Here is a 57,671-nt window from a genome sequence, read left to right as displayed (position 1 = left end):
CGGGGCGCCTGGGGCAACCGCCGCGACGTCACGATCGCGGTGGTCGCGCCCTGGGGGGAGACCTTCTCGCGGCGCGCGCTCACCCGCGGTCGACGGCATATCGAGGTCGCAGTCCCGGAGCGCTGGGTCCGCGCCGACGGTCGGCTTCGGTTCAAGGTGCAGTGGAAGGGCACGAAGCCCGCGCGGCTCGACCGGTTCGTGATCTCGTACAGCAAGTACGACCTCACCCCCTGAACCGTCCTCCGTCCCCGATTCGTGGGATTTGGCAAGGAATCCAGGCCCAGTTTCCTTGCCAAATCCCACAAATCGGGGACGGAGCGAGCGGCGCTCAGAGCTCGGACTGGATCCCGGCGAGGAGCTGGCGCGCCATCACGATGCGCTGGACCTGGTTCGTGCCCTCGTAGATCTGGGTGATCTTGGCGTCGCGCATCATCCGCTCGACCGGGTAGTCGCGCGTGAAGCCGTAGCCGCCGAGCAGCTGGACGGCATCGGTCGTGACCTGCATCGCCGTGTCGGACGCGAAGGCCTTGGCGGCTGCACCGAAGAACGTGAGGTCCTTGTCGCCGCGCTCGCTGCGCCCTGCGGCGGCGTGCGTGATCTGGCGGGCGGCCTCGACCTTCATGCCCATGTCGGCCAGCATGAACTGCAGCCCCTGGAACTCGGCGATCGCCTTGCCGAACTGCTGGCGCTCCTTGACGTAGCCGATCGCGTAGTCGAGTGCGCCCTGCGCCACACCGACCGCCTGGGCAGCGATCGTGACGCGCGTGTGGTCGAGCGTGCGCATCGCGGTCGCGAAGCCCGTGCCCTCGTCGCCGATCATGCGGTCGGCCGGGATGCGGACGTTGTCGAGGTAGACCTCTCGCGTCGGCGAGCCCTTGATCCCGAGCTTCTTCTCCGGCGCACCGAAGGACACACCCTCGTCGGACTTCTCGACGACGAACGCGCTGATGCCCTTCGTCCGCTTCTCGGGATCGGTCACGGCCATCACCGTGTAGAAGTCGGACTCGCCGGCGTTGGTGATCCAGCGCTTGACGCCGTTGAGGACCCAGTGGTCGCCGTCACGGACCGCGCGGGTCTTCATACCGCCGGCATCGCTGCCCGCGTCAGGCTCGGAGAGCGCGTACGAGAACATCGACGTGCCCGCCGCAAGGGGGGCGAGGTACTTCGCCTTGAGCTCCTCGCTGCCCGACAGGATCACCGGGAGGCTGCCCAGCTTGTTGACGGCCGGGATCAGCGAAGACGACACGCACGCGCGCGAGACCTCTTCGATCACGAGCACGGTGGCCAGCGCGTCCGCGCCGGCACCGCCGTACTGCTCGGCGACGTGCGGAGCGTGGAAGTCGGACGCGACCAGCGCGTCGTACGCCTCCTGCGGGAAGCGCGCCTCCTCGTCGACCGCGGCGGCGAACGGGGCCACCTTGGCGTCGCACACCGCGCGCACGGCCTCGCGGATCGCTTGGTGCTCTTCCGAGAGGCCGAACATCGGCTGATCATTCATGGGCTGGTCGTTGGTCACGCCCCCCATGCTAATGAGTGTTAACCGGCGACCAGCAGGGCCCTACGCTGGTGCCATGACCGCGACCGTCCCGTCCCCCGCCTCCGTCACCGAGATCACGTCCGCGGAGCAGCTCCGAGCCGTCGTCGGTCACCCGCTGCAGCAGGTGATCGACAAGGTCCTCCCCGAGCTCGCCGACGACCACGTCGCGTGGCTGGGTGCGTCGCCGTTCTGCCTCGTGGCGACCTCGGACGCGAGCGGCCGTGTCGACGTCTCCCCCAAGGGCGACCCGGGCGGGATCGGCTACGTCGTCGACCGGACCACCGTCGCGATCCCCGAGCGCCCCGGCAACAAGCGGGTCGACGGGTTCCTCAACGTCCTCGAGAACCCGCACGCGGGACTGCTGTTCGTGGTCCCCGGTCGCGGCGACACGCTGCGCATCAACGGCCGCGCCCGGATCGTCTCCGACGCGCCCTACTTCGACGACCTGGTCGTCAAGGGCCACCGCCCGATCCTGGCGCTCGAGGTCGCGATCGACGAGGTGTTCTTCCACTGCGCGAAGGCCTTCCTGCGGTCGCAGCTGTGGAACCAGAGCTCGTGGCACCCCGAGGTGCTCGCGACCCGCGCCGAGATCGCCAAGCGCCTCGAGCGTCCGAACGAGACGCTCGAGGCCCTGGAGGCGTACTACGGCGAGGCCTACTCGAAGAACCTCTACTAGCCGATCAGCTGCATGTTGCCGGTGAACGGCGCCTGGGGGTAGCACCAGACGCGGTGCTGCTTGGCGGGCTCCAGCTTGTTCATGACGATCTGTGCGACGTTCTTCGAGTACGTGATCGACAGGTGCTCGGAGAGGTCGATCCCGCAGACGTCCTGGAGGTGGATGTTGTCGACGGCGGATCCGCCACCGACAATGAACGCCTGGCGCCACGGCGTGACGACCTCGTCGTACTGGGTCGCGATCACGGTGTAGCGGATCCCGGGGACGGTCTCTCCCGCGCCGTTGAGCTGCTGGTAGAACGGCGACTGCGGTGCTGGGCTCTTGTCCGCCTGCTGCTGCGCGGCCGGCATCTGGACGAGCTCGAGCAGGTCCATGGCCAACCCGAACAGGCGCAGCGTCTTGCCGAGGTCGGTGATCCCGGACAGCGTGGTGGGGTGGTTCGAGGGGGCGATCGCGATGACCTGCCCGACCTTGGCGGCGCCGCCGATCTTGTTCGCGTAGAAGCGCGCCGTCGCGCCGCCCTGCGAGTGGCCGATCAGGTCGACCTTCTGGGCGCCGGTGCTGGCAAGCACCCGGTCGACGAACGGCCCGATCTCCTGCGCGCTCGCGATCATGTCGCCTGTGCCGTTGAGGAACGGGATGCCGGTCGTGTTGCCGTAGTTGAGGGCGTACACGCAGTAACCCTGGTCCTTCAGCACCGGCGAGAGGCCGTTCCAGTTGTTGTAGGCGTTCTCCCACGTGCCGTGCACCAGCACGACCGGGTTCGGGTGCTTGCTGCTCGGCTTGCACGACCAGACGTTGGCGCCGATCGGGTTGCGGTCGGCGTCGATGAGCGACCTCGCGAAGGCCGCCGGGAACGACGAGTCCTCGCCGAGCGGAGCGAAGCGCATCGGGCGCGGGAACGGATTGACCCACGCGGCGTCGGCAGGTCCGGGGACGGCGGTCAGCGCCAGGATCGTGGCAGCCGCCACGGCAAGGAGTCGAGCGAGCTTTTTCACGGGTCGTCACCTCGAGCGTCGTACGGGGTGACGCCGGCACGGCCGGGTGACCGAGCGCCGAGGGAAGGGGCGTCGGACGGGAGAATACTGTGTCGCGCATCACACTGCAATACGCGTTGTCACTTACCGTTACATCGATGGCTCCGGCGGCGCGCCTCGACCAGCAAGGCATCGCTCAGGAGGTGGCGGCACCCCTGACGGCGGCACCCTTGGCCCGCGCCGCGTCCGCCAGGCGTTCCTGAAACGCCACCATCGCGTCGGCGAGCGCCGGGTCGGACGCTGCGAGGATGCGTACGGCGAGGAGGCCGGCGTTGCGGGCGTTGCCCACCGCGACCGTCGCCACCGGCACCCCGGCCGGCATCTGGACGATCGACAGCAGCGAGTCCATGCCGTCGAGGTACTTCAAGGCGACCGGGACGCCGATCACCGGCAGCGGCGTCACCGACGCCAGCATGCCTGGCAGGTGAGCCGCTCCCCCGGCTCCGGCGACGATCACGCGGAGACCACGACCGCGCGCGTCACGGCCGTACGCGATCATCTCGTCGGGCATCCGGTGGGCCGAGACCACGTCCGCCTCGTACGGGACACCGAACTCCTCCAGGGCCTCGGCGGCGGCCTTCATCGTCGGCCAGTCGGAGTCCGACCCCATCACGATGCCGACCTGCGGTGACTCACTCATGCGTCGCTCCCTCGCCCTCGATCTCGTCGTCCAGCCGCCCCTCGAACCAGGCCGCGGCGTGTCGTGCCCGCTCCAGCAGGTCGTCGAGGTCGTCGCCGTAGACGTTGACGTGCCCGACCTTGCGCCCCGGCTTCACCGACTTGCCGTACAGGTGCACCTTGAGCCCGGGGTCGCGGGCCATCACGTGCGGGTACGCGTCGTACAGCCGGCCGACCTCGCCGCCGAGGATGTTGACCATCACCGTGTACGGGGCGCGCGCCTGCGGCGATCCGAGCGGCAGGTCGAGGACGGCGCGGAGGTGGTTCTCGAACTGGCTCGTGCCGGCGCCGTCCATCGTCCAGTGGCCGGTGTTGTGGGGCCGCATCGCGAGCTCGTTGACCAGGATGCGGCCGTCGGCGGTCTCGAACAGCTCGACCGCGAGGATGCCGACCACGTCCAGCTCGCCGGCGATCCTCATCGCGAGCATCTCGGCCTCGGCCGCCCGCTCCGGCGCGAGGTCGGGAGCGGGGGCGATGACCTCGCGGCAGATGCCGTTCTCCTGCCGCGACTCGACGACGGGGTACGCGGCGACCTGCCCCGACGCCGAGCGCGCGACGAGCGCGGAGAGCTCGCGACGGAACGCGACGAGCTCCTCGGCGATCAGCGGGACGCCGGAGGCGAAGGCGTCAGCGGCCTGGTCGGCGTCGTCGACGACCCACACGCCCTTGCCGTCGTAGCCGCCGCGGGTCGTCTTCACGACCACCGGGTAGCCGTCGCCGTCCGCCGCGAACGCATCGAGGTCCGCCGGGGTGGCGACGGGCGCCCACCGAGGGCACGGGGCGCCGAGCCCGGTGAGCACCTCACGCATCTCGAGCTTGTCCTGGGCGTACAGGAGCGCGTGCGGACCCGGGCGGCAGGCGTGACCCTCCGCGTCGAGGGTCCGCAGGTGCTCCGGCGGGACGTGCTCGTGGTCGAAGGTCACCACGGCGCAGTCGGCCGCGACGGCACGCAGCGTCTCGAGGTCGCGGTAGTCGCCGACCGTGGTCGTCGGGTTGACCTGGGCCGCGCTCACCTCCGGGCCCTCGGCGAGGAGCCTCACCGGCACCGCGAGAGAGACTGCGGACTGCTCCATCATCCGGGCGAGCTGGCCGCCGCCGATGATCGCGAGCACAGGGCTGTCGATGGGGCTCTGCACGGACACATCGTACGGCGCTGCCGTGACCCCTCGTCGGGCGTACCGTCGACGTACCTCACGGAGGGGGCACACGATGGGACACCGACGACGCACACGCAGGGCAGGGGCCACGGCCTCTGCCCTCCTGTCGGCGGCGCTGCTGGCAGCCGGCCTCCCGGCTGCCGGCACGACGTACGCAGCACCGGACCACGGCGCGCGTGCCGCGCGGACCCTGGTCACCCTGAAGATGCCCGGGTGCGAGGGATGCACGGTGCAGCCCGCCCGCTGGATCCGCGGCTCCGACCACGGCTGGGAGGGCAAGCCGAAGAAGGTCCGGGACGGCAAGGTCCGCTGGCGGATCCGTACGGCGAGGACCCGGGGGCTGACGTTCGCCGTCCTCCGCGACCCGTCGGCCGCTCCGGCGGCCGCCCTCGGCGCGGTGCCGCTGGTGGTCGCAGGCTACCGAGGGAAGGCGGCCGGCAGCACGGTCACCAACGCGTACGCGTCGACGGCACGGCGCGCAACGCCGTGTCTCGCGGGCACCACGAAGGCTCGCTGGACCCGCAAGGTCGTCGCTCGCTACCACCGGGTCGACGATCCGACGGGCCCCGGCACGGTGCGGGTCCCTCGCTACTTCTTCAAGCACACGCAGCGGTCGACCAACCCGTACGCACGCACCTTCCGCGGCACGCTCGCCGCTCAGGACGTCTACGTCTGCAGGGGCTGACGCGCCACGTCAGCCGTTGTACGACCAGCGGTGGCGCACGGTGAGCGGCGCGACGTTGCCGAAGCCACGCAGGTTCCGCTGGGCCATCGCCCGTGTCTCGAACCGGTCGCTCAGGCCTGCAGCGGTCGTGTCGTCGATGATCACGCGGTTGCGTCGAGCGACAGCGGTCAGCCGGGCGGCGAGGTTCACCGGGGGGCCGTACACGTCCCCGAGCCGCGAGATGACAGGGCCGGTGCCGAGGCCGACGCGTACGTCGGGAAGGCTCCGGTCGCCGCCGATCTCCGCGACGATCGCGAACGCGATGTCGGTCGCGACCTCCGGCGACTCCGCGACGTACAGGACGGAGTCCCCCAGCGTCTTGATCGGACGCCCGCCACCCTCGGTGACGACGTCGATGCACCGTGTCTCGAACTCCTCGACGAGGTCGGCGAGGCCGTCGTCGTCGAGGCCGTTGGACAGCTTGGTGAACGCCACGAGATCGGCGAACCCGACCGTGACGACCATCCGGAGCACGTCCTCCTCATCGGCGGCGAGCGCCTCGGCGCGGATCGCGGACGCCGCGAGGTGTCGGCGCCACGCGTAGACGAGGAGCCGCTCGAACACCGGCCCCATCGTCTGCGCGACCGTGCCGGCGCCCGTCGACCAGGGGATGCGCCCGCCGTCGTCGGAAGTGCGTCCCTCCAGGGCCTCCGCGAGCGTCGAGACCTGCCAGTCGGCGAGGCGCGACATCGTGGTGCCGAGCGCCCGGGTGAGCCGCACGACCGTGTCGTCGTCGATCGCACCGGAGCGGAGCACCGCCTGCACCATCTTGAGCGCGTCGACATCCGCAGGCACGAAGGCCTTGGCGTCGAGCGCGTCGGGGAACCCGAGCGCCCGCCACAGCCGGCGCGCCTCCTCGTAGGTGACGCCGGCGGCAGCCGCGACCTCCTCGGAGGTGAAGGTGGGTTCCGCACCGAGGATGGCGCGGGAGAGGTCGTCGGACACGTCAGATCTGCTCGTCGTTCGTCGCCGGGTGGTGCGCCTCGAACACGAGCGTCGTCAGCCGCCGGTGCACGTCCTCGACGTTCGGGACGTCGCGGATCTGCAGTCCTGCCTGCTCGCTCGCGTCGTGGACGATGAGCGTCCCGCAGCCGAGGATGCGGTCCGTGAGGTGCTTCTCGTACGAGACGTCGTTGATGCGGGTCAGCGGGATGATGCGACCGGTCCTCGTCAGGAGGCCCTTCTGCTCGATCAGGCGCCTGTTGGTGACCGTGTAGGTCCAGGTGAACCACCGCAGGAAGGGCAGCACCGCCCACCAGACGATGACGACCAGCGCCACCACGATCACGACCGTGCGCACCACGCCGTCGGTGACCGCGGCGCCGTACCCGCCGGCACCTGCCGCGAGGACGAGGACGAGGACGGAGCCGAACAGTGCCTTGACGTGCGTGCGCACCGTCAGGATCTCGCGCTCGTCCTCGATCAGCAGCTTCTTGGAGACTGTCACGGGGTCATGGTGTCACGTCCGTGGGCGCAGATGGGTGATGTCTCCAGCGCTGACCACGGACACCTCGCCACCCGTCGAGACCTCGAGCCGCCCCTGCGCGTCGATGCCGACGGCCGTCCCTTCGAGGCGGGTGCCGTCCGGGAACTCCACCGAGACCTCGCGCCCGACGGTGGAGCAGATGTGCTCGTACGACGCACGCAGACCGCGGTCGGCGTCGCCGTCCGCGCGGACCCACGCGGCGTACACGGCCTCGAACGCGCGGGCGTACTCGCTGACCAGGCCGGTGCGCTCGGCGGTCGGCGACCCCTCGTGCGTGAGGGACGTGGCGTTCGGGACACCGATCTCCTCGGGTGTGACCGACACGTTGATGCCGCACCCGACGACCGCTGCCGGGCCGGTGGGGGTGTCGACGCGCTCGACGAGGATGCCGGCGAGCTTGCGATCGTCCACGACCACGTCGTTCGGCCACTTCAGCCTGGCTTCGACGCCGGCCTGGCGGACGGCGGCGACCACCGCCGTACCGGTCAGCAGCGGGAGCCACGTCCATCGCTGGGCGTCGACCGGCGGACGGACGAGGATCGAGACCGCCACCGCCGAGTAGCGCGGCATCTCCCACGTCCGGTCGAGGCGGCCGCGCCCCGCGGTCTGGTGGTCGGTGGTGACGAGCGTGCCCTCGGGCAGGCCTGCCCGGGCGAGGGCCGCCAGCTCGGCGTTGGTGCTCGGGGACTCGTGCGTCACACGGACGTCCTGCCACCACGAGCTCGGTCGGATGAGGGCCTGCTCCAAGCCAGCGGCGTCGAGCGGGCGTCGGACAAGGGGTGAGTCAGGCTGGTCGCTCATAGGGCCCACTGTCCCACGATCTGCGACCCCGGTCGGTCCGTTGCAGGGGTGCGGTTACCCTGAGCGCGTGAGTGAAGCAGTGGCACCCGAGTCAGCGACGCCGGCGAATGGGCAGATCGACACGCACACGACGGCCGGCAAGCTCGCCGACCTCGATCGACGTCTCGACGAGGCCGTCCACGCCGGGTCGGCGAAGGCGATCGAGAAGCAGCACGCCAAGGGCCGCCAGACCGCCCGCGAGCGGATCGAGATGCTGTTCGACGAGGGTTCGTTCGTCGAGATCGACGAGCTCGCCCGGCACCGCAGCACCGCCTTCGGGCTGGAGAAGAACCGCCCGTACGGCGATGGCGTCATCACCGGCTACGGCACGGTCGACGGCCGCCAGGTCTGCGTGTTCTCCCAGGACTTCACGGTCTTCGGCGGATCGCTCGGCGAGGTCTACGGCGAGAAGATCACCAAGATCATGGACCTCGCGATCAAGACCGGATCCCCGATCGTCGGCATCAACGAGGGGGCGGGTGCGCGCATCCAGGAGGGTGTCGTCTCGCTCGGCCTGTACGGCGAGATCTTCCGCCGCAACGTCCACGCCTCCGGCGTGATCCCGCAGATCAGCCTGATCATGGGCTCCTGCGCGGGCGGCCACGTCTACTCCCCCGCGGTCACCGACTTCACGGTCATGGTCGACGGCACCTCCAACATGTTCATCACCGGCCCGGACGTCATCAAGACGGTCACCGGCGAGGACGTGACCATGGAGGAGCTCGGCGGCGCCCGCGCGCACAACACCAAGTCGGGCAACGCCCACTACATGGGCGCCGACGAGGAGGACGCGATCGAGTACGTCAAGGCGCTGCTCTCGTACCTCCCCCAGAACAACATGGAGGACGCTCCTTCGTACGACGAGGGTGCGGACCTCGACTTCAGCGACGTCGACCTCGCGCTCGACACGCTGATCCCCGACTCTCCGAACCAGCCGTACGACATGCACACGGTGATCGAGTCGATCGTCGACGACGGTGAGTTCCTCGAGGTGCAGCCGCTGTTCGCGCCGAACATCCTCATCGGCTTCGGCCGGGTCGAGGGCCGTTCGGTCGGCATCGTCGCGAACCAGCCGATGCAGTTCGCCGGCACGCTCGACATCGACGCCTCGGAGAAGGCGGCCCGCTTCGTCCGTACCTGCGACGCCTTCAACGTCCCGGTGCTGACGTTCGTGGACGTGCCGGGCTTCCTCCCGGGCACCGACCAGGAGTGGACCGGCATCATCCGTCGTGGCGCCAAGCTCATCTACGCCTACGCCGAGGCGACCGTCCCGCTGGTCACCGTCATCACGCGCAAGGCGTACGGCGGCGCGTACGACGTCATGGGCTCCAAGCACCTCGGTGCCGACCTCAACATCGCCTGGCCGACCGCGCAGATCGCCGTGATGGGCGCCCAGGGTGCGGTCAACATCCTGCACCGCAAGACGCTGGCGGCCGCCGATGATCCCGAGGCGAAGCGCGTCGAGCTGATCGACGAGTACGAGCAGACGCTCGCCAACCCCTACATCGCGGCCGAGCGCGGCTACGTCGACCAGGTCGTCCAGCCGCACGAGACCCGTGTCGAGATCGTCCGGGCGCTCCGCCTGCTGCGCAGCAAGCGCGAGACGCTGCCGCCCAAGAAGCACGGGAACATCCCGCTGTGAGCACCGACGGCACCGCCCCGGAGTCCGCCCCTCTCCTCCGCGTGGTCAAGGGCGACCCGACGGCGGAGGAGCTCGCGGCCCTCGTCGCGGTCGTCGCTGCGCGCGGAGCTGCCGCTGCTGTTGCCGCCGCGTCGTCGGGTGCACCGCGGCGCCGCTCGGCATGGGGCGACCCAGCCCTCGCCGTACGCCCGGTCCACAGCCACGGCAGCAATGGGTGGCGCCGGTCGGCGTTCCCGCGCTAGAACGCCTGCACATGAGCCTGCGGCCGCTGTCCGACGTCGGTCCGGCGGACTGGATCACGTCGGCGGACGCGCCGTGGTTCGACCTGGTGACGTTCGGACCGCCGGGCTTCGACGCCTACCTTCGACTGGTCCGCACCGATGACGACGACCAGCTGCTCCGCGCGCTGTGCGGGGTGCTCGCGCGCCACACGACGACGCCGGACGATGCCCACTTCTGCCTCTGGGACGGGTACGGCACGCTCGACGGTGGCCGCTCCTCGTACGCGATCGACCCGGACGACCCCCGGCTGGACACCGACCCGCTCGGCGGGACGCGTGAGGAGCGCGCGCGGCGGCTGCTGAGCTCGTTGCCAGAGGAGCGCTACCCGGCTGCGTTTCCGCCCAGCGTTCTGAACGGGCCCAGAGTCAAGGTCGGAGACCGCCGACTCCCCGAGCGCGCCTACCTGCTGTTCGGCGGAGCGCTGTCGGACGCCGGCGACTGGGGAGCCGATCCGCGGCATCCCGGCGGCATCGGAGAGGGGATCCCCAACCTCTTCTGGCCCGCGGACCACGCGTGGTGCGTGGCCGCCGACGTCGACGAGGACGCGGACGACGAATGGCGGCTCGGCGTCGGTGGAACCCAGGCGCTCATCGACGCGCTGCACTCTGACGCCCGCTTCGAGACCGTCCCGGTCCATCCGTACGCCTGAACGGTGGCCCGGCCCGTCTGATCGCGCCACGCATGCAGTGCCGCCACGCATGCAGCGCTGCCACGAATGCCCAGCCGCCACGAATGCAGTGGCGCCCCCCGCCCTGCTCCGGCTAGACCTGAGACATGACCCTCCGTCCGCTCACCGACCTCGGGCCCGCCGACTGGCTCGCTGCGGCGGACTCCGCTGGCTTCGACGTCGTGAGTCTCGGCGCCCCAGGGTTCGACGCGTACGTCCGGCTGCTCCATCCGCTCGATCCGGACGACGACGAGGAGCAGGCGGCGCTGAACGTCGAGGGTGACCTCGGGGAGGCGCTGCTGGCCTCCTTGTGCGAGGTCCTCGCGCGGCACACGACGACCCCGGACCACGCCTACTTCTGCCGGTGGGACGAGGAACAGCTCGACAGCGGTAGGCGGTTGCTGATCGGCGGCCGTGAGTCCGCACGTGCGTACCTGGTCTTCGAGGGCCCGCTCGCCGAGGCAGGGCACTGGGGCGGGCATCCGGTCCACGGCTGGATCAACAGCCCGAACCTGCTGTGGCCGGCTGACCGCGCCTGGTGCTTCGCGACGGAGATCGACCTGCCGTGGACGGGGATCGGCGGCCCGCAGGCCCTGATCGACGAGCTGCATACCGACGACCGTTTCGACGTCGTGCACTGTGATCCGCGCACGGACCAGCCGTACAGGTGACGCCTCGCCTACGCTGACGCTCGTGGTGCCCTCTCGTGTCGTCCTCGCGTCCCAGTCCCCCGCCCGCCTTGCGACCCTGCGCGCGGCCGGCATCTCGCCCGAGGTGGTCGTCTCCGGTGTCGACGAGTCGGTGATCGTCTCTGACGACCCGGTGGTGGTCGCGACAGAGCTGGCGCGCATGAAGGCGAGGGCGGTCGCGCACCGACTGAAGGACGACGAGGCACTGGTCATCGGGTGCGACTCCGTGCTGGCGTTCGAGGGTGAGGTCCTCGGGAAGCCGTCGGATCCCGCAACAGCGGTCGAACGCTGGCAGCGGATGCGTGGGCGCTCCGGGGTCCTCCACACCGGCCACTGCATCCGGATCGGCGAGCGTGAGATCAGCGAGGACGCCGCGACGACCGTCTTCTTCGCCGACGTGAGCGATGCCGAGATCGAAGCGTACGTCGAGACCGGTGAGCCGCTGCAGGTCGCGGGCGCTTTCACGATCGACGGGCTCGGTGGGGCCTTCGTCGAGCGGATCGAAGGCGACCACCACAACGTCGTCGGACTCTCGCTCCCGCTCGTGCGCAGCATGCTGGCCGGACTCGGCGTCCGGTGGACCAACCTCTGGGCTCCCGCCTGATCGGTGGTGCGGGTCAGGCAGCCATACCGGGTTGCCACCACGCCAGCTCGAGTGGGCGTGCTGGACTCGGGAGCACCTTCGCGTCCGGTGGTGTGCCAGCGGGCGACCCATCCCATGGCGGAGCCATCTCGGGTGGCTCCGTCTCCGGTGGTGCTGTCTCGGGTGGTGCTGTCTCGGGTGGCGCTGTCTCGGGTGGCGTCGGGCGGGTGTGGGTCGGGGTGTCGCGTTCGTTGCGCATCCGCCGTAGCCATTGCCGCAGCCGGTGGCGTGTCTGGCGGTGTTCGTCGTCGAGGAACAGCGTGCTGCCGGCGAGGTGGCGGGAGAACACGAACCCGCCCTGACCGTCGGCATCGACGGTGAGCCTGCCGGCGTGCACGCTCTGGTGACAGCGTGGGCAGATCCCGACCAGGTTGTCCAGATCGGTCGGTCCGCCGTGTTCCCACCAGACCACGTGATGCAGCTCCAGCACACTGCCGCCACAGCCGGGGTTCGCACACCGGCCACCTTGGCGGGCATGCACCGCCCGGCGCTGCTTGCGGTTCGCCAGCCGCAACGCCCCACCCACGTTCAACACCGCCGCTTGCGGTGTCGGACCACCGGTGACCCCGTCGAGGAGGATCGCGGTCCGGTCGGCGTCACAGGTCAGGTAGTCGAACAGCTGCGGGCCGATCACCCCCCACCCGGCCAGCTGCGGCGGTGCGGCCCCCGGCGCCTTGGCCAGCCACTCGGCCTCGACCAGCACGTTCAGCTGCGGCTGCACCCCGCGTTGGGTCGGCATCCCGTGCGCCAGCACCGACGCGGTCAGGTCCCCGACCGCGTCCAGCCGCCGCTGGGCTGCGGTCCGTTCGTCGTCGGCGTCCCGTGGCGCCGACGCGGCGGCCAGCCAGGTCTCGAACCGGGTGCCGGTGACGATGTCGAGGTAGCCCTGCAGATGGAACCCGTCGCCGACCCGGGTAACCGACACGTCATGCTTGTCCATCCCACCCAACCAGGACCGGTCCGGCCCCTCAGGATGGACGGCTTCCTCCAGCTCCTTCAACACCGCACGCAGCTCGGCCGGCTCGCACGTCAACGCCACATCCAGCATCACGTCCTCGGCCGCGGCCACCACCTCCGCGCCGGCCTTCTTCACCCCGAGCGTGAACGCGTCCAGATGATCACGGCGGATCTCACCGGCCTGGTAGGCGGCACCGACCTGCGGCAGGATCCGCATCGTCGCCCCGGCCGCGACCGCGGCCCGGGTCTGCACCACGTCCCAACGCAGCTCGCGACGCGCCCACGCCGGCGCCGTCGGGGCACCCTCGGACTCGTACGCGCCCGAGGTCTGGAGCTGGTCGAACCACCCCGGCAACAGCCCGCCGACACGGTCCTGGAGCGCCGTCAACCGGCGCAGCATCTCGCACGTCTGCGCCTCCGACGCCAGCGCGGCTGGCTGGGCGGCGAACGCCTCCAGCGCCACCTCCACCGCATCCAACAAACCGTCGTCGAACATGTGTTCTATTCTAGAGCGGGTGCACCCACCGGCGCCAGTCCTCCTGCACATGAAACCCGCACGATTCCCAGAACGCCGCACCGAGCGCGTTTCCCTCGAGCACCATCGCGTCGATCCGTCCGGCTCCGACCTCACGCGCGCGCTCCTGGGCATGCGCCACGAGCCGCCGCGCCACCCCGCTCCGACGCGCCTCGGGGCCGACCGCGAGCCGGTAGAGGTGGAACCGCCAGCCGTCCCACCCCACGATCAGCGACCCGACGATCTCCTCGGCACGCTCGGCGACCACCAGAGCCTCCGCATCCCGCGCCATCAGACGCCGGACCGCATCCTCGGTGTCCACCGGACGCGCGTCGTTCTCGCCCGCCGCCTCCCAGAACGCGATCAGCGCTGTCGCCTCGTGCTGTCTTGCCGGCCTGATCGACAGGTCCGCCACGTCGAGCTCCTCCCGCTCGTCGCCGTCCGCTCGATGCAGACTGGGCGCGACGATGCCACAACGGCCGTTCTACCACCGCACAATGGACACCCGGAGCAAGGAGATCAGACATGGACGGGGCCGACGACCGGCGTTTCCTCGACCTCGCGATCGAGCAGGCGCGGATCGGCTGGAGCGAGGGCGGCGTGCCGATCGGGGCCGCTCTCGTTCACGACGGCCAGGTGCTCGCGGTCGGGCGCAACCGACGGGTCCAGATGGGCAGCGCGATCCGCCACGGCGAGACCGACTGCATCGAGAACGCCGGGCGCCTCCCCGCCACGGTCTATCGCGCGAGCACGCTCTACACGACGCTGTCACCGTGCTTCATGTGCGCCGGCACGGCACTCCTGTACGAGATCCCGCGGATCGTCGTCGGTGAGAACCGGACCTTCGAGGCGTCCGAGGAATGGCTACGGTCCCACGGCACCACCGTCGACGTCGTCGACGACCCGGAGTGCGTCGCGCTGATGGAGCGCATGCTGCGCGAACGCCCGGCACTGTGGGCGGAGGACATCGGCGAGGAGGCCTGACAGGCGAGGAGGCCTGCCAGACCCGCACACGCCTACTCGACCGGGAGTCCGAGCCCCCGCGCGATGAGCATGCGCTGCACCTCGGACGTCCCCTCGCCGATCTCGAGGATCTTCGCGTCGCGGTAGAACCGCGCGACCGGGTACTCCTCCATGAAGCCGTACCCACCGAAGACCTGGGTCGCGATCCGTGTCGCCGTCACCGCCTGCTCGGTCGCGTACAGCTTGGCGATCGACGCCGCCTGCTTGAGCTCCTGCCCCCCGACGCCGGCGTCCTTCATCGCGGCTGCCTCGTACGTCAGGGCGCGCGCCGCGCGTGCGGCGACGGCGAGGTCGGCGATCTGGAAGGCGACCCCTTGCTTGCGTCCGATCGGCCCGCCGAACGTCTGCCGGTCGAGCGCGTACTCGCGGGCGAGGTCGAGGCACGCCTCGATGCACCCGACCGCGAGCGCGGCGATGGCGATGCGGCCGTCGTCGAGCGTCGCGAGGAACTGAGCGTAGCCGCGGCCACGCTCACCGAGGAGGTTCTCCTCCGGCACGCGGCAGCCGGTGAAGGACAGCGGATGGGTGTCGGAGATGTGCCAGCCGAGCTTGTCGTACGCGGCCTCGGCCACGAAGCCCGGCGTCCCCGAAGGGATCATGATCGTGGAGATCTCCGGACGGCCGCCGTCCCGCACACCCGTACGCGCTGTCACCGTCACCACCGACGTGATCGACGAGCCGGAGTTGGTGATGAACTGCTTAGCGCCGTCGACGACCCACTCGCCGTCCGCGAGCACCGCCTTGGTCGCCGTCGCGCCGGCGTCCGAGCCCGCGCCAGGCTCGGTGAGCCCGAAGCCTGCGAGGGCCTGTCCGGCCACGAGGTCGGGGAGCCACTGCGCCTTCTGCGCGTCGTTGCCGAAGGTCAGGATGGGGTTGATGCCAAGGCCGACGGCGGCCTCGAGGGTGATGCCGATCGACTGGTCGACGCGACCCAGCTCCTCGATCGCGACGCACAGGCTGGTGAAGTCGCCCCCCGAGCCGCCGTACTCCTCGGGCGCGGTCAGCCCGAACAGGCCGAGCTCCCCCATCTTCGCGACGAGATCGACCGGAAAGTGATGGTCGCGGTCCCACTGCGCGACGCGCGGGGCGACCTCGGCCTGGGCGAAGTCGCGGACGACCTTGCGGAAGGCCTCGTGCTCGGGAGAGAGAGTGCTGTACGCCATACCGGCGATGTTAACAGTCGTTAACGTCTGCGCCCAGGAGTGCTTCGGACTCGACGCCTCACGTCCGCATCGTCGCCGGAGCGCTCGTCGAGCCTCGCGGCTCGACGCGTGGCGGCACGGGGCGCACCGCCTCTGCGGCTGGCGCAGCGATGAGCTCCTCGAGCTGGCGGACGATCGTGGCCGGCGAGATCGGGCGCGGCCGGGCGAAGACCTCGAGCAGCGCGTCCACGGACTGGGCGACGGTGAACATCGCACCGGCCTCCCGCCGGGTCTCGGGCGGGAGAGGTCCGCTCCCGACCGCCTCCCGGAGTCCCCAGGCGAGCGCCTCGGCATCGTCGGGCGCGACGAGCATCACGCCCCCGCAGTCGGTCTCGGGCAGGCCGCCGTCGTCCGACGCGACCACCCGGCAACCGGCGTGCTGGGCCTCGATGGAGACGATGCCGAAGGTCTCGTGCCAGTACTGGCTGTTGGACGGCATCACCACCACGTCGTGCGCAGCCATCAGCGCGGCCATGGACTCCGGCGTCGTGCAGCTCGGCACCACGGAGATGCCGGGATGCACGCCGAGCATCTGCTCGATGATCCGCCCCTGCGGCTTGTCCGAGCCCGCTGCGGTCGCGGTGAACAGCAGGTCGGTGTCGGCGTCGATGACGTCGATGTGGAGCATCGAGAGGAGGGTGTAGACCCCCTTCTCGGGACTCAGCCGTCCCGCGTACAGGACTCGGGTCGTCCCGTCCGCGCTCTCGACGCGCGGCACGTCAGCGAAGCACGGCTCCGCGAACGGGTACACGACGCTGATGGTCGCGACGTCGACGTCGAGGAAGCGCGCCCACGTCGTGGCGGCGTACCGGCTCGTCGCGATGAGCGTACGGTCGCGCGTCCCGTCCACCGCGAACGCCCGCTCGTGCGCACGGATCGGCGGCGGGTTGTGCAGGATGAGGAACGCTGGCTCCTTCGTGGCGACGACGTGCGGCTCGTTGACGAACACCACCGTCCCATCGAGTCCTCCGACCTCGGCGAGCGTCGCGAGCGACAGGAAGGGGAGGTCGGTGAACCCCTCGCGCCCGTCGTCGACCCCGAGGCCGATGGTGACGACCTGCGCGGCGACGCCACGGCGGTTCAGCTCACGAACCTGTCCGACGGTGTAGTTCTCGGAACCGCCGGTGCCTGCAGGCAACCGGTTCCCCGGGGACCAGATGAACGAGATCATGCGTACCACCCTCTGTGTGCGACGAGCTCAGATCGGGTGGCGGACGAGAGGACCGCGGCCGCGGGTCGGCGGGAGGCGACGCCCTGGTGGACGTGCCCGCTCGTCGTCGGCCCTACACATGAGGAGAGAGCATCACGCCCGTGACCCGCGACCCGGGTCGAGACGTGGACGAAGCCCTCGGAAATCAAGAACCTGCAGCACCCCGTCGTCGGCACCTGCAGGTACTTCGACACTAGCACGCAGTCCCGCCGCGGTCCGGTCGCGACGAACTGCCTAGGGTGTTCTCCAGCCGGACGAGTTGACACATTTGCGATCGCAAATCATGATGTTTGCGAAAGCAAACTGAAAGGACCTCCCTCGTGCTCTCGAGCTCCTCGTCACGCCTCCCCCGCGTCGTCGCGGCAGCCGCCGCCCCGCTGGTCATCTCTGCGCTCCTCTTCATCCCTCTCCCCGCGGCAGCCGACGGCGACGACGCGCCGCAGAAGCTCCAGCTCGTCCTCGACGCCTCGGGCTCGATGGCCGAGCCGGCGAAGGGCGGAGGCACCAAGATCGCGGCCGCCCGCACCGCCCTCACCAACGTGGTCGAGACGCTTCCGGACGAGGCGGTCGTCGGGATGCGCGTGTACGGCGCGACCGTCGACACGGGCAAGGGCGCCTGCACGGACTCCCAGCAGGTCGTCGAGCCCGGCACCGACAACCGCGACGCGCTCACGAGCGCGGTCGGGGACTACAAGCCCCTCGGCGAGACCCCGATCGGGTACGCGCTCCAGCAGGCCGGCAAGGATCTCGGCACCGAGGGCAAGCGCACGATCGTGCTCGTGTCGGACGGGGAGTCCACCTGCGACCCCGACCCGTGCAGGGTGGCGCGGGACCTGTCGCAGGACGGCATCGACCTCAAGATCGACGTCGTCGGCCTCTCCGTCGATGCCAAGACACGCAAAGAGCTGCGGTGCATCGCCGACGCCGGCCACGGGACGTACTACGACGCCGACTCGGCGGCCGACCTCACTGAGCGCCTGGAGGTCACCTCCACGCGGGCGTTCCGCCCGTTCGACTTCACCGGCACGCCCGTGCAAGGCACCGCGTCCCGCAACAACGCACCGGAGATCGGCGTCGGACAGTGGCTCGACAAGGTCCCGGCGAAGGACACCGTGGCCTTCTACAAGATCCCGCGCACCATCCCCGGGTCGACGATCCACGTCGGCGCGACGACCCGAACCCCCGGCGACAGCCTCGGAAGCGGACTCGTGCTCCAGCTCGACGGCGACGACCTGACGACGTCGTGCAACACCGGCTCAGCCTTCGAGACCGCGATCGGCGGCGCCCACCTGGTCAGCGGAAGCGTCAACAGCTGGTCGTCGTCCGCGCTGCCCACGTGCCAGGACGGCGAGGAGCTCTATCTCGGCGTCAAGATCTCGGTCGACAGCTCGCTCGCCGGCGCGCCTGTGGAGCTCGTCGTGTACGAGGAGCCGCCGCTGACCAAGGGCGCGGATGCTCAGCTCTCCCCCGCTGCCCAGGTCCCGACGTGGCAGGACATGGAGCCGGGGACTCCGACCGCCGGAGTCGTCCCCGGCACCGGCTTCGGGAGCGCCGCCGTGATCGAGCCCGGGACGTACCGGTTCACCATCCGATCGGGCGAGCACCAGATGCTGGCCGTCCCGCTGTCGTGGGGCCAGAACGTCCAGGCGCAGATCGACGCCGACCTCCCGAAGGCGGCGTACGACGGCGCCGGGGTCCACAGCGGCTTCGACGTCCGGACCATCGGCCCCACCCGGACCGACACCGACGTCGACCTGTTCGCCATCGCCCCGAAGGACTGGCGGGCGACCATCCCCTTCGGGAACATGTGGATCGAGGACGACAAGCACTGGCGCCGTGGTTCGATGACCGTGCCGGCGGCGTACGCGAACCGCGCCGACGTGAAGACGGACGTCAAGGCCTCGGCGCTCGCCGGCTACACCTACATCGACGTCGGGTTCACCAACGCCGCCAACGACGCCGCCGTGATCACCTACGACCTCACGATGCAGGTGTTCGGCGAGGCCCAGGAGGAGCCGGCGTACGCCGAGGGCGGCGACGCGGTCGCGCCCGAGGCCGACACGGTGGGTGCACCTCCCGCAGCGGGCGGCGACCCGGCTGACGGGGACGCCGACGGCCCGGGCAGCGACGACGTGGCGGCGGCCTCCCGCAGCTCCGACGGTGGCCCCCCGTGGCTCGCCCTCGGTGTCGGCGGGTTCGGTCTGCTGCTGGTCGCCGGCGGCGCGGCCGCCGTACTGCTCGCCCGCAGGCCGAAGCAGCCGGCTGCTCCGCAGCCCCCGCAGCAGCCGTGGAACGGCGGTGGGCCGAGCGGCTGGTAGCCCCACGTCGGCGGTGGATCCGAGCCACACGTCTCGGGTCCGCCGCTGCTGGTTCAGCCCAGGAGCAGGACGGCCGTGACGACGAGGAGCGCGATGCCGAGCCCGATCGCGGCGAAGCCTGCTGCCGCGAGGCGGGGGCGGGACGACGCCGCGGGCTCGACCGGCGCGGGCGCAGGCTCGACCGGGGAAGCAGCGGCCGGCTCGACCGGCGCGGGCGCTGGCTCGACCGGCGCGGGCGCAGGCTCGACCGGGGACACAGCGGCCGGCTCGTCCCCAGGCACCGTCACGTGCACGAACACCTCGATGTCTGCACCGCCGTCGTCGGGCGCGACCCCTTCCGGCGGGACCAGACCCGTGCTCCGCAGATAGCCCCGCGCGTCGGCGGCGGACTGCGGGCGGCGGCGCGGATCGGGGTCGGTCAACCCGAGGGCGAGTCGCCACAGCCGGCCGTCGACCCCCGCCGGAGGGGCCGGCGCGAGGGGTGACCCCTCCTCGGGCCGCTGCCCGGAGAGCATCTCGGCGAGCACCACGCCGACGCCGTACAGGTCCTGGGTCGGGTGGAGGTCGGCACCGACGAGGCTCTCGGGTGCGCGGTATCCGCGGGTCCCGAGCACCATCGCCGGCGCGGTCATCCTCGGCTCGTGCAGCGGCGCTGCGACGCCGAAGTCGCTCAACCTCAGGTACGGGCGACCACGACCCGTCGGCTCGAGCAGCAGGTTCGCGGGCTTGACGTCACGGTGCAGGATGCCGGCCCCGTGCACCGCGCCCAGCGCGTCGAGCAGCTGGTCGAGCAGGCACGCTGCCCACGGCACCGGCAGCGTGCCGAAGTCCTCGAGAAGGTCGTGCACCGAGCCTCCCCGGACGACGTCCATGGTGAACAGCACCGTGTCGTCCTCGCCCGCCCAGCCGAGCGGGCGCACCGTGTGGGGGTGCTCGACGCGGGTGCTCAGCTCGCGCACGAACCGCAGCAGCAGCGCCGCGTCGACCTGCCGTACGAGCTTCGCGGCGCGTACGACGTCCTCGCGCCGGTCGTGCACCAGCCACACGGTGCCCATGCCACCGGCGCCGATCGGCTCCATGAGCTCGTACCGGCCCGCGAAGACCTCACCCATCCGCGCCGTACCTTCGCAGCAGCGCGGCGATCCGGGGGTGGACGTCGGAGACCAGCGCAGCGGCGTCCTCGTACTCGGCTGCTGTCGCCTCGGCCCGGAACAGCGCACGCACGGCACCCGAGTCGGCGGTCGTCCTCGACGTCACCACCGCAGCGCCCTCCTCCGACGCGAGGGACTCGACGGCCTCAGCCCGTGACACCTGCCCCGACGCCACCGCCTGCGCCGCGGCGTACATGGCTTGCAGCCGGGCCACGGCGGCCGGGTTGCCGATCTTGACGCGGTGACCGTTGACCAGCTGCGAGAGCATGGGCGCCGAGATCCCGAGCGTGTCGGCGACCCGGGCCTGCGTCAGACCGAGGGTGTCGGCGCAGCGGCGCACGATGACACCGAGCGGCTCGCCGTACAACGCCGCCTGGGCCTGCCGGTTGGCCTCGGCATCGGGAGCGCTCATGCACCGAACCCTAGCCGGGTGGCGGACACCCGTCGGGGCCGATCACCCCCCGCTCTAGACTCGACGGGCAGCCCCAGGCACATCGAGGAGCACCCGTGAGCAACGACCAGGGCATCCGCCCGCTGAGCAAGGTCCTCATCGCCAACCGTGGTGAGATCGCCGTCCGTGTCATCCGCGCGTGCAAGGACGCCGGGATCGGTAGCGTCGCGCTGTACGCCGACGCCGACCGCGACGCCCTGTTCGTCCGCCTCGCCGACGAGGCGTTCTCGCTCGGAGGTGCCACGCCCGCCGAGACGTACCTGTCGATCGAGAAGATCCTCGATGTTGCGAAGCGCAGCGGTGCCGACAGCGTGCACCCCGGCTACGGGTTCCTCGCCGAGAACGCCGAGTTCGCCCAGGCCGTCATCGACGCCGGGCTGATCTGGATCGGTCCCCCGCCGCACGCCATCGAGGCCCTCGGCGACAAGGCGAAGGCCAAGCACATCGCCGCGAAGGCCAACGCCCCGCTCGCCCCGGGCACCAAGGACCCGGTCGCCGATGCCGACGAGATCGTCGCGTTCGCCAAGGAGCACGGTCTTCCGGTCGCGATCAAGGCCGTCTTCGGCGGCGGTGGCCGCGGCCTCAAGGTCGCCCGCACGCTCGAGGAGATCCCCGAGCAGTTCGACTCCGCCGTCCGCGAGGCGGTCACGGCGTTCGGACGCGGCGAGTGCCTCGTCGAGAAGTTCCTCGACAAGCCGCGCCACGTCGAGACCCAGTGCCTCGCCGACGCCCACGGCAACGTCGTGGTCGTCTCCACCCGTGACTGCTCGCTGCAGCGCCGCCACCAGAAGCTGGTCGAGGAGGCGCCCGCACCGTTCCTGACCGACGAGCAGATCGATCGCCTCTACACCGCGTCGAAGGCGATCCTGCGCGAGGCGCGCTACGTCGGCGCCGGGACCTGCGAGTTCCTGGTCGGCCAGGATGGCACCATCTCCTTCCTCGAGGTCAACACCCGTCTGCAGGTCGAGCACCCGGTCTCCGAGGAGGTCACCGGCCTCGACCTGGTCCGCGAGATGTTCCGCATCGCCGCCGGCGAGGAGCTCGGCTACGACGACCCGGAGATCCGCGGCCACTCGATCGAGTTCCGTATCAACGCCGAGGACGCGGGCCGCGGCTTCCTGCCCGCCCCCGGCACGCTGACGAAGTGGGACCCGCCGGCCGGCCCCGGCGTCCGCGTCGACTCCGGCTACGTCGAGGGCGAGACCGTCCCCGGCTCGTTCGACTCGCTCGTCGCCAAGCTGATCGTCACCGGCAACACCCGCCAGCAGGCGATCGAGCGGTCGCGCCGTGCGCTCGACGAGTTCGGCGTCGACGGCATGCCGACCGTCATCCCGTTCCACCGCCGCGTCCTCGACGACCCCGCCTACCTCGGCGACGGCAAGCGGTTCGACGTCTACACCAGCTGGATCGAGACCGAGTTCGACAACGACATCACCCCGTACGCCGGTGGCGCCGCCGCCGGTGACGACCTGGCCGAGCGCGAGACCGTCACCGTCGAGGTGGGCGGCAAGCGGCTCGAGGTCGTCCTCCCCGGTGGCCTCGGCGCCGTCGCGGGTGCCTCGGCCGCGGGCGGCGGCAAGAAGCCGAAGCGCGCCGCCGGCAAGAAGGCGGGCGCAGCGGCCAGCGGCGACGCGCTCGTGTCCCCGATGCAGGGCACGATCGTCAAGGTCGCCGTCGAGGAGGGCCAGACCGTCGCCGAGGGCGACCTCGTCGTCGTCCTCGAGGCGATGAAGATGGAGCAGCCTCTCAACGCGCACAAGGCCGGCACGATCACCGGGCTCTCGGCGACCGCCGGCGAGACGGTCACGGCGGGCGCGGTCGTCGCCGAGATCAAGGACTGACGTTGGCGGGAGCGGGTACGGCGCGGCGACGCGCCGCGGTGATGGTTGCGCGTACGGCGCTGGCGGGCGTGCTCGGCTCGCTGGCGCTGCTCGCCGCGTCGCCGGCCGTCGCGACGGCCGCCCTCCCCGCGGCGGACACCACCCCCGTACCCGTCCTCGTCGACAGCACGGTCGACCAGGTCGCGGCCGCGCTGAAGCAGGACCCCGTCATCGTCGAGCAGGTGATGGGTAACGGTGACGCCGCCGGAGCCCACGACCGCCTGCGCGACGTGATCGACGGCTCGGACGCGCCGATCTACGTCGTCATCGGCAGCACGCCGCGCGGTCTGGGCGAGTCCGACCCCGCCAACGACCTGGCGGTGCGGCTGCGATCCCGGCTCGGCGCCGGCATCTTCATCATCGCCCTCACCCACGGCCCGCCCCGGCACGCGGCGTGGGGTGTCCCCGAGGCGACTCAGTACTCGAACGCCGTGTACGACGCGTACAAGAAGATGCTGCCATTGGCCTACCCCGACGTCGACTGGGAGACCTACGACTCCGAGAACCGGCCCCGGGGGCTCTCCGACGTCGCCTACGCACAGATCGCCGCCACGGTCGCAGCAGGCGGTGCGCCGTGGGGCATCGACGACACCGCGCTCGAGGAGATCGCGACCGCGTCGTGGGCGCCGCTGCCTGAGGAGCTTCCCCGCTCGTACGACGCGGCGACGCCTGGCGGTCGATGGGTCGTCGGCACCGTCGTCGGGCTCTCGGTCCTGCTGGTTGGGCTGAGGCTGGTGCTGTGGGCCACCGCGTCGCGGAAGGCACGCCAACGGTCGACGGCCGAGGCGACCGCCCTGACGCCGACGCGGCTCGACCTCGCCGACCTCGTCGCCCGCGCGGAGCGGACCACGACGAAGCTCGCCGACGAGCTCGCCGGCGCGTCCTCGTCGCCCTATGCCGACGCGGCCGTCGGCTATCGGACTGCCGCCGAGGCGGTGCTCCGCGACCTCGAGGACCTCTCGCTGCCCGAGGACAAGGCCCGGTACGGCACCCAGCTGCGCGACGCGGTCGGCGCGCTGGTCCTCGCCAACGCAGGCCGCCACGAGCTGGGCCGCGCAGGCAAGGGGGGAGGAACCGAACGCTACGTCCCGTGCTTCTTCGATCCCCTTCACGGGCGGGCCTTCCACACCGTCTCCGCACCTGGCCGAGCAGCCGTCGACGTCCCCGCCTGCCGCCGCTGCTCCGAGACGGTATCGAGCGGCGGCACCCCGCGGGCACTCATCTTCCCGCCTGTCCGGCGCCGCCAGCTCCGCCCGTACTACGAGGAGAGCACCGTGTGGGCCCGCACCGGCTACGGGGCTCTGGACGATGAGCTGTGGCGGGCCGTCGTCGCCGATCGCGCGGGGGTGGACCGTTGAGGTGGCTGGTGCGCTGGATCGGCGCTGCCGTCGTCGTCGGGCTCGCCTTCGGCGCCGCGATGTTCGGCGTCCAGGAGTACGAGTCGCGGCACGCCGACATCGAGGCACCGCTGCCGCCGGGCGGCGACCGGGTCGCCGCGGCCACCGATGCCCTCGTCGCCGACCACCTGTACGTGGCGCCGGAGCTGCAGCGCCTCATCACTCCCGAGGAGCAGGCACGGGTCGCCACGGCCGCTGCTGCCGCGGATCCCGCCGCGTTCATCGCGCTCTCCGGCAAGGGTGACGCGGGCTACTACCTCGACGCGGACCTCGCGCAGTACCTCATCGACGGCGTCGGCGAGGCCGGGTCGTACCTGGTCTGGGACGGCGAGTCGGTGTCCGGGACCGAACGCACCACCGGCGGCGATCTCTCGACGTACGTGTCGCCCGACATGGCGGGCAAGACCGAGGCGGCGCTGATGCGCTACATCGACGCGGTCGATGCCGCGACGCTCGAGCCGCTCGACGACTCCGACTACTGGGGCGGTCCGCGGGGCGGCTTCCTCGCCGCGCTCCTGATGGTGTCCGGCGGGTATCTCGCCTTGACGCTGGTCGTGGGTGTCGTCCGCGTACTGTCGGGCGCCTCGTACTTCCTACCCGGGCGCTGGCGCGACTTCGTCACAGGGAGCAAAGCATGACGGCGACGCCGCAGAGCGCTGACCTCGACGCGATCTGGGCATCGCTCGACGAGACCGGCGTCTACGTCGACCCGTCGATGACCTCCCAGATCACCGCCGACCAGGTGGCAGAGATCGAGGCCAACGTCGCCCGCACGGAGGAGCCGACGTACGTCGTCGCCTACCCGCTGGCGTTCGATGACGAGTTCAGCGGTCGCGCCGAGGACCTGCTCGCCACCGTGCACGATCACAACCCGCAGCCAGGGGTCTACCTCGCCACGGACACCGGCTTCGGCGAGCCGCGCCTGGAGGGCAAGTCGTGGGAGACGACCACCGACGACTACGCGGCGTACAAGGTGACGTTCGCCGCGGAGCACGAGCACCCCTCCAACCTCGGCGACCAGCTCGTCGCCGCCACCGAGATGCTCGCTGACGGGACGACCGAGGCGCGGTACAACGAAGAGTGGACGGAGTACGAGAAGGAGAGCGAGTCGACGTCCTCCTCGACCTCCTCGTCGTCCTCGTACGACGACGGCGGCGGCTCGACGGGTCCGATCGTCGCCGGATCGCTGACGATCGCGATCGTCGTCGTCGCCATCGCACTCGCACGGACGTGGCGCCGCTACAAGATCGAGCGCGGCGACATCCCCGGCCGCAAGAAGGCGTTCGCCCTGCCCGCGTCGGTCGTCGAGCGGGTCCGGGACGCGCACGACAGCGCGCTCATCGCGCGCGCGGACCGCGAGCTGCTGGCGCTGGGCGAGCTCATCGACGAGACCGACATGCAGGGCGACGCCGCTGCCTGGCAGGCCGCGCTCGACCACTACGACGCAGCCAAGCGGACCCGGGGCGAGGGGTCGAAGCCGGACGTGCTCGACGTGGTCGGCACCCTTGTCCTGGTGGAGCGCGGCAGCGCAGCCCTCGACGCCGCGACCGCCGGCAAGGCGTACAAGCCGACCGCCCCCTGCTACCTCAACCCTCTCCACGGCGCGGCGAACGGGCGTACGACGCTGGACACCGCGACCGGCAAGGTCACGGTCCCGCTCTGCGCCGCGTGCCGCCGCGACCTCAAGGCGCACCGTCGCCCCGACATCCTCGACGTCGTGCGTGGCGGGAAGCCGGTGCACTACTTCGACTCCGGGGTCGAGCCGTGGGCGAGCACGGGCTACGGCTCGCTGGAGCTGGACCTCGTCACGCAGCTGCACCGCACGCGCCGCTGACCGTCTCCTGAGACCGACGGTGACGTGACACCGACGATGTGCCATCGTGCCCGCATGACGATCGCAGTGGCGTACACCCCCGACCAGTACGGCGAGACGGCCCTCGAGCACGGCATCGCGTGGGCGCGTTCCCACGATGCACGCCTCGTGCTCGTCAACGTCGCGAAGCACTCCCGCTTCGACGAGGACGCCGACTTCGTGCACGGCTACGACCTGGAGCAGCTCCAGCACCGCCTCGCCGACGCCTCCCTGCCGGCCGGCCATCGCGTCCGGCAGCCAGTCGGCCCGGCGACCGCCGATCTCATCCTCGACGCGGTGGCCGACGAGGGGGCAGACCTTCTCGTCATCGGGATCCGGCACCGCACGCCGGTCGGCAAGCTGATCATGGGCAGCGTCGCTCAAAAGCTGCTGCTCGATTCTCAGGTCCCGGTCTTCGCGGCGAAGCCCGGCCAGCACCCGTTACGGTGAGATCCGGTCGCCCCACCGTCGCGGCGGCCGATGAGGACCTGACGCACTCCCGATCGGAGTACCCCCATGTTCCGCAAGGTCGTCGTCGCCAACCGTGGCGAGATCGCGATCCGTGCATTCCGTGCCGCCTACGAGCTCGGCGCGCGCACCGTCGCCGTGTTCCCCTATGAGGACCGCGGCTCCGAGCACCGCCTGAAGGCCGACGAGGCCTACCAGATCGGCGAGGTCGGTCACCCCGTCCGCGCCTACCTGGACCCTGAGGCGATCGTCGCCACCGCCGTACGCGCGGGTGCCGACGCCGTCTATCCCGGCTACGGCTTCCTCTCCGAGAACCCGGCGCTCGCCAGCGCCTGCGCCGAGGCCGGCATCACGTTCGTCGGCCCCTCCGAGGACGTCCTGCGCCTGACCGGCAACAAGGCCCGCGCCATCGAGGCGGCCCGCGCCGCCGGCGTACCCGTCCTGGCGTCCGTCCCGCCCAGCCGTGATGCCGACGAGCTGGTGGCTGCGGCGGACGCTCTCCCGTACCCGCTGTTCGTGAAGGCCGTCGCCGGTGGCGGCGGTCGCGGCATGCGACGCGTCGACGACCCGGCGCAGCTGCGCGAGGCCGTCGAGACCGCCATGCGCGAGGCGGAGGGCGCGTTCGGCGACCCGACGTGCTTCATCGAGCAGGCCGTCGTCGACCCGCGGCACATCGAGGTGCAGATCCTCGCCGACGCGACCGGCGACGTGGTCCACCTGTTCGAGCGCGACTGTTCCGTCCAGCGGCGCCACCAGAAGGTCGTCGAGATCGCGCCCGCTCCCCGGCTCGATCCGGCGATCCGCGAGCGGATGTGCGCCGACGCCGTCGCGTTCGCGAGGTCGATCGGCTACACGTGCGCCGGGACGGTCGAGTTCCTGCTCGCGCCGGACGGGTCGTACGTCTTCATCGAGATGAACCCCCGGATCCAGGTCGAGCACACCGTCACCGAGGAGGTGACCGACGTCGACCTGGTCCAGGCGCAGCTGCGCATCGCCTCCGGCGAGACGCTCTCCGACCTCGGGCTGCGCCAGGACACCATCACCGTCCGCGGTGCCGCGATGCAGTGCCGGATCACGACCGAGGACCCGGCCAACGGTTTCCGGCCGGACACCGGCAAGATCACCACGTACCGCTCCCCCGGTGGCGCCGGTGTCCGCCTCGACGGCGGCACCACGTACGCCGGCACCGAGATCGGTGCGTACTTCGACTCGCTGCTCACCAAGCTGACCTGCCGCGGCCGCAACTTCGAGGCAGCGGTGGAGCGGGCGCGCCGGGCGCTCGCCGAGTTCCGGATCCGCGGCGTCACGACGAACCTGACGTTCCTCCAGGCGCTTCTCAACGACGAGGAGTTCGTCGCGGGAGGCGTCACGACCTCCTACATCGACCGGCACCCGGAGCTGCTCGCCGCGCCGCCCTCGGCCGACCGCGGCACCAAGCTGCTGTCGTACCTCGCCGACGTCACCGTCAACCGCCCGCACGGCACGGCCCCCGACGTGCTCGACCCGCGGGAGAAGCTGCCCGCGATCGACCTCCGCGCCGCGGCGCCGGCCGGGACACGCCAGCAGCTGCTCGAGGTCGGTCCGGAGGCGTTCGCCCGGACGCTGCGCGAGCAGACGCAGGTCGCCGTCACCGACACGACGTTCCGCGACGCCCACCAGTCGCTGCTCGCGACGCGGGTGCGGACGTACGACCTCCTCGCCGCCGCTCCCGTCGTCGCCCGTACGACCCCGCAGCTGTGGTCGGTCGAGGCGTGGGGCGGCGCGACGTACGACGTGGCGCTGCGCTTCCTCAAGGAGGACCCGTGGGAGCGCCTCGCCCACCTGCGCGAGGCGATCCCGAACGTGTGCCTCCAGATGCTGCTGCGCGGTCGCAACACGGTCGGCTACACGCCGTACCCGACCGAGGTCACCGACGCGTTCGTCACCGAGGCCACCGCGACCGGCATCGACGTCTTCCGCATCTTCGACGCGCTCAACGACGTCGCGCAGATGCGGCCCGCGATCGAGGCGGTCCGGGCGACCGGGTCGGCCGTCGCGGAGGTCGCGCTCTGCTACACCGGCGACCTGATGGATCCGGACGAGCCGATCTACACGCTCGACTACTACCTTCGGCTCGCCGAGCGCATCATCGACGCGGGCGCGCACGTGCTCGCGATCAAGGACATGGCAGGCCTGCTGCGCGCACCCGCGGCCTCGCGTCTCGTGCGGGCGCTGCGCGAGCGCTTCGACGTGCCGGTGCACCTGCACACCCACGACACCGCGGGCGGGCAGCTCGCGACGCTGCTGGCGGCGATCGATGCCGGCGTGGACGCCGTCGACACCGCGTCCGCGTCGCTGTCGGGCACGACCTCGCAGCCGCCGATGTCCGCGCTCGTCGCGAGCACCGACCACACCGAGCGGACCACGGGGCTGTCGCTGCAGGCGGTCAACGACCTCGAGCCGTACTGGGAGGCCGTCCGCAAGCTCTACGCGCCGTTCGAGGCCGGGCTCCCGTCGCCGACCGGGCGCGTCTACCGGCACGAGATCCCCGGCGGTCAGCTGTCCAACCTGCGGCAGCAGGCGATCGCGCTCGGGCTGGGCGACCGCTTCGAGCAGATCGAGGACATGTACGCCGCTGCGAACGACATCCTCGGCGACATCGTCAAGGTCACGCCGTCGTCGAAGGTGGTTGGAGACCTCGCGCTGCACCTCGTCGCGGTCGGCGCGGACCCGGTCGAGTTCGCCGACAACCCGCAGGCGTTCGACATCCCCGACTCGGTGATCGGGTTCCTCGCCGGCGAGCTCGGCGACCCGCCCGGCGGATGGCCCGAGCCGTTCCGCACGAAGGCTCTGGAGGGTCGTACGGTCAAGTTCGGCGAGACTCAGCTGGGGGCCGACGACAGCGCCGGACTCGCGGCCGACCCGCGTCCGACGCTGAACCGGCTGCTGTTCCCCGGACCGACGCGCGACTACGAGGAGGCGCGCGGCGAGTACGGCGACCTGTCCGTGCTGCCGACCGAGGCGTTCTGGTTCGGGCTGCGTCCCGGCGCCGACGTCGAGGTCGCGCTCGAGGAGGGCAAGACGCTGATCCTTGGGCTCGAGGCGATCAGCGACGCCGACGCGCGCGGGCTGCGCAACGTCCTCTGCACGCTCAACGGGCAGCTCCGTCCGGTGCTCGTGCGGGACCGGTCGGTGGCAAGCGACGTCGTGGCTGCTGAGAAGGCAGACGGGTCCGACCCGCTGCACGTCGCCGTGCCGTTCGACGGTGTCGTGACTCCGTCGGTCGCTGTCGGCGACACCGTCGAGCCCGGCCAGCAGGTGGCGACGATCGAGGCGATGAAGATGGAGGCGTCGATCACGTCCCCCAACGGCGGCACCGTCGCCCGGCTCGTGATCGACGGCCCGCGCCAGTCCGAGGGCGGCGACCTGCTCCTGGTCCTGAGCTAGCCGCCCCGCCCCGGTCCGCCCCGCGGGGTCCCGCCGCGTCCCCGGGGTCCCGCCGCGTCCCCGATTTGGGCAGTTCGGGTAGGAATCCGCACCGCGATTCGTACCCGAACTGCCCGAATCGGGCACGTCCACAGGACTCGACCGTCCACAGAAGCCAGGGACGCCCCGTCGAAGCGAAGTCGCAGGCGCCACCTGTGAGGGGTGAGACCGCTACCGAGTTCCCTCACCACAGGCCCCTTCACGATCGCGGCCGCTGAGGCCGTCGGCTTCGACCGACATGACCTGAAGTCGCGGCGCTTTCGGCGACTCTTCCGTGGCATCTACTGCCTCGCCAGCGACGAACCAACGCTCCTCACGTGGTTGCGCGCCGCACTGCTGCTGCTCCCCGACGACGCCGTTGCCAGCCATCTCACGGCACTGCGGCTGTGGGGCCTCGAGGTACGCGGGCTCTTTCCGCTCCACTTCTCGACGAACACCGAGTCACGCGTCCGACGTGACGAGATCCGGCTGCACCGGCGCCGCGGCCGGCTGCGGGCGTACGTACGGCACCGCATCGCGTGCACCGGACCGGACCGGACCTACGTCGACTGTGCTGCCCAGCGTCTGACACTGCCCGAGCTGGTCCAGGCTGCCGATCATCTGATCCACGCCGGCCACACCACGCTCGCCGAGCTGAGGGCGTACCTCGACCAGTGCCACATCGACGGAGTCGTACGGGCTCGGCGCGCGTTCGCGTACGTCCGCGAACGCGTCGAGTCGCCGATGGAGACCCTCGTACGGCTGGTGCTGGTGTTTGCGCGCCTGCCGGAGCCCGACCCGAATCCGGACGTCCTCGACGCCGCCGGCCGGTTCGTGGCGCGCTGCGACCTCGTCTACTGGAAGTACCGCGTGATCGTCGAGTACGACGGCGCCTGGCACGAGCGCTCCAAGAAGCAGCGCGCGCGCGACCGGACGCGCCGCGAAGCCCTCGAGCGTCTCGGCTGGACCATCATCGTGATCCTCGACGACGACCTCGCGAACAAGAAGGCGATCGTCTGGCGGGTCTACGGGGCACTGCGCGACAACGGGTACGACGGACCGCGCCCGCACTTCAACGCGATGTGGACTCGCTGGTTCGCGTAGGCTCCCGTCCCTCCCGTCCCCGATTCGGGCAGTTCGGGTACGAGTCCGCGCCCTGATTCGTACCGAACTGCCCGAATCGCGGACGGGGCGGGGCGGCGCGGGTCAGCGGGGCTGGTGCAGGCGACGGGCGGCCTCGGCGACCGATCCGCTCATCGACGGATAGACGGTGAACGCGTTCGCGACCTGGTCCGTCGTCAGCCCCGTGGAGACGGCGAGCGAGACCGAGTGGATCAGCTCCGACGCACGCGGAGCAACCACGACTCCGCCGATCACAGCGCCACCGCCAGGACGGCAGAAGAGCTTCACGAAACCGTCGCGCACGCCCTGCATCTTCGCGCGCGGGTTGCCCGACAGCCGCAGCGTCACCGACTCTGCGTCGACCTCACCGGCGTTGATGTCCTTCTGGCTCACGCCGACCGTCGCAATCTCGGGGGCGGTGAAGACGTTGGAGACGACCGTACGGAGCCGCAGCGGATGCACCGCGTCGCCGAGAGCGTGCGCCATCGCGATCCTGCCCTGCATGGCCGCGACCGAGGCGAGCATCAGGACACCGGTGCAGTCCCCGGCCGCGTACACGCCGCGCGCCGACGTCCGCGACACCCGGTCCACCTCGATGAAGCCGCCGGCATCGACGTTCACGCCGGCCGACTCGAGGCCGAGACCGGCGCTGTTCGGGATGGATCCGAGGGCGAGCAGGCAGTGCGATCCCTCGATCTCGCGACCGTCGGTGAGGCGTACGACGACGGTGTCGCCCTTGCGCTCGACCGACTCCATGCGCGAGCGGGACAGGACGTTCATCCCGCGCCGGGTGAACACCTCCTCGAGGACGACCGCCGCGTCCGGGTCCTCGCCGGGGAGCACCCGGTCACGGCTGGACACGAGCGTCACGTCACATCCGAGGGCCTTGTACGCTCCTGCGAACTCGGCGCCAGTCACGCCCGACCCCACGACGACGAGGTGCTCCGGGAGCTCGTCGAGCTCGTAGACCTGCTCCCAGGTCAGGATGCGCTCGCCGTCAGGCTGCGCCGTGTCCACGACGCGGGGGTGCGCACCGGTCGCCAGGAGCACGATCTGGGAGTGGAGCTCCTCGGAGCCGCCGTCGGCGCGGTCGACGAGCACCGTCTCCGGGCCGTCAAGCCTCGCCGTCCCAGCGATCACCTGGACGTTCTCACGCTCCATGCGGCGCCGGATGTCGTCCGACTGAGCGATGGCGAGCCGCTTGACGCGATCGTTGACCTGCTTGAGCGCGACCGTCTGCGAGCCGCTCCCGGTGATGCCGAGCTCTGCCGACCCGGCGACGTCGGTCATCAGGTCGGACGTCGCGATGAGCGTCTTGCTCGGCACGCAGTCGGTGAGGACGGTCGATCCGCCGAGCCCGTCGCGCTCGACGACGGTGACCTCCGCTCCGAGCTGCGCCGCAACCAGCGCAGCCTCGTACCCACCTGGTCCACCACCGACGATCACGACGCGATTCACGCCGTCATTGTCTCGCACCCCGCGCCGTCGGCACGTCGCGGTCGGCGGTGGGTGGCGCCCGGTGTCGGCTGCGCCACACAGGGGTCTCGATACTCCGCTCGTTCCTCGCGGCTACTCGACCGGCGAGGGAGGGGGCGGCTACTCGACCGGCGAGGACGGGGCGGCTACTCGACGAGCGAAGGCGCGGCGCCGATCTCCGCGAACAGTGCCTCATTGAGCGCGAAGGCGACCTTCACCTCATCCACGACGCGCTGCTTGGCGACGTCGTCGAGGGGCAGCGCGTCGAGCCGAGCGCGGTAACCGTCCTTGAACAGCTTGGGCTTCGGCACGAGCGGGAAGTCGTAGAAGGTCACGCCCTCCGGGGCCATGGCGTACTCACGCTGGAGGATCCGACCGATCGCCTGGCCGCCAGAGAGGTCGCCGAGGTAGCGCGTGTAGTGGTGCGCGAGGAAGCGCACCGGGTCGTCGCCGGTCTCGGTGACGCGGGCCGCGTACGCCGTGGCGGCCGGTCCGACGGGGATCTCGCGCCAGTCGTCGCCTGAGAGGAACACCATGTCGGCCTCGATGGCCGCGGAGCGAAGCAGCGCGGCGTCGACGACGGCGCTGCCGACGGGGTCGGTCGCGAGGGCGTCACCGACGGACTCGAGCGCCGCGTAGACGACGGCGAGCTGACGCAGGAAGACGGTGTAGCGCTCCACGGACGACCGGCCGTCCAGCAGATCGGTCATGAAGGTCGAGTTCTCGGCCGACGTGTGCTCGGCACGCGACCCCTCGCGCATGAGAGCGGAGAGATCGGTGCTCGGAACGGTCGTCTCTTGGGGGGCGGTGACGGTCATCGAGGGGCCTCCACGGGCGATCTTCGGACTGCGGACGAGTGCCGGAAACAATATGACACACCGTCATCATCAATGGGACGCCGCGTCAGGACGAACGTGACGTTGCGTCACTTTAACCCCGCTCGGCCTAGCGAGGCAAGGCTTGCCTATGCTAGGTTCCAGCGAGGTTAGGTCAACCTCATAAACCCTGATCGGAGCAGGTTCCGTGCGTCCCCGCCGTCTCACCGTCGCCGTCCTTCTGAGCGCCCTCGCGCTCCTCGCAGCGGGGTGTGGCCCCGAGGAGAGCAGCGGCTCCGAGACCCCGGCTGCGGCGACCGAGATCCCCTCGCTGGCGGACGTGAGCGTCACGGACGCCCCGAAGGAGCTCACCGGCGAGGTCTCCGTCGACCTCGGCGCCGAGGAGCCCGAGCCGATCACCGCGGACCCGCAGCAGACGTTCCCGGTCACGCTCACCGACGCGCAGGGCACGCGTACGACGGTGGAGTCCGCCGAGCGGGTGCTCGCGCTCGACCAGTACGGCACGCTGAGCCAGATCGTCTACGAGCTCGGCCTCGGCGACCTCCTCGTCGGACGCGACATCTCGACGCAGTTCACGCAGGCCCAGGACCTCCCGCTCGTCACGCACAACGGGCACGAGCTCAACGGCGAGGCGATCCTCGAGCTGTCCCCCGATCTGATCATCACCGACACGTCCCTCGGGCCGTGGGACGTCATCGAGCAGGTGCGCGACGCGGGCGTCGCGGTGGTCGTCGTGGACAGCAAGCGCAACCTCGAGAACGCCGCCACGCTCATCGACCAGACCGCGACCGCCCTCGGCGTGCCCGACGTGGGCGAGCAGCTCGCGCAGCGGACCGCCTCCGAGGTCGAGGCGATCAGCGCCACGGTCGCCGACAAGGCGCCCGCCGCCGTTCAGGACAAGCTCCGCACCGTCTTCCTGTACGTCCGCGGTCAGAGCGGCGTCTATTACATGTTCGGTCAGGGCTCGGGCGCTGACGCGCTGATCTCGGCCACCGGGGCGTACGACGTCTCGAAGGAGATCGGCTGGAAGGGCATGAAGCCGCTCAACGACGAGGGCATCGTCTCCGCGCAGCCGGACGCGATCCTGATGATGAGCAAGGGGCTGGACTCCGCGGGCGGGGTCGACGGTCTGCTCGAACGCTACCCCGCCCTCGCGAACACGCCCGCCGGCCAGAACCGCCGCTTCATCACGATGCCCGACAGCCAGATCATGAGCTTCGGCCCCCGCAGCGCCGACGTGATCAACGCGCTGGCAGTGGCGATGTACGCGCCGGAGTCGCTGCGATGACGGTCGTCGATCCCACGATCTCCGCGCGCTTCCGCGTGAGCGCGACGGTGATCCTCTTCGCCGGGCTCTCGGTCGCGCTGGTGTTCCTCGCCGTGATCTCCGCGGGGACGGGCCAGCTCTCGATCCCGCCCGCCGAGGTGCTGGGCTCGTTCCTCCACGGGATCGGCATCGACGCCGGCCCCATGCCCACGCACCCCAGCGGTGACGCCGCGCTGTGGAGCATCCGGTTCCCGCGGGTCGCGATGGCCATGATCGTCGGCGCCGCCCTCGCCGCGGCCGGCGCGCTCATGCAGGGCGTCTTCGGCAACCCGCTGGCCGAGCCCGGTGTCATCGGCGTCTCGTCCGGCGCCGCCGTGGCGGCTGCGGGCGCGATGGTCTTCGGCTGGACTGCCCTCGGCACGTGGACGGTCCCCGCGCTCGCCTTCGTCGGAGGCCTGATCACGACGGTGGCGGTCTATCTCCTGTCGCGGTCGGACGGCCGTACGGAGGTGGTGACCCTCGTGCTCACCGGCATCGCCGTCAACGCGGTGACCGGTGCACTGCTCGCGCTGATGATGTTCCTCGCCGACCAGCAGGCACGCGAGGAGATCGTCTTCTGGCAGCTCGGAAGCCTGAACGGCACCCGCTGGGCGTACGTCGGTGTGGTGGCGCCGCTGGCACTCGTCGGCGTCGTCGGCTGCTTCCTCCTGAGCCGAAAGCTCGACCTGCTCGCTCTCGGCGACCGCTCCGCGCGACACCTCGGCGTCGACGTCGAGCGTCTGCGGATCACCGCGATCACGCTGGTCGCGCTGCTCACCGCTGCAGCCGTCGCGTTCTGCGGGATCATCGCGTTCGTCGGCCTGGTCGTCCCGCACCTGATGCGGATGGTCGTCGGGCCGGGCCACCGCCTGCTGATGCCGGCCAGCGTCCTCGGCGGCGCCGTGCTGCTGCTCGCCGCCGACCTGGTCGCGCGCACGGCCGTCCCGTACGCCGAGCTGCCCATCGGGATGCTGACCTCCCTCATCGGGGGTCCGATGTTCTTCTGGCTCCTGCGCCGGACCCGTCGTACGGCGGGAGGCTGGGCATGAGCCCCCGCGCGGCCCTGCAGGTGATCGGCGCCTGCGTCGAGTACGGACCGGCGACGATCCTGCGTGACATCGATCTCGACGTCCGTCCCGGCGAGCTCCTCGTCCTGGTCGGCCCGAACGGCGCCGGCAAGTCCACGCTCCTCGGCGTGCTGGCGGGAGACGTCGAGCTGACCCGCGGTCGCGCGCTGATCGACGGTGAGCCGATCAGGTCCCGTCGCGCGAGCGAGCTGGCCCGTCGCCGCTCGGTGCTGCTGCAGGAGCACCGGCTGTCGTTCCCCTTCACCGTCACCGAGGTCGTCGCGATGGGCCGCGCCCCCTGGCACGGCCGTGACGAGTCCGACGCCGACGAGGCGGTGATCGCCGACGCGATGCGCCGTACCGACGTCGAGCACCTGTCCGATCGGCGATTCCCCACCCTGTCCGGCGGCGAGAAGGGGCGGGCGAGCTTCGCGCGCGTGATGGCGCAGGAGGCGCCGATCGTGCTCCTCGACGAGCCGACCGCGGCCCTCGACATCGCCCACCAGGAGGCCCTGCTCACCGAGGCGCGCCGACTCTCTCGCGAGGGGCGCGCCGTCGTCGCGGTCCTGCACGATCTGTCGCTCGCCGCCGCGTACGCGGACCGCGTCTGCGTCCTCGCCGGCGGGCAGGTCCGCGCCGACGGGTCTCCCGAGGACGTCCTGCGTCCCGACCTGCTCTCCGACGTCTACGGCCATCCCGTGGACGTGTTCACCCACCCGCGTACCGGCGACCTGATCGTCTCCCCGCTGCGCACACCCGTCGAGGAGGTCGCCCGATGATCGGCCCGACCCGGATCGCGACGCTCGGCGCCACCGCCGTCGCGCTCGCCGTCCCCACCGTCGCGACCGCCGTCGTGACCACCGCCCCGGCCGTCGCCGCCGCGCGCATCACCGTCACCAACGGCTCGGGGGCGGCCACCGCCACGACTGACGGCACCACGACCCTGACGGTCACCGGCCGCGGATTCCAGTCGATCAAGGGCGGCGCCGGCGGCATCTACGTCGCGTTCGGCTGGGTCTCCGACCCGGACGGCAGCTCGTGGAAGCCGTCGAAGGGTGGTCTGACCGGCGACGACTACCGCTACGTGCCCGACAGCGAGAGCGCCAGCAACGCCGGGCACCAGCGCTTCCTCGCGTTCCCGGGTGCGGAGACCGCCGACTCGGCCAACGGGACGATCAGCGCCTCGGGCGGGTGGAGCACGACGCTGACCGTGCCCGGTGCTGTGTTCCAGTCGGTCGACCGCTCCGGCAAGGCCGTCGACGTCGACTGCACGAAGGTCACGTGCGGTGTGATCACGATCGGCGCGCACGGCATCAAGAATCCGACCAACGAGACGTTCACGCCGGTCCGCTTCGTGGCCGGGCCGAGCTCGACCGGCGCCCCGAAGGCGGCGGCGACCCAGGCCCCTGCTGCGGCACCGGCGGCGACCGTCCCGCCGGCCGCGCCGCGTGCCGCGAGGCCGTCCGTCGGCGTCGACCGCGCGACCGCCGTCGTCGGGCGGGTCCTCACCTTCACGGGCAAGGGCTTCCTCCCGGGCGAGCAGGTCGTCGCGACGCTGGACGACGGGATCGCCGCCGTCGGACCGCTGTCGGCGGGCCAGTCGGGTGAGGTCGCCGGCGTCCTCCAGCTCCCGGCGTCCATCACCGCAGGCACGCACGTCCTCAAGCTGTCCGGCGCAGCGAGCGGCGCCGTACCCACCGTGACGTTCCCGATCGCCCCCGCACCCGCAGTGGTGGACGCGACCGTCGACGAGTCCGCGAGCGACGACGGGCCCACGACGGCGGCCTGGATCTTCATGGCCGCAGCGGGCCTCCTGCTCCTCCTCGCCGTGATCGGGGCCTTCCTGCGCGTACGCCGAGCGCGAAGCCGGCGGCCCGACGCACCGGCGTCCGCCCCGACCGCGTCGGACCCGCTCGCCGCCTTCGAACGCGGCGACACCTCCGTCGACGTCGACCCGTACGGCACCAGTGACCGGACGGTGACCCGGTGAAGCGCCACAGCAGCCTCGCCCTCGCGCTCGCCGTCGGCCTGGTCGCCCTGATCACTCCGCTCGTCCCCGCGTCGGCCGACGCCACCACGGCCCGCGAGGTCAGCGGTGCGACGCTGCGCTGGGGCCTGTCGAACGAGACCAACAACTCCGCGTTCGCACCCGGCACCTACAACTTCCTCTCCGCCGGCAAGGTCGCCGATCCCGGGGTCGGTGGCCAGACCTTCAAAGACGCTGCGACCTGGCTCAACGGCAAGCCGGCCGGCTGGAAGGCCGAAGCGGGCAACGTCGCGATCGAGAAGAGGACCGTGTCGGGCTCGTACGCGGCCGCGACGTGGGAGGGCCTCAAGACCTCGTCCACCGGCGCCTCGATCAGCCCGCCCACCAGCAAGGTCTTCAGCGACCACCAGGTCGTCCTCTCGGGCGGCTCGGGGTGGGCGGATCCGGACACCGGCCGGGCGAAGATCGCCTGGGACGGCGACTTCACGGTCGTCTTCTACTCGGGGATGTCCTTCTTCTTCGTGTCCGACCCCGAGCTGAGCGTCGCGCGTGACGGCACGGGCGTCCTGACCGCGACGCTCAGCGGCTTCGGGTCATCGCTGGCCGACCCGACGGTCTGGACGAGCGTCCCGGCGAGGAAGGTCACGCTCGCGACCCTCCCGTCGGTCGACATCGACGCCGACGGCGTCACGGTCGCACCCGCGTACGAGGGCGTCCGCAACGGCGCCGTCGACCAGAGCACGACCGGCACGGGTTGGGGGTCCTGGCCGACGTCGTTCATCGCGTGGCTGGCTGACGCCGGCTCCGCGTCGTACTGGTACTCCTCCGGCGGTGCGGTCGACGCCAACAAGCCCCCGCTCCCGATCGCGTTCGCCTGGGTGCTCGGTGACACCCTCGCCGAGGATCCCGAGGACCCGGTCGGACCGGTCGATCCGGAGCCCACCACGCCGACGCCGAAGCCGACGACACCCGCCCCGACGACCGGCGGCGGCCCCGGCGGCCCCGGCGGCTCCGACGGCCCCGCGTCGAAGGCGTTCACCGTCTCCGACGCGCAGCTTTGGTGGGGCGTCAACCAGGAGATGAGCAACTCCGCGTTCGCGCCCGGAACGTACAACCTCTTCTCCGCCGGCACCGTCCCCAACCCGGGCAAGGGCGGCCAGAAGCTCACACAGAAGGACTGGAAGGCCACCTCCGGCAACGTCCGCATCGAGAAGGCGACGAGCTCAGGCGGCCACAGGCTCGCGACGTGGTCCGGTCTCAGCACGACTCCTGCCGGCGAGCCCCTCGGCGCCGCCACCAACGGCCTTCTGAGCGACCACACCGTCGTCGTCGACGGCGGGACCGGCACCGTCGACCCCCGGAAGAAGACGGCGACGATCCGCTGGAAGGGGACGTTCACGGCGCTCCTCTACAGCGGGATGTCCTACTTCACCGTCACCGATCCGGTGCTCACCGTCAGCGGCGGCACGGCGCGACTCGACGCGACGCTCGGTGGGTACGCGACCGCCCGCGAAGACACCTCGGTCTGGAAGGCCCTGACCCCGACGAAGGTCCGCCTCGCCGATGCCGCAGTGAAGAGCCTGAGCAGTGCCCGCGGCTTCACGGTGACGCCGCGCTTCGCGGGAGTCCGGTACGACGCGCCGGCGAGCGCCGTCGCCCAGAACCGCGCCGTCTCGGGCTGGGGTGCGTTCCCGACGTCGTTCCTCCGGTTCCAGGAGAAGGTCGGCACGGCCTCGTACTGGTACACCAGCGGCGCCTCGACCGACCGCTTCAAGGCGGCGCTGCCGATCACCGTCAGCTACGACGCAGACAAGCCGGTGAAGACGCCGAAGGCCGACGCGCCGGACGACGCGAGCAACGGTACGACCCCGTCGACGCCGCAGTCGCCGACCGGCTCGTCGACAGGCCCGACCGCCGCACCGGCAACGGCCCCGGTCGCGGTCGTTCCGCCTCCCGCTGCCACCGTCCTCGGCGCTGCCGCCGTGCCCGTCGGAACCACCGAAGGCGTACGCCCGGTGGCGCAGCCCATCGGCAGCTCACCGCCCTCGTGGCCCTGGTGGGCAGGCGGCGCCATGGCGGCTGCCGCCCTGCTCGTCACGGCCGGCTCCAGATTCCTCGTACGCCGAGCCTGATCTTTCCTCCCCCTCCAGCACCACCCTGAGCACGACAAGAAGGGAACCACCATGTCCACGTCCCTCCCCCAGCGGTTCCGGCGCCTCGTCGCCGGCACCGCTGCGACCGCCCTCGCGGCAGGGTCCCTGGCCCTCGTCGCGGCGCCTGCGCAGGCGGCCACGAACCCGGTCACCGACGCGGTCTTCGCGTGGGGCCTCTCCAACGAGGCCGGCGGCGGTTCCTATGCCGGCGGATGCAACTTCCTGTCCGCCGGCACGGCGGGCAACACCGGTTCATCTCGAGAGTGGAGCCAGGCTGATGGCTTCTTCCAGGCCACTGACGGCAACGTCTCGGTCGTGAAACCCGATGCGAGCGGCACCGATGTCGCCACCACGTGGGCGACTAAGTGCCTCGACCGCACCGGTGCGGCCCTCACGCCGTTCAGCGCCGCGAGCAAGAGCGAGAACAAGGTCGTCATCACCAAGGGCACCGGCACGGTCGACCCCGCTGCCGGCACTGCCTCGATCGCCTGGGACGGCTCGTTCACCATCGCCTTCTACGGAGGCATGACCTACTGGACAGCGAGCGACCCCACCCTGACCGTTGCCGCAGACGGCACCGGCACGGTGACCGCGACCGCGACGGGCTACGGCACCGACCAGGCGGGTTCCGCCTGGTCGCCGATCCCGGCTACCCAGGTCACTTTGGCGACGCTCAGCGACGTCGACGTGACCGCGACGGGGATCGATGTGACCCCCGACTACCTCGGAGTCGAGGTCACGCTGCCAGAGGGCTCGGCTCCGCAGAACAGGACCGCTGTGACGTGGGGTTCGTTCCCGCAGGACTACGTCAACTTCCAGCAGCTCACCGGCCAGACCTCGTACTGGTACTCGTCGGGCAGCGGTCGTGACGCAGCGAAGCCGGCGACGCCGATCGCGGTCGACTACACGCTGGCCGCCGCCCCCACTCCGGCCACCGTCACTGTCAGCCGCACCGAGCTACTCGCTACGGGCGAGCAGCGCATCACGGTCAAGGGCTCCGGCTTTGATCCTTCGCTCGCGACCGGCACGCGCCCGCCGCTCGCCGGCCGACCCGCTGGCACGTACGTGGTGTTCGGCAAGTTCGCCACGAACTGGAAGCCGAGCGCGAGCGCGCCGTCGTCCGGCCGCAAGATCATCACGCAGAAGTGGGCCGTCGCGGCCGCCGACATGGCGACCATCGGTGGCGCCGAGGACGGGGCCGCTGAGCTCAAGCCGGACGGCACCTTCACCACGACGCTCACGATCTCCAAGGCTGCGGCGGACGCCGTCGCGCTCGACGGTGGAAACGTTGGCATCTACACCTATCCGGGCAGTGGCGGTTCGCAGGCTCGATACGAGACCTACACGCCGGTGACCTTCTCCGACCAGGTCGACAACACCGCGCCTACCGCCGCCGACGTCATCGTCAACACCGCGTTCGGCAAGGCCGTGCCTGTCACTCTCGGCGGCGTCGACACCGACGACGATCCGCTGACCGTCACGCACACCGCGCCGGCGAACGGGACGGTGACCGGTGAGGGCACCGCTCTGATCTACACGCCGAAGGCTGGCTTCTCCGGGACCGACACCTTCTCCTACACCGCCCAGGACGACTTCGGCGGTTCCGCGACCGGTACCGTCACCGTGAAGGTCGCCGCCGTCCCGGCCGTCGCCTCCACGACCACTGTCACGGTCCCGGCGAAGGTCGTCTACGGCCGCGGCGCCACCGCGAACATCAGCGTGACGTCCTCGAAGGCGGTGGCCGGCAAGGTCACGCTGTACGACGGCACGCGTTCGCTCGGCACGAAGACGGTGGCCGCAGGCAAGGCGTCGTACGTCCTGCCGAAGACCCTCACGGTCGGTGCGCACCGCCTGTCGGCGCGCTTCGTCTCGAGCAACACGGCGGTCGTGACGTCGTCGGCCTCGGCCGCTCGCACGCTCGCCGTCACCAGAGTCGCCACGAAGGCAGCCCTGAAGGTGACGAAGAAGCCGACGCGCAAGAAGGCCGGCAAGGCCACCGTCACCGTCTCGGGCACCCCGAAGGCGGCCGGCAAGGTCACCCTCGTCATCAAGGGCAAGGGCATCAAGAAGACCGTCCGCGCCACCGTCAGGAACGGCAAGGTCGTCGTCAAGCTGCCGAAGCTCGCGAAGAAGGGCACCTACAAGGTGACCGTCACGTTCGCAGCGACGTCGACCCACACGGGCTCCGCGAAGACCGTGAAGGTGAAGGTCACGAAGTAGCGAGCGGCACAGCCCGTACGGGAGTCTCGACATCTCCGTCGCCTCAGCGACAGGAATGTCGAGACTCCCGTCGGCGTCGCATGTCGGCGTCGCACGTCGGCGTCGCGCGCGGGAGGCGTCAGGCGCCGACGGCGCGGAGCACGAAGCGCTCCGTGACCGCGACAGCGGTGTCGCGGTCGGCCGCCTCGGGGTGCGTGACCTGCCGGCTCTGCAGGCAGGCGAGTACCAGCGCGGTGGTCGCCCGCAGGTCGTCGACCGCGAACGCACCCTGCTTCATGCCGTCCTCGAGGACGTCGCGGAGCAGCGTCTCGACGACGACCACGTGCTCGCGCATGTGCAGGAGCGCGTCGCGCGAGAGGAGCGAGTAGAGCTGGGGTCCCAGCCCCATGTGCATCTCGCGCGAGAGGGCGACGTGCATGCGGACGTACGTCTGGAGCCGCTCGACCGGCCCGTCGACCTCGGCGAGTGCCTCGCGGATGGCGTCGACGTAGCGCTGCGTCTCGTCCATCGCGAACGCGAGCAGCACTGCCTCCTTGTCCGCGAAGTGGTTGTAGATCGCCGTACGGCCGATGTCTGCGCGGGTCGCGACGTCGGCGAGGCGGACCGCGTCGTAGCCGCGCTCGGTCAGGAGGTCGCCGAAGGCGGAGAGCAGACGGCGCCGCGTCTCGGCGCGGTGCTCTGCGAGGCTGTCTCCGATGATCTTCGGCACCCGAACAAGATACGGCCACACGGGCTCGCTGCGTTAGTGTGCCGTCGTGAGTGTCGAAACCGAAACGCCCCAGGCCGGTTCGCCCGACGAGCTGGCGGAAGCCGCCGCAGCCGTACTCCGGGAACGCACCGGTGGTGACCACGACGTCGCGCTCGTGATGGGCTCGGGGTGGAAGCCCGCCGCCGACGTCCTCGGCACCCCCGAGCACGAGTTCCCGAACACGGACCTGCCGGGCTTCATCGCACCGTCGGTCGCCGGCCACGGCGGCACGGTCCGTTCGGTGCGCGTCGGCGACACCCGCGTGCTGGTGTTCCTCGGACGGACGCACCTGTACGAGGGCCACGGGGTCGACGCCGTCGCCCACGGCGTACGCACCGCTGCCGCCGCCGGCTGCCGGGCCGTCGTGCTGACCAACGCGTGCGGCGGTCTACGCCCCGAGTGGGTGCCCGGCACACCGGTGCTGATCAGCGACCACATCAACCTCACCGCCACTTCGCCGCTGCACGGGGCGACGTTCGTGGACCTCACCAACCTGTACGCCGCCCGCCTGCGTGCGCTGTGTCTCGAGGTCGACCCGACGCTCGCCGAGGGCGTCTACGTGCAGTTCCCCGGGCCGCACTACGAGACGCCCGCCGAGATCGGCATGGTCCGGGCCATCGGCGGCGACCTGGTCGGCATGTCGACGACGCTCGAGGCCATCGCCGCACGGGCCGCCGGCCTGGAGATCCTCGGCATCTCGCTGGTCACGAACCTCGCCGCCGGAATCTCCGGGGAGCCGCTCGACCACGAGGAGGTCCTCGCAGCGGGGGCCGCGTCCGCGGAGTCGATGGGGCGCCTGCTCGCCAGCGTGGTCGGCAAGATCTGATGCGGATCCTCGTCACGGGATCGTCGGGGGCCATCGGTCGTACGGTGGTCTCGGGGCTGTACGCGAGCGGTCACACGCTGCGCGGGATCGACGTGCTCCAGCCGGACCCGGGCCTGTCAGCACTGCTGCCGCTCGGGGCGTTCATCGGCGACGTGACCGATCCGATCACGGTGGCGGGCGCTGTCTCGGGTGTCGAGGCCGTCGTGCACCTGGCCGGCATCCCCGAGGAGACGAACCTGCCGGACGCGCTCGCCTCGCACGTCCACACGACGGCCACCATCCTCGAGGCGATGGTCGACCAGGGCGTCGGCCGGATCGTGTATGCGAGCAGCAACCACGCCGTCGGCCGCACCCCGCGCAGCGACCACCTCGGCACCGACGTGCCCGTGCGTCCCGACACGTTCTACGGCGTCGGCAAGGTTGCGGCCGAGGCGTTGCTGAGGCTGTACGCCGACGCGCACGGCATCTCCGCGGTCGCGCTGCGGATCGGCTCGTTCCTGCCGGAGCCCTCGACCCGCCGGCATCTCTCCACGTGGCTGTCGTACGGCGACGCGGTCAGGCTCGTCGAAGCGGCGGTGACGGGTCCGGTGGACGGGTTCACGGCCGTGTACGGCGTCTCTGCCAACACGCAGGGCTGGTGGGACATGGAGCCCGGGCTCGAGCTCGGCTACCGACCCCGCGACGACGCCGAGGCGTACGCCGAACGCATCCCGTCCCGCGAGGAGGACGAGCAGGAGTGCGCGTACGTGGGCGGCCCGTACGCCGTCGAGCCGCTACGAAAGGCGATGCGATGACCGCAGCCGAGCAGGCGCAGGCGTGGATCGCGCAGGACCCCGACCCGCAGACGCGCGCGGAGCTCGAGGCCTTGCTGGCCGCGGGCGACGACGCCGCGCTCGGTGAGCGGTTCGCGGGTCGTCTCGTCTTCGGCACGGCGGGGCTGCGGGGTCCTCTCGGTGCCGGCCCGACGCGGATGAACCGGGTGGTGGTCGCACAGGCGGCCGCCGGCCTCGCCGCGTACGTCCTCTCCCGCGCCGACGCTGCTCGCCCGACGCTGGTCGTCGGGTACGACGCACGCCACAACTCAGCCGTCTTCGCCCGCGACACCTGCGAGATCGCACAGGCCGCCGGGGTGCGGGCACTGCTGCTTCCCGCTCCGCTGGCGACGCCGGTGCTGGCGTTCGCGATCCAGCACCTGGGCGCCGACGCGGGCGTGATGGTGACGGCGTCGCACAACCCGCCGCAGGACAACGGCTACAAGGTGTACCTCGGTGACGGCAGCCAGATCGTGCCACCGGCTGACGCCGACATCGCCGCCGCCATCGCCGCGGTGGGCCCGGTGGACGCACTCCCCCGCGACCCGTCGTACACGGTGCTGGGCGACGAGGTCCGCGACGCGTACGTCGCCGCGGCCGCCGCCGTCGCAGGTCCCGGCCCGCGCGAGCTGGTCGTCGCGTACACGCCGATGCACGGTGTCGGGCGCGACACGGCCGAGCGTACGGTCGTGGCCGCCGGCTTCTCCCCGCTGCACGTCGTGGCGGAGCAGGCCGATCCCGACCCGGACTTCCCGACGGTGTCCTTCCCGAATCCCGAGGAGCCCGGCGCGACCGATCTCCTGCTGGCCCTCGCCGACCAGGTGGGCGCTGACGTCGCCATCGCGAACGACCCGGACGCCGACCGGTGCGCGGTCGCCGTCCCCACGCCCGCCGGCTGGCACCAGCTGTCCGGCGACGAGGTCGGCGTCCTGCTCGCGGACCACCTCCTGAGGCTCGGCGTCGCCGGCACGTACGCCACCACGATCGTCTCGTCGTCGCTGCTCGGCCGCCTCGCCGCGGCGTACGGGCAGCCGTACGCCGAGACCCTGACCGGCTTCAAGTGGATCGGGCGCGTGCCCGGTCTGGCCTACGGGTACGAGGAGGCGCTCGGCTACGCCGTGGCGCCGCCGATCGCCCGCGACAAGGACGGCATCACGGCGATGGTCCGCGTGCTGGAGCTCGCGGCCGGGCTGCGGGCCGAGGGGCTCACGCTCGTCGACCGCCTCGACGAGATCGCCCGACGGTTCGGGCTGCACGCGACCGACCAGCTGTCGGTGCGGGTGGAGGACCTCTCGCTCATCAGTACGGCGATGGCGCGGCTGCGACGCGAGCCTCCCGGACAGCTCGGCGGGTTCGCCGTCGAGACGGTCGACGACCTCGAGCACGGCTCGGACACGCTTCCGCCGACCGACGGCCTGCGCCTCGTGCTCGCCGAGGGCGCGCGCGTAGTCGTGCGCCCGTCCGGCACCGAGCCCAAGCTGAAGTGCTACCTGGAGGTCGTCGTACCCACCGCCGACGGGGTCGAGGCCGCGCGCATCGCGGCAGCCTCTCGGCTCGATGCCATCCGCTCGGACCTGTCTGGCGCACTGGGGGTGTGACGACGTGACCGCACCGAGCAGCCATCGCGTTCGCGGGGGAGACATCGGTCGGCTTCTCGTCGCGTGGGTGGCAGGCACGCTCACCCTCCTGCTCGTCGACGTGGTGCTCGACGAGCTGACGTTCACCTCCTGGTGGGCCGCTCCTGTCGCCGCAGCGGTGATCGGGGTCGTCGGCCTGATCCTGCACCCGCTGCTTGTCGCCGTCGCCGCGCGCGTCGGATGGCTCGCGGTGATCGCGCTCGCCGTCGTCGGGCAGGCGATCGTCGTCGGTGTCGCGCTCGCGGTCGTCCCCGGCGTCGAGGTCGACTCGTGGTGGGCGCCGATCGTGGCCGCGTGGCTTGCCGCTCTCGTCGGCTCGGTGCTCGCCTGGCTCGGTGCCGCGGGCACGGACGAGGGGTTCGCGGTCTCCCTGGCGCGTCGCGGCCGGCGCTCTCGCGAGCGCCCGGACGGCCCCCTCCCCGACGGCCTCCTGATCGTCCAGATCGACGGCGTCCCGTACCCGGTGCTGACCTGGGCCCTCGCCGCCGGCAACACCCCGACGCTCGACCGCTGGATGCGCGCGGGCTCGCACACCCTGCACGAGTGGCGTCCGACCGTGCCCTGCACCACGCCGGCGAGCCAGCTGGGGATCCTGCACGGATCCGTCGAGCGTGTCCCGGCGTTCCGCTGGTACGACCGTGAGCTCGGGCGCGTCCTCACCGCCAACCATCCCGCCGACGCGGCGATCATCGAACAGCGTGCGGAAGGCCCGGGGCTGCTGTCCAACGGCGGGGTCTCTGTCTCCAACCTCTTCAGCGGCGGCGCAGACCGTACGGCAATGGTGATGTCGCGCCTGCGTACCGGGCGCGGCACGACGATCACCCGCGAGGCGGTCGGCTGGTTCGTCCTGCGGCCCGACGGCTTCGCCCGCAGCCTGTTCCGGGCGGTCGGCGAGGTCGTCCGTGAGCGCGCACAGTCGGCGCGACAGGTCCGACGCGACCTGCGGCCGCGGGTGGCTCGCGACTGGGTCTTCGCACTGATGCGTGCGGTGACCAACGGTGTCATCCGCGACCTGTCGACCGCCGTGGTCGCGCAGGAGATGCTGCGCGGCACGCCGATCGTGTACGTCGACTACGTGGACTACGACGAGGTGGCCCACCACGCAGGCGTGTTCCGCCGCGAGTCGCTGGCCGCGCTCGAGGCGCTCGACGGGGTGCTCGCGACGCTCGCGACGGTCGCGGAGTCTGCGCCGCGCCACTATCGGATCGCAGTGGTGAGCGACCACGGCCAGTCCCAGGGCGACACGTTCCTGCAGCTCGACGGCGCGACCCTCGCGGACGCGGTGGCCGCTCTCACCTCGCAGTCGGTGGAGGCGGTCCAGACGACCGGCGAGGACTACGCGCGGCTCCGGGCGCTCGCCGAGGACATGGCGGGCTCGGGTGCGGGGTCCGGCACCGCGCGGCGGACTGCCGACCGGCTCGACCGCCGTACGCGTGCCGGTTCCGCCGGTGACACGACCGCTCCCGGCGGCCCCGCCGCCGCACGAGGCTCCGACGGTCGATCGGACAGCGAGCTCATCGTGCTCGCTTCGGGCAACCTCGGACTGGTCCATGCCCGCACGGACCGCCGTCTCCTGCTCCACGAGATCGACGAGCGGTGGCCCCGGCTCATCCCCGGACTGGTGAACAACCCGACCATCGGGTGCGTCGTCGCGATGACCGTCGCCGAAGGTCCGGTGGCGATCGGCCCCGACGGCATCCACGCCCTGCGGACCGGTGCCGTCGTCGGCGACTGCGACCCGCTCGCGGCGTACGGAGAGGGCGCCCGCGACCGGCTCCTCCCGGCGGCCGAGCGGCCGATGGCGCCCGACCTCTACGTCATCAGCGCCTGCGACGCGGCAACCGGTGCCGTCCACGCGTTCGAGGAGCTGGTCGGCAGCCACGGCGGGCTGGGAGGTTGGCAGGACCGGGCGGTGCTGATCGCACCTGCCGATCTCGCCGCGCCGCCCGCAGAGATCATCGGCGCAGACTCTCTGCACCAGGTGCTGCGGGGATGGCGGGACGAGCTCGGCGCCTGAGGCCTCGCCCCGCCCGCACCCCGGTCGCCCGCCGCGGACGCGGCGGGCTCAGGTCGAGCGCTGGTACGCCCGGAAGGCGCGGGTCGCCAGGGCGGCCATCAGTACGGCGAGCACGAGCAGGAGCCCGAGCCGTCCGCCGACCATGCTCCAGTCCGGCGAGGCCGACAGCGCCTCACGGGATGCGACCGCAGCCCAGTCGACCGGGTTGAGACGCGCCACGGTCGCCACCCACTCCGGCATCAGCGCCGGGGCGAGCATCACCGACGACAGGAACGTCAACGGCAGCGTCAGGAACTGCGAGATGCCGATCAGCGCCTCCTGCTGACGGACCAGCAGCGCGACCGCGTTCGACAGCGCAGCGAACACGCACCCGAGCAGCACGGCGGCCACGATCACGACGGTCCACCCGAGTGCGCCCCCGTCGAACCGCGCACCGGCTACGACCCCGACCGCCATCACGATCACCGTCTGGATGGCGATCGTGACCGACTGCGAAGCCAACGAGCTGGCCATCAGCGCGCCGCGCCCGACCGGCGAGGTGAGGTCGCGGTCCATGACCCCCCGGTCCATCGCGACGATGAAGCCGGTGCCCGCCCACCCGGCGGAGAACATCGCGGTCATGACGGCGATCCCGGGCGTCAGGTACGTCAGGTAGTTCTCGCCGCCGAACCCGGGCAGCTCCACCACGTTGCGGAACAGCTGGCCGAACAGCAGCAGCCAGACGAGCGGCTGGATGAGCGTGAAGGCGAGGTACGCCGGCTGGCGCGCCAACGTCCTCAGCGACCGTTCGGTGAGCAGACGGGTGTGCACCAGCGCTGTCGTCATGCCGCCACCTCCTCGCGCGCACGCCCGCCTGGGACGGAGGCCGCCTCGGCGGACGCGAACGTGCGGCCGGCGTAGCGGAGGTAGACGTCGTCCAAGGACGGCCGCGACACGGTGGCCGCGGAAAGCCGGAGGTCGGCCGCGTCGAGCGCCGCCATCACCTCGAGGAGCGCAGCCCCGCCGTCGTCGACGCGCGCGCGGAGCGTGTCGAGGTCGCGGGTCAGCTCACGGACGCGAGCCAGGCCCGACAGCACCCCGCTCGCGCGCTCGACCTCGCTGCAGTCGGCGAGCTCGACGGCGATCGCGTCACCCGACAGCCCGCGCTTGAGCGCATCGGGCGTGCCCGAGACGACGACGCGGCCGTGGTCGACGATGACGAGCCTCTGCGCAAGGTGGTCGGCCTCCTCGAGGTAGTGCGTCGTCAGCAGGACGGCGAGGCCGTCGTCTGCTGCCAGGTGCGCGATCTCCGCCCACATGTCGGCACGGGCCTCCGGGTCGAGGCCGGTGGTGGGCTCGTCGAGGAACAGCACCTGCGGGCGGTGCATCAGGCTCATCGCGACGTCGAGCTTGCGCTGCATCCCGCCGGACCACGTCCGGGCGAGGCGACGGCCGGAGTCGGCGAGCCCGAAGCGCTCGAGGAGCTCGCCCGCCCGCTCGCGGGCCGTGCGGGCCGACATCCCGTAGACGCGACCGGCGAGGACCAGGTTCTCGACGCCGGTCCCGATCGGGTCGAAGCCCGGCTTCTGGGAGACGTAGCCGATCGCGTGCCGGACGTCGCGCGCCTCGCGGGCGACGTCGTACCCGGCGACCGTCGCGGTGCCGGAGTCCGCAGACGAGAGCGTGGTCAGGATCTTGACGGTGGTCGACTTGCCGGCGCCGTTGGGGCCGAGGAGGCCGAGCACCGTCCCGGGCTCGACCGAGAAGTCGACCCCGTCGAGGGCTCGCACCTCGCGGTCGCGAGCGCGGTAGGTCTTCGTCAGGCCGGCGACCGAGATCGCCGGACCGGACCGGGTCGTGCTGGACACGATGGTTCTCCTTCACTGAGGAGTCCACCGCTGTTGCCGTAGCCTGGAGGTGCAGCCGTCGGGGCTCGGCGTCAGCGTCGGACTCGAGGGTCAGGGTCCCCGGTCGATTGCCGTCGATCGGGGACCGCTCTTTGTCCGTACGCCCGCGGGTGCGGGCGTCCGGGGTCGGGGTCACGGCTCGGGCATCATGGCCTCGAGCTCGGGGAACTCTGCGAGGAGCGTGCGCTGCGTCTGCTCCGGGGACAGACCCTCGTCGCGCAGCTCGTGCATGCGCTGCCACACTGCCAGCCCTCCGAAGGTGCCGTCCTCGAGCTCGGCAAGGAGCTCGGTGACGAACCTGTGCTCGGCGTCGCGCAGCGCCTGCTGGTAGTCGCTCTCGACGACGAACAGGCGGGGAAACCCGTCGGGGACCGCGGCGCGGATCGCCTCGTACGCCCGGGACTGGAAGGCGAGCTCGGACAACCGGCGTGCGAGCAGCGGCACCACGTCGCCGGGCGGAAGCGTCGCCACGAGGGAGAGCGCCGCCTCGAAGTCGGTGAACTGCGCCGTCGGCTCGCTGAGGAGCTCGCTCAGCCAGTCCGTCATCATCACCTCGCCGGCGGGGGTGATCTCGTAGATCGTCCGCTCGGGACGACGCCCCTCGCGCACGGTCTCGCGGGCCGTGATGAGGCCCTTCTTGTGCAGCGACTCGACCACGGAGTAGAGCGACCCGTAGTTGAGGCGGATGCTGTCCTCCTTGTGGCGCTGCCGCAGCGTGCTCGACATCTCGTACGGGTGCATCGGGCGCTCCGACAACAGCGAGAGCACCGCCAGCGCCAATGCGTTGGTCGGCCGTCGCACCGCCATGGATCCTCCCCGAACTCGATTACTCGACTCAGAGTATTACGATGAGGATATCAACGCAAACGACCCCCTCACCCGATGGGCGAGGGGGTCGTTCCGAGCGAGTGTCAGCCGATCGGCGTACGCAGCACGAACCCGTGCGCGAGGCCGAAGCGCGCGACGAAACCCTGCGCGCGCTCGGGAGCGCGGTCCTTCGACGGTGCGCCCGCCTTCGCCTTCGCCTCCGCCGGCCCGGCCTTCGGGCGCTCGCCGCCCCGGCTCACCGACGCGTCGGCCGAGCGCTCCGCCGCCGCAGGGGTCCGCGCGGCCTTCGCCTTCGCCGTACGCGCTGCGGCGACGCGGGCGAGCGCCGACTGCGGCGGCGCGAGTCGTTCGGCGACGGCGCGCGGTGCGACGTTCACGTCGACCCGTCCCGGCACGCCGGCGACGCGACCCGAGTCCGAGTGCTGCCAGATCGCGTACCTGCGCCAGGGACCGGGGACCGTCGGGCTCTTCGTCTCGTAGTGGGCGACCCACAGCGGATACTTCGAGAACGCCTGGGAGCCCGCGACCGAGCCCTTCCAGAACCCCGGGCCCGTGTAGAGGATCGGACGCTCACCGGTGGCACGCTCGACCGTCGCGAGCCAGGTGCGGGACCAGGCGCGCAGGTGGGCGCGCGATCGCCCGTCGGTGGTCTCGAGGTCGAGCACGAGCATCGGCGACCGCACACCGGTGCGGCGCACCTCGCGCAGGAAGTGCTGGGCCTGCCGACGGGCTGAGGAGGACGGCCGCGCGAAGTGGTAGAAGCCCGTGGCGAGCCCGGCGCGCGCGCTTGCGCGGCCGTCTGCCCTGGCCCACTCGTTCACGAAGCCACGACCTTCGGTGGCCTTGATGAACGCGTACGTGAAGCCGGCGCGGCGGACCTTCGTGAAGTTGATGGCGCGGTTGCGGGGGTGCTGGTGCCCGGACACGTCGATGCCACGAGCAGCGCCTACGCGGTGCTCGTCGGCGATCGATGCGGGAGCCGCCGCGTGGACGGCCGTCGCTGCGGACGCGGAGGAGGGGAGGGCGAGCGCTGCCGCGCCGAGCGCGACGCCGAGCGCCAGCAGGACCACGAGAGCGCGGCGTGCTGCGAGGGCGAGGAGGGGTGTTGCCATGGGGGTCTGTTCCTGTGCGGATCTCGGGAACCACGACCGCCGGAGAGCACGCTGAAACGACCGGGCTCAAGCTCGGCAATCTCGGGGTGCTCGTACGGCCCGGGGGTCACGGCGTACGGATCTCCGACGCAGGATTGCGCCGGACGGTCAGGAGCGGATGTTCGTCACCCCGCGGCAGATACAGCAGCGCGTACGGCCAAGCTCGGCCGCTTCTCCTTTTGGACGACTGTACATATCCACCCAAATCGGACATCGCTGACGAAGGATCAGACATTGTGCTCGGGATCACGACCACGATGTCTGGTCTTCCGTCAGCGCCAGCCTGCGTTTCGGAAGAGCCGCACCAGCTGGTCACCCACCGCGTCCTGCTCGTGGCGTACGGCGTACGAGCTGAAGATCAACAGCTTCGGTCCACCGATCACGATCTCGTTCGCCCGCATGAGGTCCGAATCCCACTGGAGGACCCGCATGTGCGGGATCCCATGGATCTCGCACGCCACTCCGTACGCATCCCACGCGACGTCCAGGTAGAAGCGGCCGTCGGCGCGGCGTACGGGCCTTTGGCGCGTCGGTTCCGGCAGGTGGAGCGAGCGCCGCAGCAGGTCGAAGTCGCGCTCGGGCAACGACTGGATGCCACCGGCGGCATCGAGGTAGGACTCGACGATCAGCGCTCGGTGCCGACACCGTCCGCGGCGAGACAACGCGTCGCGCAGGTCCGGCGTCCGCACGAGTCCCTGCTGTGCCGTCGCGAGCACGATCACGCGGGCCCGCCGCGGCGCCCGAGACCAGCTCGCGGCATCGACGACGCTCCGTGCCGTCCGGGTCCGCGGCGGCGTACGGACCGGGTTCACGTCGCGCGCGTCGAGGAAGGAGCTCGTGTGGAGGACGACGCCGTCGATCTCAGGGCGGCGGGCGCCGTACGGGACGACGACGAACGTCTTGCCGGGTGGAAATCCCTGCAGGCCGTCCAACTCGAGCGCGGTCAACCCACCGAGCACCGACCTCGGCGGGCAAGCAAGCAGGTGGGCCCACCGACGTTGCTCCGGGGTGAGCGGACCATTGTGGGTCACGACCACGGCGCGGTACGGCTGCGCCCACCGCTGCGCCTTGAGCCGTGACCGGACCCTGCTGCGTCCGAACATCATGGTCGCCTGCTCGGTCGTCAGCACCCCGCATTGCGTCTCCAGCACGGGCGTGAGGTCGTCCTCCATGCGCCGATCGTGGCCGGACTCGCCCGTCGCGCGCTCGCACCCCTGTGAACAACCCGCGCCGCTGACGAAAGACCAGACATCGTCACCAGGATCGCGGCCACGATGTCTGTTCTTTCGTCCGACGCGGCCGGGACCGCGTCAGCGCACGACCGCGACGCTGCAGCGCGCGTGGTGCAGGAGCCGCTGGCTCACCGAGCCGAGCAGCATGCCCTCGAACGCGCCCCGCCCGCGGGAGCCCACCACGACCAGCGCCGCGGTCTGCGACGCGTCGGCGAGCGCGACCGACGCCGGCACCGGGACGGCGTCCTGCCGCACCACGACGCCGGGATACCGGGCGGCGTACGGCGCCACGACCTCGGCCAGCAGCGCCTCCCCCGCAGCGATCTCCTCACCGACGTTCGTCGGGATGTATCCCGACAGCGTCGCGGGGCTCGACGCGGAGGTCCGGAACCCGTAGACGACGCTCAGCTCGACCCCCGTCGCAGCGGCGTACGCGAACGCCCAGTCGAGCGCAGGACCGCTCTCCTCCGAGCCGTCCGTGCCCACGACGATGTGGTCGGCGTCGGGCCGCTCCTGCTCGCGCACCACGACCACGGGGCACGCCGCGTGACGGGCCACGTGCTGACTGACCGAGCCCACCACGAGGTCGGCGATCGTCCCGTGGCCCTGGCTCCCCATCACGACCGCTCTCGCGCCCTCGGACGCCCGGACGAGCTGCTCGACGGGCTTGCCGGGATGCACGTTGACGTCGTACGTCAGAGCGCCGTCGGCCTCGAGGATCCCCCGCGCCTCGGCGACGAGGCTCTCCTCGACCTCGTCGGCCGCCTCGGACGCCGCGAGGTCTTCGGGGATCACCCCGACCGCCGACAGCGGCGCCCCGACCGCGCGGGCGTACGCCACCGCCCAGTGCAGTGCGCGGATGCTGTGGTCAGAACCGTCGATGCCTACGAGGACAGGTGCCGTGTCGTCAGTCATGTTCCCAGCATGCCCTCAACCGCGTCCGGGCGGCGACCGGCCCGGCCCACCGGCTTCGCACCTAGACTGGGTGGGTGACCACGACATCTTCAGGCATCGGCAGCGCCGCCGACGTCCTGGCCGTCCTCCGCGACCTCCCCGGGGTCGATCAGGTCGGCCTCGAGGCGCGCGCCGCCGCCCTCTCGACCCGATCGATCAAGAAGGACGCCAAGCGCACCGCGATCGACCTCGCCATCTCGATGGTCGATCTCACGACCCTCGAGGGCGCCGACACCCCCGGCAAGGTCCGCTCGCTGGCCGCCAAGGCGCTGCGCCCCGACCCCACGGACCCGACCTGCCCGCAGGTCGCTGCGGTGTGCGTGTATCCCGACCTGGTCGCGACCGCACGCGAGGCTCTCGGCGACGCGCCGATCGGCGTCGCCAGCGTCGCCACCGCCTTCCCGTCCGGGCGAGCGCCGCTGGACGTCAAGATCACCGACACCGAGTACGCCGTCGCCGCCGGAGCGAGCGAGATCGACATGGTCATCGACCGCGGCGCGTTCCTGGCCGGGGACCTCCTGAAGGTCGCCGAGGAGATCGTCGCCGTCCGTGCGGCGTGCGAGCGCGGCGACGGCACGCACGCCCACCTCAAGGTCATCCTCGAGACCGGCGAGCTCGCGACGTACGACGCGGTGCGCCGCGCCTCGTGGTTGTCGATGCTGGCAGGCGCAGACTTCATCAAGACGAGCACCGGCAAGGTCTCCCCCGCGGCGACGCTGCCGGTCACGCTGCTCATGCTCGAGGCCGTCCGCGACTACCGCGACGCCACGGGCCGCCAGGTCGGCGTGAAGCCCGCCGGAGGCATCCGTACCACCAAGGACGCCATCAAGTACCTCGTCACGGTCAACGAGACCGCCGGCCTCGACTGGATGACGCCGACCTGGTTCCGGTTCGGCGCGTCGAGCCTGCTCAACGACCTGTTGATGCAACGCCAGAAGCTCGAGACCGGCCGCTACTCCGGCGCCGACTACGTGACGATCGACTGAGAGGGAGACAGATGGCTGACCACATGGTTCCTCCGACGCCCCTCGAGTACGCTCCGGCGCCCGAGTCACGCTCGATCGTCGACCTCGAGCCGTCGTACGGGTTGTTCATCGACGGCGCCTTCACCGACGGCACCGACGGCGGCACGTTCAAGACCGTCAACCCGGCGACCGAGGAGGTGCTGGCCGAGGTCACCGAGGCCACCCCCGCCGACGTCGACCTCGCGGTGGCCGCGGCCCGGCGTGCGTTCCGCAGCTGGTCGCGGATGCCCGGACGCGAGCGCGCCAAGTACCTCTACCGGATCGCCCGCATCATCGCCGAGCGCAGCCGCGAGCTGGCCGTGCTCGAGTCGCTCGACAACGGCAAGCCGATCAAGGAGTCGCGCGACGTCGACGTCCCGCTCGTCTCGCAGTGGTTCTTCTACTACGCGGGGTGGGCCGACAAGCTGTCGTACGCCGGCGCGGGCCCGAACCCTCGCCCGCTCGGGGTCGCCGCCCAGGTGATCCCGTGGAACTTCCCGCTGCTGATGCTCAGCTGGAAGATCGCGCCCGCGCTCGCCGCCGGCAACACCGTCGTCCTCAAGCCGGCCGAGACCACGCCGCTGACTGCGCTGCTGTTCGCGGAGATCTGCCAGCAGGCCGACCTCCCGCCGGGTGTCGTCAACATCGTGACCGGCGCCGGCGCGACCGGCGAGGCGCTCGTGTCGCACCCGGACGTGGACAAGGTGGCCTTCACCGGCTCCACCGACGTCGGTCGCAGCATCGCGCGCGCCGTCGCCGGCACCGAGAAGAAGCTCACCCTCGAGCTCGGTGGCAAGGCCGCCAACATCGTCTTCGACGACGCCCCGATGGACCAGGCGATCGAGGGCATCGTGTCGGGCATCTTCTTCAACCAGGGCCACGTCTGCTGCGCGGGCTCGCGGCTGCTGGTGCAGGAGAACGTCTACGACGAGGTCATGGAGCGCCTCAAGCGCCGGATGACCACACTCCGGGTCGGCGACCCGCTCGACAAGAACACCGACATCGGCGCGATCAACTCGCGCGAGCAGCTCCAGCGGATCACCGCGCTCGCCGAGGTCGGTGACGCGGAGGGCGCCGAGCGCTGGTCGCCGCCGTGCGAGCTGCCGAGCTCCGGCTTCTGGTACGCACCCACCGTCTTCACCGGTGTCACGCAGGCGCACCGCATCGCGCGCGAGGAGATCTTCGGTCCCGTGCTGTCGGTGCTGACGTTCCGGACGCCGGACGAGGCGATCGCCAAGGCCAACAACACGCCGTACGGCCTGTCGGCCGGGGTGTGGACCGAGAAGGGCTCGCGGATCCTCGCGATGGCCGACCGGCTGCGCGCCGGTGTCGTCTGGGCCAACACGTTCAACAAGTTCGATCCGGCGTCGCCGTTCGGCGGCTACAAGGAGTCCGGCTACGGCCGCGAGGGCGGCAAGCAGGGTCTCGCCGCGTACCTGCAGGAAGGTGAGGGCCAGTGAGCCGGCTCGACGTGCGCAAGACGTACAAGCTCTACATCGGTGGCGCGTTCCCCCGCTCGGAGTCAGGCCACACCTACGAGGTGCTCGACACCCAGGGGCGGTTCCTCGCGAACGCCGCCAAGGCGTCCCGCAAGGACGCGCGCGACGCCGTCGGGGCAGCTCGCAAGGCGTTCGGCGGCTGGAGCTCACGCACCCCGTACAACCGCGGCCAGATCCTCTACCGCGTCGCCGAGATGATCGAGGGGCGTCACGACCAGTTCACCGCCGACGTCGTCGCCGCCGAGGGGCTCACCAAGGCGCAGGCGACCAAGGTCGTGGACGCGGCGATCGACCGCTGGGTCTGGTACGCGGGCTGGGCCGACAAGCTCGCCCAGGTCACGGGCAACGCGAACCAGGTCGCCGGTCCGTTCTTCAACCTGTCCTCGCCCGAGCCGACCGGTGTCGTGGCCGTCGTCGCGCCCGCCGACGACAGTCTCCTGGGCCTCGTGAGCGTCGTCGCCCCGGCCATCGTCTCCGGCAACACGGTCGTCGTCGTGACCTCGTACGATCGGCCGCTGCCGGCGATCACGCTGTCCGAGGTCCTCGCGACCTCCGACCTCCCCGGCGGGGTCGTCAACGTGCTGACCGGCGACGCCACGGAGCTCGGCCCGTGGCTCGCGGGCCACCTCGACGTGAACGCGCTCGACCTCACCGGCGTCGACGGCGCCGAGGTCGCCGCCGATCTCGAGGCGGAAGCCGCCGTCAACCTCAAGCGGGTGCTGCGACCCAGCAGTCCCGACTGGACGGCCGAGCCGTCGCTCACCCGCATGACGGCCTTCCTCGAGACGAAGACCGTCTGGCACCCTGTCGGCGTGTGAGCACGGAATCCTCCAGCGGCGTCGTCGTCCTCACCGGGCCGTCCGGCTCCGGGAAGTCGCGGGTCGCCGAGCGCAGCGGCCTGCCGGTCGTACGCCTCGACGACTTCTATCGCGACGGCGACGACCCGCTGCTGCCGACGACGACGTTCGGCGACACCACAATCGTC

Annotated in this window: 53 protein-coding genes (2 of these 53 cut by a window edge); 31 read left to right on the top strand and 22 right to left on the bottom strand. The window is 71.3% G+C overall.

The window, feature by feature from the left end; all coding sequences use genetic code 11:
• Positions 1–234, top strand: the end of a protein-coding gene (locus GH747_RS14990) for a hypothetical protein (protein WP_149770393.1). 1,596 nt of this gene lie to the left of the window's left edge; the window shows 234 of its 1,830 coding nt (coding positions 1,597–1,830); its start codon lies off the left edge, out of view; it ends in the stop codon at positions 232–234.
• Positions 235–328: 94 nt separating this feature from the next.
• Here GH747_RS14990 and GH747_RS14985 read toward each other — a convergent pair whose 3' ends face one another.
• Positions 329–1,498: an acyl-CoA dehydrogenase family protein gene (locus GH747_RS14985; RefSeq protein WP_149770515.1), complete on the bottom strand. Its 1,170-nt coding sequence runs from the start codon at positions 1,496–1,498 to the stop codon at positions 329–331.
• A gap of 73 nt (positions 1,499–1,571) precedes the next feature.
• Between GH747_RS14985 and GH747_RS14980 the strand changes: the two genes are divergently transcribed.
• Positions 1,572–2,213 carry a pyridoxamine 5'-phosphate oxidase family protein gene (locus GH747_RS14980; protein WP_149770392.1) on the top strand — a complete coding sequence of 214 codons (642 nt, stop codon included), beginning with the start codon at positions 1,572–1,574 and terminating at the stop codon, positions 2,211–2,213.
• On the opposite strand, the gene GH747_RS14975 is transcribed toward GH747_RS14980, so the two are convergent.
• The 3 genes from GH747_RS14975 to GH747_RS14965 all read right to left on the bottom strand — a co-directional run bounded on the left by GH747_RS14975 (position 2,210) and on the right by GH747_RS14965 (position 5,064).
• Positions 2,210–3,211, bottom strand: a complete 1,002-nt coding sequence (locus GH747_RS14975; protein WP_149770391.1) for an esterase/lipase family protein — start codon at positions 3,209–3,211, stop codon at positions 2,210–2,212. The genes GH747_RS14980 and GH747_RS14975 overlap by 4 nt on opposite strands.
• Before the next feature lie 175 nt (positions 3,212–3,386).
• Positions 3,387–3,890, bottom strand: coding sequence for a 5-(carboxyamino)imidazole ribonucleotide mutase (purE, locus tag GH747_RS14970; protein WP_149770390.1), 504 nt, complete (start codon positions 3,888–3,890; stop codon positions 3,387–3,389).
• On the bottom strand, positions 3,883–5,064 hold the full coding sequence (locus tag GH747_RS14965; RefSeq protein ID WP_228552941.1) for a 5-(carboxyamino)imidazole ribonucleotide synthase: 1,182 nt from the start codon (positions 5,062–5,064) through the stop codon (positions 3,883–3,885). The genes purE and GH747_RS14965 overlap by 8 nt, the downstream gene beginning before the upstream one ends.
• Positions 5,065–5,137: 73 nt before the next feature.
• Here GH747_RS14965 and GH747_RS14960 point away from each other — a divergent pair, with 73 nt between their 5' ends.
• Positions 5,138–5,770, top strand: a complete 633-nt coding sequence (locus GH747_RS14960; protein ID WP_149770389.1) for a hypothetical protein — start codon at positions 5,138–5,140, stop codon at positions 5,768–5,770.
• Positions 5,771–5,779: 9 nt separating this feature from the next.
• Here GH747_RS14960 and GH747_RS14955 read toward each other — a convergent pair whose 3' ends face one another.
• From GH747_RS14955 to GH747_RS14945, 3 genes are read right to left on the bottom strand one after another with little or no spacing between them, the layout of a single operon-like run.
• Positions 5,780–6,754, bottom strand: coding sequence for an adenylate/guanylate cyclase domain-containing protein (locus GH747_RS14955; RefSeq protein ID WP_149770388.1), 975 nt, complete (start codon positions 6,752–6,754; stop codon positions 5,780–5,782).
• 1 nt (position 6,755) lies between these two features.
• Positions 6,756–7,256, bottom strand: a complete 501-nt coding sequence (locus GH747_RS14950; RefSeq protein WP_149770387.1) for a PH domain-containing protein — start codon at positions 7,254–7,256, stop codon at positions 6,756–6,758.
• 12 nt (positions 7,257–7,268) lie between these two features.
• The gene (locus tag GH747_RS14945) at positions 7,269–8,096 is read right to left on the bottom strand and encodes a biotin--[acetyl-CoA-carboxylase] ligase (RefSeq protein ID WP_149770386.1); all 828 of its coding nucleotides are present in this window, start codon (positions 8,094–8,096) and stop codon (positions 7,269–7,271) included.
• A 67-nt stretch (positions 8,097–8,163) separates the two neighbouring features.
• Between GH747_RS14945 and GH747_RS14940 the strand changes: the two genes are divergently transcribed.
• The 5 genes from GH747_RS14940 (at position 8,164) to GH747_RS14920 (ending at position 12,019) form a co-directional block, all read left to right on the top strand.
• Positions 8,164–9,777 (top strand): acyl-CoA carboxylase subunit beta, encoded by a 1,614-nt coding sequence (locus GH747_RS14940; RefSeq protein ID WP_228552940.1) that lies wholly within the window; start codon positions 8,164–8,166, stop codon positions 9,775–9,777.
• A complete protein-coding gene (locus GH747_RS14935; RefSeq protein WP_149770384.1) occupies positions 9,774–10,019 on the top strand; it encodes an acyl-CoA carboxylase epsilon subunit in 246 nt (81 codons plus the stop codon). Before GH747_RS14940 ends, GH747_RS14935 begins: the two co-directional genes overlap by 4 nt.
• Positions 10,020–10,030: 11 nt before the next feature.
• On the top strand, positions 10,031–10,708 hold the full coding sequence (locus GH747_RS14930) for a hypothetical protein (protein ID WP_149770383.1): 678 nt from the start codon (positions 10,031–10,033) through the stop codon (positions 10,706–10,708).
• Positions 10,709–10,833: 125 nt separating this feature from the next.
• Positions 10,834–11,397: a hypothetical protein gene (locus tag GH747_RS14925; RefSeq protein WP_149770382.1), complete on the top strand. Its 564-nt coding sequence runs from the start codon at positions 10,834–10,836 to the stop codon at positions 11,395–11,397.
• A 25-nt stretch (positions 11,398–11,422) separates the two neighbouring features.
• On the top strand, positions 11,423–12,019 hold the full coding sequence (locus GH747_RS14920; protein WP_205602971.1) for a Maf family protein: 597 nt from the start codon (positions 11,423–11,425) through the stop codon (positions 12,017–12,019).
• 13 nt (positions 12,020–12,032) lie between these two features.
• Here GH747_RS14920 and GH747_RS14915 read toward each other — a convergent pair whose 3' ends face one another.
• Positions 12,033–13,511, bottom strand: coding sequence for an HNH endonuclease (locus tag GH747_RS14915; RefSeq protein ID WP_163695661.1), 1,479 nt, complete (start codon positions 13,509–13,511; stop codon positions 12,033–12,035).
• 10 nt (positions 13,512–13,521) lie between these two features.
• Complete coding sequence (locus GH747_RS14910; protein ID WP_149770380.1) at positions 13,522–13,944, bottom strand: GNAT family N-acetyltransferase; 423 nt, start codon at positions 13,942–13,944, stop codon at positions 13,522–13,524.
• Between the two features lie 110 nt (positions 13,945–14,054).
• Between GH747_RS14910 and GH747_RS14905 the strand changes: the two genes are divergently transcribed.
• The gene (locus GH747_RS14905; RefSeq protein WP_149770379.1) at positions 14,055–14,513 is read left to right on the top strand and encodes a nucleoside deaminase; all 459 of its coding nucleotides are present in this window, start codon (positions 14,055–14,057) and stop codon (positions 14,511–14,513) included.
• Positions 14,514–14,545: 32 nt separating this feature from the next.
• Here GH747_RS14905 and GH747_RS14900 read toward each other — a convergent pair whose 3' ends face one another.
• Together GH747_RS14900 and GH747_RS14895 are read right to left on the bottom strand one after the other, a co-directional pair.
• Positions 14,546–15,715 (bottom strand): acyl-CoA dehydrogenase family protein, encoded by a 1,170-nt coding sequence (locus GH747_RS14900; protein ID WP_149770378.1) that lies wholly within the window; start codon positions 15,713–15,715, stop codon positions 14,546–14,548.
• Positions 15,716–15,773: 58 nt separating this feature from the next.
• On the bottom strand, positions 15,774–16,925 hold the full coding sequence (locus tag GH747_RS14895; RefSeq protein ID WP_149770377.1) for a glycosyltransferase family 4 protein: 1,152 nt from the start codon (positions 16,923–16,925) through the stop codon (positions 15,774–15,776).
• Between the two features lie 359 nt (positions 16,926–17,284).
• Here GH747_RS14895 and GH747_RS14890 point away from each other — a divergent pair, with 359 nt between their 5' ends.
• Entirely contained in the window at positions 17,285–19,282 is a 1,998-nt protein-coding gene (locus tag GH747_RS14890; protein ID WP_149770376.1) for a vWA domain-containing protein, read from the top strand.
• Between the two features lie 53 nt (positions 19,283–19,335).
• Here GH747_RS14890 and GH747_RS14885 read toward each other — a convergent pair whose 3' ends face one another.
• Both GH747_RS14885 and GH747_RS14880 read right to left on the bottom strand, forming a co-directional pair.
• Positions 19,336–20,394, bottom strand: coding sequence for a serine/threonine-protein kinase (locus GH747_RS14885; RefSeq protein ID WP_149770375.1), 1,059 nt, complete (start codon positions 20,392–20,394; stop codon positions 19,336–19,338).
• Positions 20,387–20,845 (bottom strand): helix-turn-helix domain-containing protein, encoded by a 459-nt coding sequence (locus GH747_RS14880; RefSeq protein ID WP_149770374.1) that lies wholly within the window; start codon positions 20,843–20,845, stop codon positions 20,387–20,389. Before GH747_RS14880 ends, GH747_RS14885 begins: the two co-directional genes overlap by 8 nt.
• Positions 20,846–20,940: 95 nt before the next feature.
• On the opposite strand from GH747_RS14880, the gene GH747_RS14875 reads away from it, so the two are divergent.
• The 7 genes from GH747_RS14875 to GH747_RS14845 all read left to right on the top strand — a co-directional run bounded on the left by GH747_RS14875 (position 20,941) and on the right by GH747_RS14845 (position 31,029).
• Complete coding sequence (locus tag GH747_RS14875; protein WP_228552939.1) at positions 20,941–22,725, top strand: acetyl/propionyl/methylcrotonyl-CoA carboxylase subunit alpha; 1,785 nt, start codon at positions 20,941–20,943, stop codon at positions 22,723–22,725.
• A 2-nt stretch (positions 22,726–22,727) separates the two neighbouring features.
• Positions 22,728–24,122: a hypothetical protein gene (locus tag GH747_RS14870; protein WP_149770373.1), complete on the top strand. Its 1,395-nt coding sequence runs from the start codon at positions 22,728–22,730 to the stop codon at positions 24,120–24,122.
• An 8-nt stretch (positions 24,123–24,130) separates the two neighbouring features.
• Positions 24,131–24,799, top strand: a complete 669-nt coding sequence (locus tag GH747_RS14865; protein WP_149770372.1) for a hypothetical protein — start codon at positions 24,131–24,133, stop codon at positions 24,797–24,799.
• The gene (locus tag GH747_RS14860; RefSeq protein ID WP_149770371.1) at positions 24,796–25,995 is read left to right on the top strand and encodes a hypothetical protein; all 1,200 of its coding nucleotides are present in this window, start codon (positions 24,796–24,798) and stop codon (positions 25,993–25,995) included. The genes GH747_RS14865 and GH747_RS14860 overlap by 4 nt, the downstream gene beginning before the upstream one ends.
• Positions 25,996–26,049: 54 nt before the next feature.
• Positions 26,050–26,463: a universal stress protein gene (locus tag GH747_RS14855; protein ID WP_163695658.1), complete on the top strand. Its 414-nt coding sequence runs from the start codon at positions 26,050–26,052 to the stop codon at positions 26,461–26,463.
• A 66-nt stretch (positions 26,464–26,529) separates the two neighbouring features.
• Positions 26,530–29,907, top strand: coding sequence for a pyruvate carboxylase (locus GH747_RS14850; protein ID WP_149770369.1), 3,378 nt, complete (start codon positions 26,530–26,532; stop codon positions 29,905–29,907).
• 360 nt (positions 29,908–30,267) lie between these two features.
• Positions 30,268–31,029, top strand: a complete 762-nt coding sequence (locus GH747_RS14845) for an endonuclease domain-containing protein (RefSeq protein WP_149770368.1) — start codon at positions 30,268–30,270, stop codon at positions 31,027–31,029.
• A 102-nt stretch (positions 31,030–31,131) separates the two neighbouring features.
• On the opposite strand, the gene GH747_RS14840 is transcribed toward GH747_RS14845, so the two are convergent.
• A complete protein-coding gene (locus GH747_RS14840; protein WP_149770367.1) occupies positions 31,132–32,505 on the bottom strand; it encodes an NAD(P)H-quinone dehydrogenase in 1,374 nt (457 codons plus the stop codon).
• A 164-nt stretch (positions 32,506–32,669) separates the two neighbouring features.
• Positions 32,670–33,341 (bottom strand): biliverdin-producing heme oxygenase, encoded by a 672-nt coding sequence (locus GH747_RS14835; RefSeq protein ID WP_149770366.1) that lies wholly within the window; start codon positions 33,339–33,341, stop codon positions 32,670–32,672.
• Positions 33,342–33,546: 205 nt separating this feature from the next.
• Between GH747_RS14835 and GH747_RS14830 the strand changes: the two genes are divergently transcribed.
• Genes GH747_RS14830 through GH747_RS14805 form a run of 6 tightly spaced genes read left to right on the top strand, consistent with a single transcriptional unit; the run spans position 33,547 to position 42,092 of the window.
• Entirely contained in the window at positions 33,547–34,647 is a 1,101-nt protein-coding gene (locus GH747_RS14830) for a heme/hemin ABC transporter substrate-binding protein (RefSeq protein WP_205602951.1), read from the top strand.
• Positions 34,644–35,714, top strand: coding sequence for a FecCD family ABC transporter permease (locus GH747_RS14825; RefSeq protein WP_149770364.1), 1,071 nt, complete (start codon positions 34,644–34,646; stop codon positions 35,712–35,714). The genes GH747_RS14830 and GH747_RS14825 overlap by 4 nt, the downstream gene beginning before the upstream one ends.
• On the top strand, positions 35,711–36,511 hold the full coding sequence (locus tag GH747_RS14820) for a heme ABC transporter ATP-binding protein (RefSeq protein WP_149770363.1): 801 nt from the start codon (positions 35,711–35,713) through the stop codon (positions 36,509–36,511). The genes GH747_RS14825 and GH747_RS14820 overlap by 4 nt, the downstream gene beginning before the upstream one ends.
• Positions 36,508–37,722, top strand: a complete 1,215-nt coding sequence (locus GH747_RS14815) for a hypothetical protein (RefSeq protein WP_153816630.1) — start codon at positions 36,508–36,510, stop codon at positions 37,720–37,722. Before GH747_RS14820 ends, GH747_RS14815 begins: the two co-directional genes overlap by 4 nt.
• On the top strand, positions 37,719–39,851 hold the full coding sequence (locus GH747_RS14810) for a hypothetical protein (protein ID WP_149770361.1): 2,133 nt from the start codon (positions 37,719–37,721) through the stop codon (positions 39,849–39,851). Before GH747_RS14815 ends, GH747_RS14810 begins: the two co-directional genes overlap by 4 nt.
• 51 nt (positions 39,852–39,902) lie before the next feature.
• Positions 39,903–42,092, top strand: coding sequence for an Ig-like domain-containing protein (locus GH747_RS14805; RefSeq protein ID WP_149770360.1), 2,190 nt, complete (start codon positions 39,903–39,905; stop codon positions 42,090–42,092).
• Positions 42,093–42,210: 118 nt separating this feature from the next.
• Here GH747_RS14805 and GH747_RS14800 read toward each other — a convergent pair whose 3' ends face one another.
• Positions 42,211–42,801, bottom strand: coding sequence for a TetR/AcrR family transcriptional regulator (locus GH747_RS14800; RefSeq protein ID WP_149770359.1), 591 nt, complete (start codon positions 42,799–42,801; stop codon positions 42,211–42,213).
• Positions 42,802–42,847: 46 nt separating this feature from the next.
• Between GH747_RS14800 and GH747_RS14795 the strand changes: the two genes are divergently transcribed.
• From GH747_RS14795 to GH747_RS14780, 4 genes are read left to right on the top strand one after another with little or no spacing between them, the layout of a single operon-like run.
• A complete protein-coding gene (locus GH747_RS14795; RefSeq protein WP_163695655.1) occupies positions 42,848–43,666 on the top strand; it encodes a purine-nucleoside phosphorylase in 819 nt (272 codons plus the stop codon).
• Positions 43,666–44,460 carry an NAD-dependent epimerase/dehydratase family protein gene (locus GH747_RS14790; RefSeq protein WP_149770358.1) on the top strand — a complete coding sequence of 265 codons (795 nt, stop codon included), beginning with the start codon at positions 43,666–43,668 and terminating at the stop codon, positions 44,458–44,460. Before GH747_RS14795 ends, GH747_RS14790 begins: the two co-directional genes overlap by 1 nt.
• The gene (locus GH747_RS14785; RefSeq protein ID WP_149770357.1) at positions 44,457–46,076 is read left to right on the top strand and encodes a phospho-sugar mutase; all 1,620 of its coding nucleotides are present in this window, start codon (positions 44,457–44,459) and stop codon (positions 46,074–46,076) included. The genes GH747_RS14790 and GH747_RS14785 overlap by 4 nt, the downstream gene beginning before the upstream one ends.
• Before the next feature lie 4 nt (positions 46,077–46,080).
• Positions 46,081–48,132 (top strand): alkaline phosphatase family protein, encoded by a 2,052-nt coding sequence (locus GH747_RS14780; protein WP_163695652.1) that lies wholly within the window; start codon positions 46,081–46,083, stop codon positions 48,130–48,132.
• Positions 48,133–48,180: 48 nt separating this feature from the next.
• Here the strand turns inward: GH747_RS14780 and GH747_RS14775 are convergent, their stop codons facing one another.
• The 6 genes from GH747_RS14775 to GH747_RS14750 all read right to left on the bottom strand — a co-directional run bounded on the left by GH747_RS14775 (position 48,181) and on the right by GH747_RS14750 (position 54,144).
• A complete protein-coding gene (locus tag GH747_RS14775) occupies positions 48,181–48,957 on the bottom strand; it encodes an ABC transporter permease (protein ID WP_149770355.1) in 777 nt (258 codons plus the stop codon).
• Positions 48,954–49,979 carry an ATP-binding cassette domain-containing protein gene (locus GH747_RS14770; protein WP_194842916.1) on the bottom strand — a complete coding sequence of 342 codons (1,026 nt, stop codon included), beginning with the start codon at positions 49,977–49,979 and terminating at the stop codon, positions 48,954–48,956. The genes GH747_RS14775 and GH747_RS14770 overlap by 4 nt, the downstream gene beginning before the upstream one ends.
• Positions 49,980–50,150: 171 nt before the next feature.
• Positions 50,151–50,825 (bottom strand): PadR family transcriptional regulator, encoded by a 675-nt coding sequence (locus GH747_RS14765; protein WP_149770354.1) that lies wholly within the window; start codon positions 50,823–50,825, stop codon positions 50,151–50,153.
• Between the two features lie 104 nt (positions 50,826–50,929).
• Positions 50,930–51,958, bottom strand: coding sequence for a glycoside hydrolase family 25 protein (locus GH747_RS14760; RefSeq protein WP_153816629.1), 1,029 nt, complete (start codon positions 51,956–51,958; stop codon positions 50,930–50,932).
• A gap of 311 nt (positions 51,959–52,269) precedes the next feature.
• Positions 52,270–53,169, bottom strand: coding sequence for a hypothetical protein (locus tag GH747_RS14755; protein WP_149770353.1), 900 nt, complete (start codon positions 53,167–53,169; stop codon positions 52,270–52,272).
• 138 nt (positions 53,170–53,307) lie between these two features.
• Positions 53,308–54,144, bottom strand: coding sequence for a universal stress protein (locus tag GH747_RS14750; RefSeq protein WP_149770352.1), 837 nt, complete (start codon positions 54,142–54,144; stop codon positions 53,308–53,310).
• Positions 54,145–54,218: 74 nt separating this feature from the next.
• Here GH747_RS14750 and deoC point away from each other — a divergent pair, with 74 nt between their 5' ends.
• The 4 genes in view from deoC to GH747_RS14730 are tightly spaced (at most 11 nt apart) and all read left to right on the top strand, a layout consistent with a single transcriptional unit that may run on beyond the window.
• On the top strand, positions 54,219–55,169 hold the full coding sequence (gene deoC, locus GH747_RS14745) for a deoxyribose-phosphate aldolase (protein ID WP_149770351.1): 951 nt from the start codon (positions 54,219–54,221) through the stop codon (positions 55,167–55,169).
• Between the two features lie 11 nt (positions 55,170–55,180).
• Positions 55,181–56,647, top strand: coding sequence for an aldehyde dehydrogenase family protein (locus GH747_RS14740; protein ID WP_228552938.1), 1,467 nt, complete (start codon positions 55,181–55,183; stop codon positions 56,645–56,647).
• On the top strand, positions 56,644–57,504 hold the full coding sequence (locus GH747_RS14735) for an aldehyde dehydrogenase family protein (protein WP_149770350.1): 861 nt from the start codon (positions 56,644–56,646) through the stop codon (positions 57,502–57,504). The genes GH747_RS14740 and GH747_RS14735 overlap by 4 nt, the downstream gene beginning before the upstream one ends.
• On the top strand, positions 57,501–57,671 hold the 5' end (the start) of the coding sequence (locus tag GH747_RS14730; RefSeq protein ID WP_149770349.1) for a nucleoside/nucleotide kinase family protein. 462 nt of this gene lie beyond the right edge of the window; 171 of the gene's 633 nt are visible here — the first part of the coding sequence; the start codon lies at positions 57,501–57,503; its stop codon lies off the right edge, out of view. Before GH747_RS14735 ends, GH747_RS14730 begins: the two co-directional genes overlap by 4 nt.

Source organism: Mumia xiangluensis (genome assembly GCF_010994095.1).
GTDB lineage: Bacteria > Actinomycetota > Actinomycetes > Propionibacteriales > Nocardioidaceae > Mumia > Mumia xiangluensis.
Note: the sequence above shows the minus strand (reverse complement) of the source record. Positions and strands in the feature narration are given on the sequence as shown.

Excerpts from the sequence above, each read along its gene's own strand:
- GH747_RS14985 (WP_149770515.1), bottom strand. The coding sequence starts at position 1,498 with ATGAATGATCAGCCGATGTTCGGCCTCTCGGAAGAGCACCAAGCGATC.
- GH747_RS14980 (WP_149770392.1), top strand. The coding sequence starts at position 1,572 with ATGACCGCGACCGTCCCGTCCCCCGCCTCCGTCACCGAGATCACGTCC.
- purE (WP_149770390.1), bottom strand. The coding sequence starts at position 3,890 with ATGAGTGAGTCACCGCAGGTCGGCATCGTGATGGGGTCGGACTCCGAC.
- GH747_RS14960 (WP_149770389.1), top strand. The coding sequence starts at position 5,138 with ATGGGACACCGACGACGCACACGCAGGGCAGGGGCCACGGCCTCTGCC.
- GH747_RS14945 (WP_149770386.1), bottom strand. The coding sequence starts at position 8,096 with ATGAGCGACCAGCCTGACTCACCCCTTGTCCGACGCCCGCTCGACGCC.
- GH747_RS14930 (WP_149770383.1), top strand. The coding sequence starts at position 10,031 with ATGAGCCTGCGGCCGCTGTCCGACGTCGGTCCGGCGGACTGGATCACG.
- GH747_RS14925 (WP_149770382.1), top strand. The coding sequence starts at position 10,834 with ATGACCCTCCGTCCGCTCACCGACCTCGGGCCCGCCGACTGGCTCGCT.
- GH747_RS14915 (WP_163695661.1), bottom strand. The coding sequence starts at position 13,511 with ATGTTCGACGACGGTTTGTTGGATGCGGTGGAGGTGGCGCTGGAGGCG.
- GH747_RS14905 (WP_149770379.1), top strand. The coding sequence starts at position 14,055 with ATGGACGGGGCCGACGACCGGCGTTTCCTCGACCTCGCGATCGAGCAG.
- GH747_RS14900 (WP_149770378.1), bottom strand. The coding sequence starts at position 15,715 with ATGGCGTACAGCACTCTCTCTCCCGAGCACGAGGCCTTCCGCAAGGTC.
- GH747_RS14895 (WP_149770377.1), bottom strand. The coding sequence starts at position 16,925 with ATGATCTCGTTCATCTGGTCCCCGGGGAACCGGTTGCCTGCAGGCACC.
- GH747_RS14885 (WP_149770375.1), bottom strand. The coding sequence starts at position 20,394 with ATGGGTGAGGTCTTCGCGGGCCGGTACGAGCTCATGGAGCCGATCGGC.
- GH747_RS14880 (WP_149770374.1), bottom strand. The coding sequence starts at position 20,845 with ATGAGCGCTCCCGATGCCGAGGCCAACCGGCAGGCCCAGGCGGCGTTG.
- GH747_RS14860 (WP_149770371.1), top strand. The coding sequence starts at position 24,796 with ATGACGGCGACGCCGCAGAGCGCTGACCTCGACGCGATCTGGGCATCG.
- GH747_RS14855 (WP_163695658.1), top strand. The coding sequence starts at position 26,050 with ATGACGATCGCAGTGGCGTACACCCCCGACCAGTACGGCGAGACGGCC.
- GH747_RS14850 (WP_149770369.1), top strand. The coding sequence starts at position 26,530 with ATGTTCCGCAAGGTCGTCGTCGCCAACCGTGGCGAGATCGCGATCCGT.
- GH747_RS14835 (WP_149770366.1), bottom strand. The coding sequence starts at position 33,341 with ATGACCGTCACCGCCCCCCAAGAGACGACCGTTCCGAGCACCGATCTC.
- GH747_RS14825 (WP_149770364.1), top strand. The coding sequence starts at position 34,644 with ATGACGGTCGTCGATCCCACGATCTCCGCGCGCTTCCGCGTGAGCGCG.
- GH747_RS14820 (WP_149770363.1), top strand. The coding sequence starts at position 35,711 with ATGAGCCCCCGCGCGGCCCTGCAGGTGATCGGCGCCTGCGTCGAGTAC.
- GH747_RS14815 (WP_153816630.1), top strand. The coding sequence starts at position 36,508 with ATGATCGGCCCGACCCGGATCGCGACGCTCGGCGCCACCGCCGTCGCG.
- GH747_RS14805 (WP_149770360.1), top strand. The coding sequence starts at position 39,903 with ATGTCCACGTCCCTCCCCCAGCGGTTCCGGCGCCTCGTCGCCGGCACC.
- GH747_RS14790 (WP_149770358.1), top strand. The coding sequence starts at position 43,666 with ATGCGGATCCTCGTCACGGGATCGTCGGGGGCCATCGGTCGTACGGTG.
- GH747_RS14785 (WP_149770357.1), top strand. The coding sequence starts at position 44,457 with ATGACCGCAGCCGAGCAGGCGCAGGCGTGGATCGCGCAGGACCCCGAC.
- GH747_RS14775 (WP_149770355.1), bottom strand. The coding sequence starts at position 48,957 with ATGACGACAGCGCTGGTGCACACCCGTCTGCTCACCGAACGGTCGCTG.
- GH747_RS14765 (WP_149770354.1), bottom strand. The coding sequence starts at position 50,825 with ATGGCGGTGCGACGGCCGACCAACGCATTGGCGCTGGCGGTGCTCTCG.
- GH747_RS14760 (WP_153816629.1), bottom strand. The coding sequence starts at position 51,958 with ATGGCAACACCCCTCCTCGCCCTCGCAGCACGCCGCGCTCTCGTGGTC.
- GH747_RS14755 (WP_149770353.1), bottom strand. The coding sequence starts at position 53,169 with ATGGAGGACGACCTCACGCCCGTGCTGGAGACGCAATGCGGGGTGCTG.
- GH747_RS14750 (WP_149770352.1), bottom strand. The coding sequence starts at position 54,144 with ATGACTGACGACACGGCACCTGTCCTCGTAGGCATCGACGGTTCTGAC.
- GH747_RS14740 (WP_228552938.1), top strand. The coding sequence starts at position 55,181 with ATGGCTGACCACATGGTTCCTCCGACGCCCCTCGAGTACGCTCCGGCG.